The sequence below is a fragment of the Lysinibacillus sp. KU-BSD001 genome (genome assembly GCF_042920265.1).
Taxonomy (GTDB): Bacteria; Bacillota; Bacilli; order Bacillales_A; family Planococcaceae; genus Lysinibacillus_B.
Map to the genome: position 1 here is coordinate 57,672 of NZ_JBDQZI010000011.1, position 57,446 is coordinate 115,117.

Consider the following 57,446-nt stretch of genomic DNA (forward strand, 5'->3'; position numbering starts at 1 on the left):
CTTAATACGTATTATTAAAACAATAATTACTTTTTAAACAGTTATTTATAGTAGAATTAATAATAACGTTATTGTAAGAAATGGAGTGAATAAAGTTGGGAAGGGAAGAAAAGAAAAGACAAACTAAATTAGCTATAACAAACGCTGCTTTCAAATTATTTTCGGAAAACGGATATGAGTCGACAAAGGTTGAAGATATTGTGAAATTAGCTGGAGTTTCTAAGGGTACTTTTTTTAATTATTTTCCGACAAAAGAGGCAGTCATAGAGGATTTCGAAAGAATTTCAATCTATTCAGAAGCTGAAAAATTAATGAATATCACAAGTCCAGTAGTACCTAAACTACTCTCTTCGTTAATTAATATCGTACATAATTTAAACTATACAAGGTCATTAAGAAGAGCCACTTTAATGGCAACTCTCTCAAGTGCTAATAATTTAAATAATCACATAGATAATATGAATAATCTTCGTGCTTTATTGATTCCAATCTTTAAGCATGGACAAGAAACGGGGGAATTTACACAAAAATTATCCCCTGAAACACTGGCAGACTTAACTATTCAAATGTTTATTGGTGTATTAACCCACTGGTGTCTTGGTGGAGGCGAAGATGATCTTATTACACAACTTATGATTAGTTTTGATGTTTTCTTTAAAGGAATATCTTCATAAAGATCCTGTTGATTTCCAAAGTAATCCTGCGAGAATAGCCTGGGTTATAAAAACTCGCAGGAATGTTGTCAAAGAGAGAATATGAGACAAGCAGAGAACTAATATATACTCTTCTTATTAAATTTATCGACTAAACTTTGAGAACGTCTATGATTTGTACCAGAGAATAGTAGACTAATAACCGGTAATTTTCGAATAATAAAATATGATATTAAATGGCTAAAGACAATCCCCAATAGCAATGCTAATACGAATTTTATATAGCCTGAAACAGGTACACTAATTAAAATATATTGAATTCCAATTAAAACTGGAATATGAATAATATAAACACAAAAGGAATTTTTAGCTAGCGTCTCAATCCATTTTGATTTTCTATTTAATTTACGTTGAAATAATTCAATTAAACCAATTGAAAGTCCTGTACATAAAAAGGTCTCATAGATTGCATAAATAAGTGAACTACTATCCCATCCACCCCTTGAATGTGGTACAAACCCAATGACATTTAAAGCAATTAATAAAACCCCTATAGATAACCATAAATTACCAACACCTTTAGGGATATGATAAATCCAGTTACTATTAGCAGCTGTTATTCCCAAAACTACAAATGCTAAATATTGAGGAAAGTGTGCATACTCCATTTGGATAAAACCTAGTACACCAATCCATTCATCAATCGAATAACTTGTTCGAACTAAAAAAGTGATTAACGATACAATAATAACAAATATAAAAATATGTTTATGTGTTGGGGCAATTGAAATTTTTGGTAAATTAATATTTTTAAAAAGATTCATTAATAATAGATATATTAGTGAATAAATAAGAAGATGTTCAATAAACCAAAGATGGCCAAAATTTAGGTCTGGCCAAGACGGTCCTGCCCAATTTAATGGTTTTTCACCAAATCCTAGATAAATATTTTTATAGTATTCATATAACGATAGGTTAGGGTAACCACGAAATTCATTATAATAAAAGTACATTATTAAAGGAATTATTACTATAAATCCAAACAATAAAGGTATACCAATTCTCTTCAACCGATCTTTCAAAAAACCTATATTCCCTTTGTGTTTATACGCAAGAGGAATAAAATAAGCAGAAAGAAAAAAATAAAGACTCATATTAAAGGCAGAGTTTATTCCAAAAAAAACGCCCAAGTCCGAATCGACACCCAAATCTCGTACATACCAAAAACCATTTGCCCCGCCATAAGGTTGACCTGCATGGTGGACGATTACAGTGCAAGAAAGAAACACTTTTAAAAAATCCATAAAATGAATACGTGTATTAGACAACTTACATTTCCCCTTTTTTTGGAAATAACTACTAAACTATTTATAATACTTTTTAGACTCATGGTCAATATTTATATTATTATTTTATTAATTAAATTTTAGAATATTTATTTTATAATCATCATTTATGACTACGGGTCAATTTATATATGGTTAATTACGTGGAGTTTCACTTTAATATAAAATGTTTAGTGCAAAATAAAAAAGGAGTAGAATGTAACTGGAAATTCTAGCAGTTATGGGCCCTTTAAAACGTACAAAAATATCATTGTCCGTACCCTTCAAATCTACTAACCTTCTAATTGGCAAAAAAGTCGATTAGGAGGAATGGAAAGGATGCTTACAATGATACAAGTTCATCATATCAAATTTTTGTATGAGGAGAAGAGTTATTCCTTACGAAAAATAGCAAATGAAACGGGACATGATTTTAAAACCGTATAAAAATACGTGGAGCAATAGGATTTTAATCTGAAACTAGAGAAGCGTAAAACCGTATCAAAAAAGATAGATGTATAAATCATGGATTGGCTGATAGCGGACTTAGAAATGCCAAAAAAGCAGCGTAATACGGGAAATCTTCTTGGGCAACATCTCGAATGGATTATTCCACATCAACTGAACAGGTTGATGCTCGCTTTTATTGTTATTTATTAATTGTAATAACTTATATTCTCCGCAAAACTGGACTTTCTATTTAAATGAACTTAATTTAGGATTATTAGTACCCCCCTCACAATACAGCTGCAAACAATTTACCTTTCTATATTAATTATGAAGCAAAATAAGTCACTAATCATATCATTATTAATATGATTAGTGACTTATTCAAAAACCGCAATTACTTTTGATACGGTTCACCGTACCTAATCAAAATGAGGTTTCACTTTTCATAAATAAAAGAATTGGATTTCTGGACATTCAGTGAAATCTCTCCTAGTCTTCTTAAAAGGAAACTCTATTTATATTCTACCTTTAGACCCGATTGTGTTATGCTTTGATGGAAAGCTAATAGTAACCGTAGTACCTTTACCTTTCGCACTTTGGATATCTATTGTTCCTTTATATTTTGCTACAATATTGTAGCAAATCATCATACCTAATCCCGTCCCTTTGCTTTTAAAAGAGTAAAACGGAGTACCTAAAGATTGGACTTCTACTTCTGACATTCCTTGTCCATAATCAATGACTTTAATCTCAACAACATCATTTTTCATACTAGCCGTTATCTCAACCGAATCACCTATTTTGGAGGCCTCAATTGCATTTTTAATTATATTGATTAATAATTGTTTAACTTCTATAGGATTTGCGATGATAACACAATCTTCTATTACATTTAATTCAATATTATTCTCATTCAAAAGTCCATAGGAATGAAGTAAATCTGTTACATTCTGCAGAACATTCTTTACATTAACCGTTTCCGTTCCTTGATCATTATTTGGTTTTGCAACAGATAATAATTGAGAAATCACGTGCTCAGCAGCATTCAATTCACCAATCATCAAAGCAAAGTGTCTCTTTATATCATCACTAACTGAAGGATCTTTTTCGTTTAGCTCCAAAAATCCTTTAACAACTGTCAAAGGGTTTCTGATTTCATGAGCAACAGCAGCTGCTAGTTGGCCAGATATCTTCAAACGCTCTGTCTGTTTTATTTTTTCATAATATAATTGCTGTTTTTTAATTCGTCCATACGATACATAAAATACACAATAGATAATCACTTGACTACCTATAAAATTTATAACATTTCCTGTTAAATCTTGTTTTATAAAGCCAAATTCATTCCCTTGATCAATTAATATAATATAACTAAAAGTAAACATTATTGATATACCGTTTAATAGTAAAGAAAAGTAAAAGAGCTTTGCATCAAAAAACAAGATAGCGATTATGGGAATAAAACATAGAAAGATAAAGTTGGACCCAGTCGCTGGATATAAAAAGAAAATAGTATAAAAGTAAGACGATGCTACTATTATGAGTATTATTCTAAAAACATGGGTTACATATCTAGGATAAAGCAATAAACAGAAAGATAGCATGACCACAAATGTAACATGTAAGATAAAGCCACTCCCATGCTCACCCATACGTGGATTATCAATAAATAACCCCATGATCATGATGGTTATTACAATTAACATTGCACTATAGTATATTTTTTTATTTATTTGAGTATCCATTCCCTTCATACATACCCCTTGTTTAATCGTTTATTGGATATCTCTCATTTTACTTAAATATATGTTTTGGATTTCCTATGTATATTATCATACCATTTCAGCATACAATTACATCTTAATTTGAAAATTGTGAAATAGGTGAACTAGGTTAGGTAAAGCGATATTTTTAGTTGTACGGAGAGGGAGAACCGTTAAGGTAAAGAGCAAATCCCTAATGTTTATTGGACCTATTTTAACAAGTAATCTACCTCAATTTTGCTCTTATGGTCTGCCTTTGAAATGAAAAAAAGAGGAGCTATATGCTTCTCTTCTAAAGTGATTTTTACTATTTCAACTTCAAATAAATGTATGCCACTATCTAATTGCCTTGAATGCTATCAGTCTAATAGAAATTGATTTTAGTTATTTAATCGTCGAAAAACCTCATTTATTTATGATACCGTTCACCTTAATATAGCTTAGTGCGGTTTCTATATTATACTTATATACAAATCTAATGACGTCTCTACTTCTTTTACGACAAGCTCTATATGTTGATTTTTTCAAGTAGCGTTCTCTACACTTATTTCATTAAATATTGTTCTTTTATATTTTTTTTATCCTCATACATACGTACATCGCAAGTATGATAGAGATGCTCATAATCTATGCCATCTTCTTCAACAAAAACAATTCCAATACTTGGTACAATTTCAATTTCGATGTCGTCCTGCTTATACAAGTTAACTTGGAATGCATAACGCGCCTCGTTTATTTGCTTTAAAAACTTTTCCTTCGATTCAATTTGCTCAAAAAACATGACAAATTCATCGCCACCTAAACGTGCTAATATATGTGGCTTTGGTAAATTTTCACCCCAGCAATTCGCCGTAAAAATTAACACATTGTCCCCTGTTTGATGACCGTATGTGTCATTGATTTCTTTAAAAAAGTTTAAATCACATATCATTAATGCACCGTCTTTTTTTCTGGACTGTGCCAACTGTCGTTTTACTTCTTCCTCGAAATAAGTACGATTATATATACCTGTTAGTACATCGCGATGAGCTAAATGTTCATTTAAATTTCTACGCTGAAACTCCAAGGTTACTTCGTGTACCATACAATAATAATACGTTTCGTCTGCTATATTGACTTTAGATGCATCAATCAAAACAATGTTTTCAACTCCATCTTCATTTAAGTAATTAATCCGATAACCTTTGATGTATAATTCTTCATCTAAATGCGCAAACAAATAATCTAATGCAGTTGGCTCATTCGTATAATTGAAATAATTTCGGAAATCCGTATTTACTCTCATATGATAATCCAACTTCCCGCTCTCATTGACCTCTAGCACTCGCTTATTTTTATCGAGTATAACAATCGGTGTAGCGGAAGTTTCCATAAGGGAAGAATAACGCTTTACAGCACTTGATACTAAATTTAGCTTTACCATTAAATACGAAATGAACGTACATATTAATACCATCAACAATAATGCTGGTGTAGCTGGCATTACATAATTTAAGTGAATTAAATCTAACTGCCAGAGAACTACTCCGGCAAACATAATAGTGGTAAACGATATGCATACTTTAAAGAACAAGCGATAATCGGTAGTCTTTGCATATTTGTAGCCTACATATAAAAGAACTAAAATAACGGCACACACTCCAATATTCGCCATGGCAGAAATGTATCCGAAGCTACCATCTTGACCAAGCCGGTTATCTACAGCTACTTGCTTGATGGCACTTTCTAAAAAGCCAACACCAAGCATCAAAATACAGAAGCCGTATAAAACGTGAGGCATCCATGACATTTTGGTCAGTTTCATTGTTTTTACAATGTCATATATTATATGAATAATGAGTACAAAGCATAAATTAAAGGCAACTAACACAATGTAAAGATGTAAAAAACGACTAAATTCCGTTGGCACAAGTACGGAAATATAATCAAACGTATAGCCAATAGCACTAAAAAAAATACTTGTTGCTAACAATCTTGCTCTTTTATAAGGAAACGATTTTACTAACATATATGTACCTAAAATATATAAATATATACTAGGTATCACAAACACTAATACATTACGCATTGCCATTTCTGTACTCATACAACACCCCCTACCTTAACAAAATATGTAATAATTTATTTATTATAACAATTTGTTTTTCAAAACAAAAGATATATTACTAGCTAGAATTTTAATATGAAGACATCGTTTATATGTAATTTTATGTTGGAATTAAGAAGAAATATACAACTCAAAAACAAACCCCTTTAGACCGTTGTCAGTTCAACGTTCTAAAGGGGTTTTTCAGAAACCGCACTTACTTATAATAAGATTCATCGTACTATATATCAAATTCCTAATATACTTCACAATTAAAACATAGAACCCTTATTTTTCTTAATTCATTTCAGATAAACCCCAAAGTTGAACAATTAAAATTACATGCTGCCCCATCGAACATTCCCAATCGAATTCACATGCAATCACTGCATAGAAGAATCCCCTAACTCAACTTCCCCTTCTCCGCCTTCCTCGCAAAATACCGATTCAACCTAAATTCACATATCTCTTTAACCCATCCATACATTTATTTAATACATCTATTTTAGCAAACTATGTTCTATTTCATATATGATATCTTTCATCCTTTAACTTTAATTAAATTTCCATATTTATTCCAGAACACAAATACCTTATACTAATTACAAGGAGGAATGAACATGTTTAAGCAATTCATGAAAAAAGTTAAAAATACGATTGAATCACATAAAGATTACCAAAATGCGACAGGAAATTCTTTTCTAGATGTCGTTACGAATAAGGGGCTGTTCGGGGAGTATTTATCTAATTTTGCTCTAAATGATGTACAAGGAACGAGCAGAACCCTTTACAATATTTATATCCCGAAAAAGAACGGAAAACCAACCGAAATTGATTTAGTGTTTATTCATGAGACAGGCATTTATGCTATCGAGTCCAAAAATTATTCGGCATGGATATATGGTAATGGTGATCATAAAAACTGGACACAAGTATTCCCAAATCGCAAAAAATATTCTTTCTATAACCCGATTAAGCAAAACGAAACACATATCCGCGCCTTGCAACATGTCTTACCGAACATCCCTACCGAGGCATATACGAACTTAGTCGTATTCAGCGAACGCTGCGAACTAAAGAAGATTCACTACACACAACAGCAAACACATGTTATTAAACGCCCTGCCCTTCGCAAGTTAATAGAAGAGCTAACAAATAAAAACCCTAATCTGTTCACAACGGCCGAAGTCATTAAAATTTATACGGATTTAAAAAAATTCGCTGTTACAGATCCAGCTATCATTGAACAGCATCAGCAAGATATAGCACAATATAAGAAATAAGACTCCATGACTTCCTACTCTTCTATCAAGTTATTTCACAATCTGCTCAACGCATTCTTTAAAAAGTGGATAAAAACTAATACTTCTTCTGATTCTACTTTTGTTAATACATACGTATAGGAGGTTGGTGGAGTTATTTTATCTGCTTTTATCTCTACCAACTTATTCGTTGTTAGCTCTTCTTTAATCATAGTAATGGGTAAATATGAAATGCCGAGGCCTTCTTCGATAAAACGTTTTGTCACTTCTATTTGATTTACTTTCATCGTTCGAACAGTTGGATAATGTCTCTTAATATCGTTTAAAAGATAATCCCAATAATCGGGATGATTATGTGTAACCAACCGATATTTATGTATTGCTGTTTGTTCGTCAAGGTCAGATGCCTCTTTACAATTAGGCCCAACTAAAATGACAGGTTCTTTATGAACAGTATTAACTTTAATATTTGTTTGAATAGGAAGTAGCCTTGACAATCCTATATCTGCTTTTCCGACACTGATTTCTTCGCCTATCTCATAAGATTTCAATATATTTATAATGACCTCTATATTTGGATGTTCATTTATAAAATGACGCACTAAAGAGGGAAGAAATGAGGATGCAATTTGTGGTGCAGTAGCAATAACTAACTTTCTATTATACCCCTGTTTCCAAGATTCAAATTCTTCCATTCCTTCCTCATACTTCATTAAAAGCTCTGTCGCATATGAATAGAACCTATGACCTGCTGACGTGAGAATTACTTTAGTTCCTACCCTTTCAAATAATTGAATATTCAGACTTTCTTCTAACCTTTTAATATGTTTAGTTACAGCAGGTTGAGTTAGAAAAAGTTCTTCTGAGGCTTTTCTAAAATTCTCAAACTTTGCTGTAACAACGAAAGTCTTTATCCACTTAATATCCATATATACCTCCACATTAATAACGATTTGTTATTGAAAAATCATTTTTTCGTTAATACCTATTATCAATCTTTTCAATTATAATTCAATTAACAAATATATACAGCAAGGAGAGAATGGATATGGAAACATTTCAAGGTACAAAAGATTATTGGGATGCCAGTTTATACGATGGTAAGCATTCATTTGTTTCAAAATATGGGAATAGTCTGGTGGAATTATTAGCTCCCAAGGATGGAGAAAGAATTCTTGACCTTGGTTGCGGAACTGGAGATTTAGCTGGTACGTTATATGAGTGTGGTGTGGAAGTTGTAGGTGTAGATAAATCTGAAAGTATGGTGAAACAAGCCATTAGTAAATACCCGCATATACAGTTTTTTGTCCAGGATGCAACGAACCTAGTATACGATTGTGAATTTGATGCGGTATTTTCAAATGCAACACTTCATTGGGTACAGCCACCTATTAAAGCCGTACAAGCTATCTATCATAGTTTGAAACAAGGCGGAAGATTTGTTGCTGAATTTGGAGGAAAAGGCAACGTACAAACAATTACTGCTGAAATCATTCGACAAATAAAAAATTCAGGATTTGAATTTAAAGCAGAACAGTTTCCTTGGTTTTATCCAAGTATTGCAGAGTATACGAAGTTAATGGAAGAGGTAGGGTTTAGAGTGACATTTGCTCAACACTATGATCGACCAACACAATTGGATGGAGAGAATGGATTAAGCAATTGGATTAATATGTTTGGCGGTATGCTATTTGCTAATATTCCTGAACATACAAAAGGTCAAATAATCGAAAATGTTGAAAACAATTTAAAAGAAACTTTGTATCAAGAAGGAAATTGGATCGCAGATTATAAAAGGATTCGTGTAGTTGGAGTAAAATAAAACTGAGCTAATGAACGGAAGCGCTTATACTTATACACTAATTGTACCCAAATGGGAATATAGACGTACCTATGATAGATCATTATGCTATCTATATATTAGGGTGAAAACTTATCTGCTCCGTGTTCCTATATAATTGTAATTATAGGAAACATCTTTTCTTAGTGATTTTTGAGAAGTTGTGCTATATTCAAAGGGTCAGGAGTGAGTTGATGAAAAAGGTTTTAACAATTATGGCGATAATTCTTGTTTTACTCGGAGCAGCTGGCTATGCTGTGTGGCATTTTGGCACAAATATCGCTTCCGAAAAAATAATCGAAAAAGTGGAATCTACTTTAGATGACGAAAATCTAGCAGAAGTAAAATCCTATATCGAGAACGATTCAAAGATTCAAGAAATTGTAAGCGAGGCAGCATCTACAAATCCGGATACTCTTCCCTTCCAAACTAAAGAAGAAGCGACACGTGTGTTAATAAAAAAAGTGGGCGTTAATCGTTTACTTGATATTCAGGAACAAGTGCAAAACGGTTCAATTAGTCAGGATGAAGTATTATCCGAAATTGAAGGTAAACTGTCTGAGGATGAAATTTCTGCTTTAAAATATGTTTTATATACGGAATTGAATAAATAAAATATCCCCACATCTTAAGCAAAAAGGAGTGCCCAAAAAGTGGGTCACTCCTTTAAATGTATAAAATTTAACGTTTTTCTTCTATTCCTTCATCGTCTGTCCAACATTCAACGTCTCCAATATTAGGTACGTTTTTCTTATAGAATACTGGATCTTTCCCTTGCTTACGTTGGATTAAATAATCATCAATAACTGGTTTTGCTACTTTCCAAAGTAGTAAAATCGCGATTAAGTTGATGATGGCCATAATGCCCATAAATAGATCCGCTAAATCCCATACAACTTGTACTTTTGCAACTGAACCAAACATGACAAAGAGTACGACAAATATACGGAAGATAAATAAGCCATTTTTGGATTCTTTAATAAATCCAATATTCGATTCACCGTAGTAGTAGTTACCAATCACTGTACTAAAGGCAAACATAAGGACAATGATTGCTAAGAAGCTCCCTGCCCAATCACCTAGATTACTCACTAACGAAGCTTGCGTTAAATTGACGGACGTCGCGTCAGATTGCAGATACGCATCACCCAATAATACGATGGCAGCCGTTGCAGTACAAACTAATAATGTATCAATAAATACACCAAGTGCTTGAATCAAGCCTTGCTTTACGGGGTGAGAAACTGATGCTGTTGCTGCTGCATTCGGTGCAGAACCCATCCCTGCTTCATTGGAGAATAAACCACGTTTAATCCCGTTCATAATCGCTGCCCCTAACATGCCGGCAAAGGCTTCTTCCAATCCAAAGGCAGATTTAATAATAAGGACAAACACATTCGGAAGTTCTGAAATATTGATGATGACCACAACAAGTGCAATGACAATATATAAAATCGCCATAACCGGAACAACGACTTGAGTGAAGCTGACAATTCGCTTTAACCCACCAAAGACAATGATGCCTGTTAAAGCAGCCATGATTAAACCTACTACAACACGATTAGCACCAAAGCTTTCTTCAAAAGCAATTGAAATCGTATTAGCTTGTACGGCATTAAAAACAAAGCCGTAAGTAACGGTAATAGCAACCGCAAAAAGAATGCCCATCCACCTTTTATTTAAACCTTTTTCCATATAATAGGCAGGACCGCCACGGAACAATCCAGTACGGTCGTCTTTCACTTTATATACTTGTGCTAATGTACTTTCAATCAGTGCAGATGCTCCCCCAATTAGCGCAATCATCCACATCCAAAAGACAGCACCAGGACCGCCAAGAGCTATCGCCGTTGCAACCCCCGCAATATTACCCGTTCCAATACGAGAAGCCGCAGATATTGTAAAGGCCTGGAAAGAAGAGATCCCCTTTTTTCCCGACTTATCTTTTGGCGCTGCTTCTGTTATAAGCTTAAACATTTCTGGAATTAATCTAAATTGAATAAATTTCGTTTTAAAGGTAAAAAACAAACCCGTTCCTACTAACAATACAATTAATACATACGAATATAAAACTGTATTTATTTCACCTAGAATACTACTAAACCAATCCATACATTCACTTCCTTCATTTAATAGAATGTCCTGTTCACCCCATAGGAACAAAAATTAGAAAATAAACTATTTCTGACTTTTGCCACGCTCTTCTTCCCATACACGTTATAGCCCGATTCATTTTAAAACAATCGGCGAATACGGATAATAAAAATCTGACAATTCAAAAATCGAAGAAGAGGAGAAGAAACTGCTAGGAAAACAGCACGAAACCTTATAATACAAGCTAAGTCCGTTACCTTAAAAAGCATCCTCGGAACAGAAACCATTTTTCATTATACTAAAAAAACACCATTTTTTTCAATGAAAAATGGTGTTTTCGAGATTTAAATTGTCATTTATCAGAAATTTGATTTGTTTGGTTAAATTCTTGATATTCTTTCGTGCCATTACTTTATTTTCTGTTATATATAATGGATTTCTCTAAATGAAACAAGATGATTTTTTAGGCTATTGTCTCAAAGATTGTTACTTTTCAAAGATGCTACAGGAATATATTGGAATTTATGTAACCATCCTAAATTATTAACGTCTAATTATGTGGAGGGATGATCTTGAAACATTTCATTGTATTTATTAGTATATTCTTCATTTTAATTGCAGGTTGTTCAAACGAGATTGAAGTTGAAAGAAATGAGATTTTAGTACAAAAACGTGTTGGAGAAAAAAAGGTATATGAGCATTCCAAAACGATTACCGATAATGCTACAATCGAAAAAGTTGAAGCTATTCTTGAAGATATCCGTTGGGAAAATGCAGAAGTAAGTATGGTATCCCCTCCACATTACAAATTCAGTTTGGAAGGAACCGATGAACAGGCGAAGGTCATTTATTCCCTTTGGATTAGCCCAAACAAAGATAAAGTGGAGCTTGTTGTAGAAGGTGAAAGTAAATATGGCCAATTAAGCAAGAGTACATCCGCCAAATTATTTGAGCTACTTACAGGTGAAAAATTATCTGACGTAGAGTAAATAGTACGAGACAGAGTAAATTATTGAGGCCTATTTACTATGAATCTCCCACCAATTTTATCATTAGATTTTTGACACACTAACATTCGCATATGTTCCACATAATTTTCAACTACTACTTTTTTTCTAATCCAAGTTGCAAATCGTTAAATGATGGCGAAAATTGAACACTTTAATAAGAAGCTTAACCATTATAAAAACTCATGAGCAGTATTGTTACTACCCATGAGTTTTGCTTATGCATGTTTCATAGCATCCATTGCCATTTTCAATTATGTCTATGAGGGTTACAGCTTGTTAGAATTAAGCACATTGTATTAAAAATAAGGGTGTAGTCACACTAAATGACCTCTTATACATAGATAGGGGGTGTCTAGAAAGTAAAAACCTTCAGAACACCCCCTCCAATCCTACTCATCGTTAACGTCGTTCTAAATCTTGGTAATCTTTCATATACGGTCCGTCCTCTGCCACATATGAATGATACAATGCCTTTACTGCAAAATTTTTCTCTAAACCCATTTCAGCTTTTAGTTTTTTTAACTCATCATGTAACTCACGATGTTCATTGATAAGCTTGAGCATGATTGATTTATTATATTTCATTCTATCCGTCCTTTTAGTTGATGACTTGAATAATGACAACTTTTAAATAGTTAAATTCCGGGAAATTATGTGGCACTGTAAAATCCTCGGGCAACTGATGTTGTTCTAGTATTTTGTAACGTGTATTTGTCTCTTTAAATGCTTTATCAATAAACGTTTTAAATTTTTTCATGTCAAAGCTGGCGTTATTCGTTGAAGCGATTATCACACCATGATCATTCGTAATCGCAAGCGCATCCTTTAAAAGCTTCGGATAATCTTTTGCTGTACTAAAGGTCATTTTCTTTGTTCGTGCGAAACTCGGTGGATCAAGCACGACCACATCAAACTTCAAATCATGACGCTTTGCATAGCTAAAGTAGTCGAATACGTTCATCACTTTAATATCTTGTGATTCATAATCGATCCCATTCACTGCAAATTGTTCGATTGTTTTAGCTAAGCTCCGTTTAGCTAAATCAACACTCGTCGTACTTAATGCGCCACCAAGTGCTGCTGCTACCGAAAATGCGCCTGTGTAAGAGAATGTATTTAACACGGTTTTGTCGATTGCATAGTGATCGCGTAGTGCTTTACGAACATTCCGCTGATCAAGGAAAATCCCTGTCATTGCCCCATCGTTTAAATCAACCGCAAAGTTCATGCCATTTTCCATGACGATTAATGGGAAATCACCCTTTTCACCTGATACGTAATCATCTTGCTCTACATATTGACCGTTCGTATTAAATCGTAATTTTTCATAAACACCGCGTGTATTCAGTGCAATATTTAACGCTTCATACACGACATCACGGAAAGCATACATTCCTTCACTATACCAGCTCACCATATAGAAGCCATTGAAGAAATCAATTGTTAAGCCACCAATTCCATCACCTTCTCCGTTAAATACACGGAAAGCCGTCGTGTCTTCTGATGCAAAAAAGTCAGCACGTTTTTCTGCCGCTTCACGAATTTTTTTCGTGAAAAAGCGCACATCGATAACTTCTTTTTGTTTGCGTGATAGTACCCAGCCGATGCCTTTGTTTTGCTCACCATAATAGCCTGTCGCCATATAACCACCTTGTGCATCTAATAATTGTACAATCGTTCCTTCTGCAATCGGCACCTCGGGTATGTCTACAGCTTCTTTTAAAATAAGCGGATAGCCATTTTGCATTTGCTTAATAAATTTTGATTTTACGTATATTTCGCGTATTTGTTCCATCGAGTCATCCTAACTATTTCATAATCTATCTATTATGGCATGTTTCACAGGAAAAGGCGAAGAAATTAAGTATTTTATTCTTGCGTCCTAAAAGAGTTGTATTTACTTGAGCGGCTGGCTTGGAGGTGCACATAAAAAACAGCCAACTCCTTATTGGATAATTTACGCGGGTTGGCCACACTTTTACGCGTTTCACCTCATTTATTCTAAAAAAGAGTCAGCTATCTCTTTTAGATAACTAACTCTCCTAGACATTCATTTAATAAGGATTCGTTGCGATAAAGCTTGCTGTTTTCACGTAAATACGTGGATTTAGCTTTAATTGGTTAACGATGAATTCGGCAATATCTTCTGGTTGCATGATTTTCGAGTCATCGTTTTCTTTAATTAAGTTCGCTTCCATTGCTAAATCGGTTGCTACTGTGCTTGGAGTTAAAGCCGATACGCGAATATTGTTGCGGCGAACTTCTTGTGCCAGTGATTCTGTAAAACCAATGACCGCAAATTTCGATGCACTATAAGCACTTGATGTAGCCGCACCGTTTAATCCAGCTGTAGAAGAAATATTAATAATATCTCCACCATTTTTTTCGATTAATTGAGGGAGCACGGCACGCGTTACGTAGTATGTGCCCATTAAATTTGTATCAATAATTTGCTTCCACTCCGCTGGATCCATGTCCATCACCTTACCGAATGTACCCGTTCCCGCATTGTTTATTAAAATATCGGCAGGCCCTAAATCGTTTGTTAGTGAAGAAATCGCTGCATCGACTTGTTCTTTTGATGAAATATCAGCCGTTGCATACGCTACTTTCACGCCTAAGCTTTCAATTTCAGTTGCTACTTCCTTTAACGTTGCTTCTGTTTTCGCAAGTAACCCTACGTGTACGCCCTCTTTTGCTAAGTAAAGCGCTGTCGCTTTTCCAATTCCTCTTGCTGCACCCGTTACAAATGCTACTTTTCCTTGTAAATTTTGCGCCATTTTAAGCAGCTCCCTTCCAAAATATCTATAAAATTCATTTTCATTATACTATAGTAAAATATTTTTTGCTAAAAGCCCGCATTGCATTTGTATTAAAAAAGTTAAGGTTTCTCGCGTGTTATTTTTTATCCTGCAAAAATAATCATCCCTTTTTTTCGCACCGATTTCGCCATTTAACGAAATCGATATACGACTTATAAATAATTAAGTGTCAATTCTCGTGGTTGGCGCTTATTTACAATTAAGTTGTATATGAAATTAAGTATATTTAAGTTTTGCTGTTTTTTAAATGATGGAAAAATAATTTCTTACACAAAAACAATAACATCCCTGGCCGCTGTCAGCTATGTTACACTAACCGTATAAAGGAGGTTGTCCGTATGCAACAGCTACAATTGGAAGCATCTTGGGACAAAGCATTGTCCACGCAAGACCGAGAGCATATTAAAAAACTTTTTAATGAAACAAAGCAGCAACATTATTCTACGATTGTTTTTGCTCCGATTCGGGAAGCTATAAATCATCGAAATGAGTTATTAGTTACCGTATTAGTGCATAATTTTACGTCATTTCCGTTCACGTTCGAAAACACACGACTCGTCTATTCGAACGAACAAGCGGTACTTGCAGAGCAGGCATTTACGTTACCTGCACTTACGATTCCAGCAAACGTTAGCATGCCGTGGACGTTTATTTTTCCGCCAGGGAGCTATACACAAGGGGCTTCTCTTTGGAACGGGCGGTTAGACATCCAATAGCGCCCCTAAAAACGGTCTACACCTTTAAAAAACATTTAATTTTAGGAGGGCGACTATTTGAGTCCAGGTGAAAATATTTATTTTTCGCTACTTGGTTTTGGTGTACTAATGGCAATTATGATCATTTGGCTCATTTTGCGAAAGCGAAAAAAACTGGTGATTGGCATTACAAGTGCTTTAATTATGGGCTATGCTAGCTACTATCTCTACTACCCTACATTAAAAGTGAATACGCATGCAGAACGCTATCAGCAACTCGAAGCCTATTTGGAAAAAACATATCCTGATAAACAACTCGCCATTTCCCCGCAACATTATGAACCAGGATATAGAGTTGGTGAGTTCCGAGTGAATGATAGCAAAACACCTTCAATGGGCGTGTCATTACGTGTAGATCAACATGGGCAAGTATCCCAATTTGCTACTTGGTCCAATACAAGTTATCCAACGCAAAAGAGCTATGGCGAGAAATTGCATTCCATTACGGAGAAAACTATTCATTAGATAAAGAAATAGCTAAAATTACGCAAAAAGCTGAATGGATAGATGGTGAACTGACAGCATTTGCTCTTACGATTAATGATGCACCTTCCATTGCCATTTTCAATTATTCGCATGAGGGTTATAGCTTTTTAGAATTAAAAGAAGGTGAACGTGGGCAATTTGTTTCTGTCGAATTAGACGACTATCTATTCATATATATTGATGAACACTACGAAGGCGAAGATGTTACGATTCATTCCGAAACTGGTGGCTCATATACGCTAAATGCTTTAGAGCAAAAAGGACAATTAATTGTAAAAATAATCCATAACTAGCTTTCTTACACGTATATCAATATGAATGTAAGAAATGCATAAAAGGCATTCTATAAAAAATGAGCGCTGCGTGAATCGTATCCATGAAGTATATGAAGGCAATCCACACAATTTAAAAGATTTTACGAAGCAAGATAGTATCATACTAAATATTCAACGTGCCTGTGAAGCGAGCATTGATCTAGCGATGCATATTGTTAGTGAACTGCCAAAGACGATTCGTGAAGGATTTAAGCTATTACAAGAGGCGGGTCTAATTGATGGGGATTTAGCGAAGACGCTGATGAATATAGTTGGCTTCCGAAATATTGCCGTCCATGATTACCAAGCATTAGAGCTTGAGATTTTAGAGGTGATTTTAGAAAAGCATATTGATGATTTTAAGGATTTTACAAAGGTCGTGTTACAGCTTGAAACATAGTTATTTTAAGTTAAATGAAGAAGATATTTTACACATTGTGAAGGATTTTTTATTGCAACAATTAAATTCAGAACAATCGCAAGGAAACCTAGCTCTAGTACAAGCTTCTAAAGACGAACTCCATTTAGTCGCAGCATTTTCAAATATCGAGGACGACTCGATCCAACAATTAGATTTACAATCACTTGGCAAGACAATTGACTATAATGGGCCTATATCTTCTTTAACAGATAGTAATTTTATAGATACAAGTTCTACTGAAACAAAAGAAAAAGTTCAACAACTGTTACAAAAATTAAAAGACGAAGGAATCGAGTAGCATTCCCTCGTCTTTTTTATAACCGCAACTAATGTAAGTACGGTTTGTTATACTGCACTCAAATATAAATCTAATGAAGCTTCAACTTCCTTCGCAACTAGTTCAACAAAGTCCGTATAATCCTCTGTCGTATGTGCCTTATCTAAAGCATTATAGTATGCTAAACGATTCTCTACTCGAATAATAATTGGCGGATAACCAGATTTCATTAACTCTAAGTTTAATAACAATCTTGATGTACGACCGTTCCCATCAATAAACGGGTGAATGCCAACAAAAATGGCATGCAGCATTGCACCTCGAACGATTGGATGTGAATTCTGTGCTTCTCCGTCATACCAACTCATTAAAGCGTCCATCTGTTCTTGAATTTTAAACGGTGGTGGCGGTGTATGGACAGCACCTGATATAAACACTTGCTGATCACGGTACACACCTGCATAACCATCGTCAATTCCCTTTAACACTAATCGATGTAAATTTTTAATTTGCCATTCTGAAAATGGCTCTTCTTTTCGTACAATATCTTCAACATATGAAATCGCATCTCGGTGGTTAATCACTTCTAAGTGCTCTCGCATCGTTTTACCACCAACCGTAATACCTTCAAGCACTACCTTTGTTTCATTAATCGTTAGCGTATTTCCCTCGATGGCATTTGAGTTATACGTCCATTCTAAAAACAACTTTTCACGTAAACTTTGTACCGTATATTTTGGTAACGGGCGTTTCGCATCTAATTGTTGCTTTTTTATATCGATTTGTCCGAACACTTTTTCATCTCCTTATAGAGGATCTATTATTTCCTATCATAATATAAATAACGACAGAAACGAAATTTATCTGATTCTCTTTATCTTAAAAAATTATCTACAAGTTATTTTACTGAAAACTTTTTATATATTAAATCGTATATAATAAAACAATGTTGCTAATTTAAGGGATATACATCAATGACTCTTCCATCTATTATATTAGGCTTATTCTTTTTATTTTCTATCGGTATGTTCATCTTTAAATTTTTTGAAACCGAAAAAACAGAAGAAATTAGCCGTAGCATAAGTGGTGCTCCATTTTGGGTTATTATTATTTGGGGCATTATCGCTGAACTCCCCTATCAAGTAAGAAAGACAATCTATATCATCCTTTTATTTCTTTGTAGCATTTTATTTGGTGCACTATTTGTTAGATCTATCGTAAGTGGATAAAATATAAATACCACCTAAAACGTTATCAAATCAACATTTTAGGTGGTGATATATGTGCTAACAAATGCAATTAAACAACTATTGATTAAAAAGTTAACGCAAGCACTACAAGCATCCACAGCAAAAACAGAAGAAAACTTTCATTCACCAAGGTGGTATCTTTTGCTTGATCGAATTAAGTTAACGGGTGAGCGTGTGTAATCGCTCGCGCAGCATAATAGCCACTCAGTGCGGAGGATAGTGTACCTGGCCCTGGAAATGATTGTTCCCCTACAATGTACAATTGTGGTAAGGATGAACGCACGCTTTTAGGTTTTACGATAGCATTTCTTACTGTTAAAGGAAAACCACCTACACCAGATTTGCCGATAAATTTTTTATACGTTAAGGGGGTGCCTGCTTCTGCATAGATTAAATAGTCTTCTATATTCACGACTTTTTGAATTTCTGACAAGATCGCCTCGGTTAATTGTTGTTTTTTCACTTTATATTCTTCTTTTGAATACTGTCCCCACTGCTCCACATTTGCATGAATGGAGCAAGTCATCATGATTTCTCCATCAACTCGTTCATTATGTTGATTGTACGCTGGTTGGAAGGTGACATACACAGGGCCATGTCCGTCTGAAAATAACACATCATGTTCTTTACTTGGTACAATTTGAAGGGCAAAAGGAAGCTGCCTTGCATTCAGCTCCTGATGCCAAAATGCATCTTTCAGAAGTGCATCTACACGAAAAGCCCCCCAAGAAAATGTCTTAGATTCTGCATGACTCGTACCTCGCCCAAAAGAAATACCTGTATTATTAATGACTATATCATAGGCTCCATTCCGCTTCTTACTCGTCACATGCCAATTTTTCTGTTCATAAATAATTTCTTTCACAGGAGAAGCTACCATCACTTCACCACCAAGCTGAACAATTCGTTGTGCTAATGCTTCGCTTAATTGCCCCATTCCTTTGTCGATGTAGAAGCTACCTCTTCTATAAATTGTTAATGCTAGACTAGATGGCAATAAAGCCGCTTTGGTGCAGTCAGTTTGTGCTGCATCCATTAACTGTGCATCCAAAAACTGCCGTAGTGGCTCATAGGATTGTAGGTTATATTTACGCAATAAATCCTCCACTGTCCATGTCGCGTAGCGTGCCAAACGTACCATCAATTGTGGATGAGTGAGAGCATAGCGTGGTAATTGACCTAGGTCATACATACGCTGAATCGGCATGGAAACCCCTGTGGCTGTCACTGCATATACTATTTCACTGATCTGTTCGAGTTTTTGCCAAAAGCTGCTGACAGCTTGTCTTCTTTCAGGTAATGCATGTGACAATTCTTCATCCCACTTTGTCGCATCTCGATAAATCGAAATTTTGCGATCTTGTAAGATGACGTCCATAGGATGATGCAACATATCGAATGGTAGCTTTAGTTGCAGTTCGTTAAATAATGTGTCCAATAAACCACGTTCTTCTAATCCAAAGGCAATCGTCGCACCTGTAGGAAAAATACGTCCTTTTCGTGCATACCAACCTGCAGACCCACCTACTGTTGTCGCCTTTTCGAGAACGGTTACACTATAGCCTTTTTGAGCTAATAGGGCCCCTGCCATTAACCCGCCAACGCCAGCACCAATGACACAAACGGTTTTACTCAAGAAGATCCCCTCTCTTCCTTTCTAAACGCTTCACAATTTTTTCCAATCTTACGTAATTATAACGCTGCTCAATAATAAAAGGAATATGGACAATGCGGGCTCAAATAGGATTTCACTGATTAAAAAAATCCAATTGGAGGTGATTGCTTGAGTAAATTTAATCCAGAAAAACTCTCTGTAGAATACAAGCATGGTGTTACTGCTACGGAACCTGTTATTCCAAGACGTTACACACTCACTCACTCGGATGTAACTGGCGATTTATTTTTAACAATGGGAACTCATTATGCCTGGGATAAAATCGACCCTACAATGAGAGATGAAGTATTAGGTGAATGGAAAACAAACGGAGGTTTCTTATATTACTGTGTTTATGTATATATCGATCAAGGAGAACATGACCAAAATACAGCAGCAAAACGCATAGCCATATTCCGGCGTGAATTACCACTTGCATTAACAGCTATTCGATACGGGGATAGATTTTTATTCGACGCATACCCTCATCTAAATCATGCCCCCATCATAGTGAACTATATGTCGGCCTATCCTCAGTTTGCTAGACAAGAAAATCGGGGGACTTTCCAAAGTTTTTCCATAAACTGATTATCTATTACTTTATTTAAAAACTTATTTGCATCCCAAATGAAGCTTTTATTAATCCGCACTTATTTATGACCAGTTCTGTGCAACAAGTATAAGTGCGGTTTTTTATTTTAAGCTTTCTTATAAAACAAAGGGCGGTGATAGTATGCTAAGTAAAGACTCCGAATATTGATCCCATGTCTTCAACTTTTCAACACTATAGTTTACAAAGCAATCGTGAGCATTCCCTTTATCATCTATTACTCAGCTTCTAAAATAGCTTCTATCTCTATCCAATGTGTAGGCTGTCCTTCAGCAATACCTAACATAAAATCAATTTTCACAATAACATTCTCAAATGTATAAGTACCTTCCATTTCACTATACAAATTAACATAATCCACACTGAAATACTTATAGCCGTCTTCCTCTTTATAACACCATACTTCATCCGCCTTCTGTACATCCACACCAAAAGATTGTAGAAATTGCACTAGCTTTATATTTTTCACAATCTTTTCAGCATAAAAAAGACAGTTTTCACAACCACAGTGATTTTTGTCACCCACACTGTATTTAGTAGAAAATATTTTCTGATTTTGTTCCTGAATAGTCATTTCAATTCCTAATCCCCCAATAAACATTAATCGCCTGTTCTAAAAATCATTCAGGCTGTTTTTACATCGCCCTATTTCAAATGAACGATTATTCCCTAATTAAAAATCTACGGTCCCCACTCAGGGTCTATATACAATACTTCAATTTCATAATCTCTCATGCCATGTACGTCGAGTAGCTTTCGGAAATAGACTTCCGTTTCGCGTATAACATGTGGGTTGGCTATGTGAACATATACTATATGGTCCCCGCCTCCCATCGCATGCACCCCTAACAAAGTACTTGCTTCATCCAAAAAATCGCCTTCAAAAAATCGTTGCTCCATCGTTTCTGATTTGCTTTCTGTTAGCACATTGGGCACGATATAATGCATAGCCATAAAGATGATAGAAAGACCTAACGTACGCTTTTTCATACTAGCCCCTCCCGCAATCCATGTCCCTTCATTTTAAAGGAAACATCTTCCAAACACTAGCGGAATAAAAAATAACAGCAAGACGTATCCTGCTGCTAGTTCCTTCCTTTTTCTTGTTGCATTTTTTTCTTTTGTTTGTCTGCTCGGATGTAGGTCATTTCTGCCGATACTAACATCCACACAACAACACCAATTACTAATGCAAGAATTACAAATTTCATGCCATTGCCTCATTTCATTTCTTTTTTCTATTATAATTCTCCCATGTCTCTTTCCTCTAACCTATTTCATGTACAATGACAGATTCCATTTCACACCAACACGTAACTGCGTAAAAATTCTATAAATATCTATTTTTTCGTCGCTTATTCCATTTTTTCTTTCATATTTGATTAGTGAATTGCTAAAAGGTCCTATTTACGATAAATTTATACTCATATGACTTTAGTATCGAAATTACTCCGTCACACGTAGGGTAAAATGTATCACTTATCACGAAAATAATGTATTGGAAAGGTGACATATGACTAGTACAAGCATAATGATCGCAAAGGAAGCTTATGAACAGCAGTTAGAAGAGCAGTTATTGTCTGTCGGCATTTTAAGGTATTGGGATGGAAAGGTGATTTCTTCAAGAAAACTAATTGAAAATGCTCAATTTTTTGAAACAGAAGATATGATTTATAAAGAATGGTTTGATTCTGTGTATGACAGCTACCACTTCTATAACGGATTTGATTCATTAGAAGAATGTGTAGCCTATATTTCCCAAAGTCCTTATGATAACGCTACTTATAAAATTGTTCGATTTCTCGATATGTTTTACGCCGTTGTCTATGAAAATACACAGCATCAACAAGTAGTCGGAAAAGATGTTTCTTATTACACAAAAAACAAATTATTCTTATCGTCGCCACGTCCACAGCATAGTTCAATAGCCAAACAGCGTGTTCGCCTTCCGGTTATTCCACTCATTTACCATGAATTAATGGTATTTGATCCAAACTTGCGTGTATATGAACTAACAGAAGCAGCATCGGATCAATTTGTAGAAGGCGACGCTCATGATTTAATGTCTTATATCGTATTGCTTGGTATTACGTTCAAGGATATATGGTATCCATGTACGACGCCGCACAGCATTGCTCATAGTCGTGCTGCATTAAATATGTATTTTAACGATGGACATGACCTTATGCTATTTGGGAAATATGTAAATGCTGTCGCCATTAACCCTTTCCAGCGACTCATTTGTTTTGCCAAGGGACGTATTGAACATTTCCAAATGGATATAGATGATCGAAAAACGCCACCACGCCGTCTTCCATATCGTGAAGTAAAACGGTTCCATGATATGGTTCATATTCGTCCTCTCAAAGAGCATAAAGAATTGTTGGAATTGATTTAATAGAAAAGCTGCCCCTAGTTGTTGATTGCCCAACAAAGGTGCAGCTGTTTTTATTTTTCGTTACGCACCACAAGTACGTCACAGTTTGCATGACGGACAATACGTTCGGATACGGAGCCAAGCATTAACTTTTCTACTCGGTTTAAGCCTGTCGCACCAATGACGATTAAATTCATGTCTGGTAAATTCGTTAAAATTACTTTAGCTTTCCCTGTTTCCACTTTCGTGTTGACATGTTCAACACTAGCTTCATGTGCTTTCGCCTTTAATTCACCAATTTTCACTTCATACTCTTGTTTTAACTTTTCCGCATACTTGACATCATATGCTTCCACTGTACCGAATGAATGTGTATCAACGACACTAATTAAATGAAGTGTCGCGCTGTTTTGTTTCGCAATCTCCACCGCGCGCTCAAATGCATCAATCGATTGCTGTGAAAAATCGAGCGCTACGGCAATATTTTTATAACTACTAATCATGGAATAGCCTCCTTTATCTACCTTCTATTATACCAAACGTAAGTTAATTTTACCCATGATAGAAAATGTTTTCTGTGAATTTAATAGCGGATTGATCATAAAAAAATCTGCAAGCTCCTATAGGCAGCTTACAGATTGTTATCTTTTAACGAATGGTTTTTAAAGCCGTTGACCACGAAATTAATTGATCTAACATTTGATTGACCGAGTCCGCCTGCACATCTTTCGGTTTAAATACATTGCCGTTTTCAAAATCCGTGAATAATGACAATGCTGGATGTACACGTACATCCGCCACTAATAATTCCCCTAAAATACCGCGTAAATGCTCCGTTGCACGGGCACCACCGACAGAGCCATATGACACGATTCCTGCTGCTTTGTTGTTCCATTCATCACGCAAGTAGTCTAACGCGTTTTTCAATGCCCCCGTGATGGAGTGGTTATATTCTTGTGTGATAAAAATAAACCCGTCTTGTGCATTAATTGCTTTTGCCCAAGCTACTGCCCCTGAAGCGTCTACACCTGGTTCGCCTAATAAAGGTAATTTAAAATCAGCAATATCAATAATCGTGTAATTGGCATCACCGCGCTTGTCTGCTAGCTCTTTGACCCATTTTCCGACTTGCGGGCTGACACGTCCTTCACGCGTTGAACCTAAAATGATGCCAATATTTAATGTTGTCATGATTTCTCCCTCCCTCTTTGTTTGCCAAATCGTTTCGTAACGAGGCTCATTGGGCATTATTTACTTCTGTTCATTTATGTATACACATAAATCTTGAAATTGAAGTAGTAGTGCGGGATTGGAATTTTAATACGTCCATATAAATAATTACACCTTCGCACTTTTCATATAGCGCGAAGGCATAACACATACATCTAATATTTCTTCGGTTTTAAATTGGATGCATGGTAAATTTGCATAAACAGCAAAATAGCACCAAGCCCGATAATGCTTATTAATTGCGAGTTTCCTGAGAAAACGGAATAATACATTAACGCAAAACATAATAAAACGATTAAAAACAGCAACGTATAATACAATTTATAAAAACTTTTTAACATTAAATACTTTTCCCCATCATCAAAACTATCAAATAACTCTTGCTGATAGGTTGGTGATTGAGGATCAGGCAGTTTATATTCGGGATTTACATAACGGTATAAGTGAACGGTAACTGCTTGTGCAAAAAAGGACACTGCACATAAAATCATAGCGTAGAGAACAAGCTTTGGATTCGAATCACGCGCTACAATAAAGCCCCCAGTCAATGCCACAAAAGAAACAGAAAATGGGATTTGTAGCCACATTGCCATCGAATAACTTGCTCGTTCTAACATAACCCGCCCCTCATCTTCTTGCTCTATATCGACTGGTGTCCTGCCCTTACTTTTGATATACACTGCATACAAGCTTGCGATCAATAAACCGACGAGGCTCACCAAATTAGCTATGTATAGGCTATTGTACGAGATTGTTTCATGTGGGGCTACTCCTACCCATTGACTGAATGCATAAACAAAGAGTACAGCTAAGACCATCGGCATCAAATACTTCTTCATAATAATTCCTCCTCCGTAAATAGAAAGACATGTTCAATCGGTTCGTTAAAAACTTTTGCAATACGTGCAGCAATAAGTAAGGATGGCATGTACTCCTCACGTTCAATCAAGCTCACAGTTTGCCGTGAAATTTTGGCTCTTTTTGCAAGTTCCGATTGATTTAAGCCATCCCGCGCACGCAATTCTTTCAAGCGACTCTTCACCTTATCACCTCAATATGATTGTACATAATTCTTTACTTTTTGACAACGATATTAGTCAAAATGAATATTTTAATTGTCATTCATTTGAAAATAAAAAAACTCCCTCACTAACGGGAGTTAAATAATCTGTTGCACAACCTGAATAATTCGCTGTACGTCCTCATCTTGTAATAAAGGATATATCGGTAAAGACACCGTATTTTGCGTCCACTTTAAGGCATTCGGATACTGTGCTTTCGGCTCTAAAATCTCTACCTCTCGGATTGGTACGACAGCTGTAATGTCGTGTTTAGCTAATGCTTTTATAATTTCTTGTTGTTTTGCTGTTTGTAAAATCGCCCGAAAATGAACTGGCTCTAGACCTGGCCCTGCACCGAGTAACGGCAAACGGGCTGCCTTATATTGCTCATAAATTTCCTGCCTTCTCTGTAAGAACTGGGAGAATTGCTGTAACTGCGCACTTCCTACCGCTGCCTGCAAATCCGTCATTTGAAAGTTAAAACGGAGTTTCGTGTCAAAGCGCTGATCATGTAAACGATAGTCCTTTAGTTTTTCGATGATTGACGCATCTTTACAGACGATCATGCCCCCTTGCCCGCCTGTTGTCATTAACTTCGTTGCATAAAATGAAAAGATGCCTATATCCCCTTGTAATCCTACGGGGATGCCGTTTACACGTGCACCCAATGCTTGGGCACAATCTTCAATCACATACTTTTTACCAGCAAGCGAGGACAAATCTTGCGGTAAGCCGAACATATGCGGAATAATGGCGATATTCGTTTCGCTACCAATGGCCGCAATATCCATGTTCGGACAATCGTGCTGACAATCTATAACTACAGGGATGCCTTTAGCTAATGCAATGGCATTTCGTAAAGCAGAACATGAATAAACTGGGTACGCAACATTTTTCGTAGGTGCATCAAGTGCGATAAGTGCCAAATATAGGGCAGCAGTGCCACTTGAAACAGCAATAGCTGAGCCTCTTGGTACCCCTAAAAAGTCACAAAACTCATTTTCAAAATTCTCGACAGCCCTACCTTGCGCAACCCAGCCCGACTGAATGACGCTCATCGCCATTTGTTCCTCTAAGGAGCCTAACGTCGGACGATTATGAGGGACTGGATTACGACCAAATTGTTTATTTACGTACACTGACTCCACCCTTCTCTCCCGTCACGTTTAAAGGATATGCGAACGTAAAATATAATATTTTTCTGCATAAGGTAACCCGATCTCCATCCCTCTCATTTCCGCCCATTTCTTCACACTTTCTGGGGATATTAAATGGTTAGGAGGGCGTCTTTGAGATGTATGCTTGAGAAATGAATCCACTTTCTTTTGAATTGTATTCGATAAATCTAAATATAACTCCCCTGTGTTCCAAAACTTTTGGAACTGCCAAGAAATCAGTGGATATTCATACATCGCAATCAGCTTGATCAGCTGACTCGGTTTAGGTCTCAATGCGGCAAAGCAAGCTTCAAATAAAACGATATGATCTTGATGATAGCTTGGAAGTGGAATAAATACCATTGTAGGCTGAAACGTGTTTAAAATCTGATCAATTTTTGAAGTCATTTCAAATTTTGGGACTGTATCGAGTAATGAATCTTTGTCGTGATAAACAACTTCAAAGTCATGACAGCCAAGCACCTCTAAGGCATTCTTTAGTTCTTTTATGCGCATAGCAGCCGTTACCGTTTGTTGGCTATGTGGATGTGTTACCTCACCGACAGCCATCACAATGACTTTTACTTTATTTTGATAACGACATGCCTTTTCAATTAATCCTCCACATCCAAGCACTTCATCATCGGCATGAGGAGCAATAATTAATATTCTTTCCTTCCCTGATGTAATCATGAATTCACCTCCGTTCAAATGTTTTAGTTTAATGCGCTCTTTGTTGTCGAATCATGTTCATCGTTTCTGGTCCACAGTGAAAGAGCATATCAATAATGGAAAGATTCGGTAGGAATTCTCCCCAGCGCTGTGGATAGATGGGATGCGTAAAGTCCTGATAAATGAGTTGTATTTGACGCTCATGAAACTTGCTTTCATCATTATAGGCCCGTGCGCCAATACCAGATAAATAGACATCCCCACCTAAGTGAGCTACGATGTTAATATTTCTTTCATTTTTACTGCCAAAATCTTGCTGAAAATCAGATTCGAGCAAAATGTCAGCTCGAATATTTAACAATGACTGAATATGCTGGATGAGAGCGATATTAAACGGGGCAAGATGTGTCCATTTCCCCTGATAAAGTTGTTCAAACCCATCCTTATACGTAAGCCAGTACGGGCTCTTTTTATAATTCGCCTCAATCGCCTTCCAGTGATTCATTTGCCATTTCTGATCAGTAGCAATTTGTAATGCATGAATCGGTTGTTCTTTATTTTGTAATGGTACTGTGAGCATCAAGCTACCATTCGGGGTTTTAATTTTCGAACGATTAATATAACCACTTTTCGAATGATCTGCTTTATCTAATATGACAAACCGATCTACTTGGTCCATCTTATCGAAGTACCCAATCCACGGTAAATAGTTGGGTTGATGGATCGCTACTTTCATCTTTTTTCACTTCCATTTTATACTTTATAGTCATTATTTCCTGAACGATTTAATTTTCGCCAACCGACCTGATTGCCCCTAAATGCTCTAATAATCGCTGTCCATGTCACATACGCTAACAAATAGCGGTACCCTATTCGTTGAATAAATACCCACATAAGCGGCTTCATCTTTTCTTTCCCAATCTTAAATGCAATAAAGGAGTTTAAAAAATCTGTGAGATAAAATAGTAGCGCAAATAAATAAATCGATGATGTTCCCGACAAAATCGCTGCAATAAAAATGAAATCAATAAGTGGGGAAGTTAAAAGTAGTAAATATGAAAATAGTAAACTCGGAACTGCAAAGTATTTTAATGTTTTATTAGAAGAAGTCAAAATGTTCTTTTTATGTTTCCAGGCCACTTGTAAAATCCCATATGACCATCGATTCCGTTGTTTAATGAAGTCCTTTACTGTTTCTGGGCACTCTTCATATGAAATTGCTCGATCCTCATAAATGATTTTATAACCGGCATTTAAAATGCGTAGTGTCAGTTCTGTATCTTCTGCTAATGTATCTTTATGGTAGTAACCAAGCTTTTGTACGACGCTTTTCCGCCAAGCACTATTGGAACCTGGGACCACTGTAATGCAATTTAGTTCTTCAAAAGCCCGTTTTTCTAATTGATTCGCCGTTACGTATTCGATATGTTGCCATAACGTAATTTGGTTGATCTTATTGCCAATTTTACAGTTTCCTGAAACCGCTGCGACACGAGGGTCTGAAAAATTCTCTACTAAGCGAGAGATGGTCGATTTATGGAAAACGGTATCTGCGTCAATCGTAATCACAATATCTCCAATGGCCTGCTTAAAGCCTAAGTTGAGCGCCGATGATTTCCCACCGTTCACCTTTTTAATAACTTTTACCTTATCCCATAGATGGAACATTTTCGTTGCAATTTCTGCCGTTTGGTCTGTCGAGCCATCGTCCACAACTAAAATTTCAGCGACAGGGTAATCACTTTTCAAAATCGCTCTTACCGTTCTTCGAATGACCACCTCTTCGTTATACACAGGGATAATGACTGTGACACTTGGTCTAAAATTTTTTAAGTGATTTTTGTTAATTTTCTGGTATTCTATAAGTAATTTATTCTTTCGGTAATGCTTAAAACAAAATACGTAGATGATGAACATACGAACAAACCCTATCACGATTGCAACAAACAAATAAGCAATAAATGCTTGCTTCATAACAGCGAACAACTGCCCCGTAAACGGATTGATCCATGGTAAATTGACTACTCCGTACCGATGAAGGATAAAAAGTGATACGTATACAAGCAACATGAGCAAAGATGTAAAAAATAGAGCTTTTACTTTAAACCAACGCTTCCCTGTTTCATCTTGAAATATCATACAATCCAACCGCCCTCCCTTAGGATATTTATATGAAGGAATATCTTAAGGACCTATGTGTTTGACTAATTTTAGAGAAGATCTATAGAAGTATTAAATATGTATAGCCGAGCTCTTCGTGAGAAAGCCAATACTGTTTGTGCCATACTCGTAACAGTATTATTTTCTATTTTCTTGAAACTAACTTTTTTCACTAACGATTCGGACAGCTATGACACTTATACTTTTGACTCCACTAAAAAAAGAATCCGTATCTGTTAAGGTGAAAGGACCAAACAGAAAGGATTCTTGTAATTGTTACATATATTTTTTTACTTGGATGAATTGCATGAGAGGATTTGTAATATAGGCAATACAGAGAGCAATAAATAATGTATAGTTCTTGCCATAGCTGATGAAAAAGAAATCAATAACCCACAAAATTAATAATGCTCCAAATATGATGTGATGACTTTTATAAGCACTATTCTTTACAATTTGCTTGCCCATTTCATCTTTTTGTAGCTCTTTGCGTGTATGCCAAGTAAAGAATTGTCCCCATGAAATCACTAGCGCAATGATTAACAGTATTTCGGGAGTACCAAAGGAAGGATTTTCAAACTTGATATAACTAATTAATGTTCCTCCAAAATAGATTGTTATTGCTAACAAACATAAAAAGCCTCCCATTTCTTTTTTACTCATTTCTTCTCCCCCTTAAAATGAAATAATTCATCAACTGTTAGATTTAGTTGCTCAGCTAATTGGAAAGCTAATAAAAGGCTTGGATCATACTTATTATTTTCGATGGCATTAATTGTCTGCCGAGATACACCACAAGCTTTGGCCAATTCCTCTTGAGAAAGCTTCCTCTTCTTTCTAGCTTCTTTAATTTGATTATCCATCCTGTCGCCTCTTTTTTGTCAAACATGTTTTACATTTAGAGTGTAACTCATTGCAAAATAAATTGTCAAACATCTTTTACATATTTGCTATCCAAAGCAAACCAAAAATGAGTTCATTCTATCTATTGATAAAGCGAACTCATTTCTCTTCTTCATGGTTTTAAAAAGGCTTTGTTGCAATACGCTCAGTTTGGGTAGCGTGTAGCTTTTGCACTGACGATATTACCCGCTTGTAAGCCTATCACATCGATAATTATAAAAGGTTCCATCGGTGCGTTCGTTGTAATCATCCATTTTTCACCAATAGTTTATAGATATTTGCTACATCTCCTTTAATGTACGATCGGGTATGATTTACTTTGTGACCAATCGAGGATAAATTGCTGTTGCCTTGAATTTAACTGCTGGGGCAATTCATTCTTACAAAAAACGGTAGAGCTTTACTCTCTATATCATTTGGTTTGAGCTCCCCTGTAAAATAGGCTGCTGTAAAAATAATTCACACACTATCAACCTGATTTTTATTTGAGTATTCAACGAAACAAGCTTCCCCAGAATAAATACCTAATATCTGTAAGTAAGTTACATCTAATCCTGTTTCTTCATACGTTTCCCACTTCGCCGTTTGCTCAAAGGATTCAACCATTTCCATTGGGCCGCCGGGAATACACCAAGTATCTTCATCGGTCCGATTGAGTAAAAGAATTTTTCCGTTATCTTCTATAATGACACCACAGCCAAGTCAACAGTCAATAACGTTTCATGTCCAATCCATTGCCTCATCTTTTATATATACTCCATCACGTCTACTCACCGTCTCCCTCTTTCTGTTCGTGATTTTCCATCTCACCTTTCCCTTGATATATGTACTTTTTTTATAGTGTGTCCTAAACACAAAAAAACCGTTACTGCTCTAGTAACGGCTACGGAATCATTCCAACATCAAATTCATTTTTCTACTCATACTTTTCATGCCAAGGCTTTCATAAAACGAAATAGCGCTTTGATTAAATTCCCATACATTCAATTCTACGCTTTGTACATCTTTTTCCTTCGCCCAAGCAATACAGGCTTCAAATAGCTTTTTACCGATTCCTTTTCGTTGGTTGACAGTCTTAACACCAAAATCGTTTATATAGGCAAACTTTCTTGGAACGAGTGACTCAAATGGTGGTGACGATTCTAAACTAATGATCGCAAAACCGACTATTGTTGCATTTTCTGTTGCAATTAAAATATCGCTAGCCTCGTCCTCTAGTAATTGTTGATAATACGAGATTAGCATGACTTTTTGTACATTTTTAAACAAGTATGGTAGTGCCTCTACATGCACATTATGCCCCTCTTTTACAATGGCATTCACTGCTTGAAAATCTGCTATTGTGGCTTTTTCAATTTGGATTTCCATACCGCTTTCCCCTTTATGCTAATTCCCTAATTTAATCTTTACCTTTTTACTGCTTCATATGTTATTATTTGTGCTGCATGTGTTGGATAGGTATTATATTGATAATCAGATGAAATTATAATATCTTCAAACCCTATTTCTTTTAAAATAGAGCGAAATTCTTCCACCCCATACCACTTTAAAGGGAAGTGTTCGAGTTCTGTATCGACCAATTTAGAATTTCTCCATTTTTGATATTTATGATGGGTCATCGTAAATTGATTTATTTGATCTACATCGACTAATATCTCTTCTAATGTAATAGAGTCTCCCTCAGGCGTTTTTATCACCCTCGTCGAAACATAGCCTTGCTGAAAAGATGTTGGAAGGAAAGTATCTATTATTATGCGCCCTCCCATCTCCAAGTGATCATAAAAACACCTTAAAGCATTTAAAGCATCTGCCCTTTGGTGTAGCAATAAAAATGACCCAGTGGGAACAATAATCGCTTCATATTTATGGTCTAATACAAAATGACTCATATTTAATTTATGTAGATTCGGAGACAGACCTCTTTCCGCACAATGTTTTTCACATAAATTTAGCATGTCCTCAGAGAGATCAAACCCTTCCACATTCAGCCCCTTTTCTACTAAAGGGATTAAGATACGCCCATTCCCTACAGCAGGCTCCAAAATTCGTCCTTTAACATCTTTTAATCTTCCAAAATAATACTCCACATCACCAAATGACCTGCCAATAAATTTATCTATATCATATACTTCTGTAGAAAGCTGACCGTAAAAACTAACCATTTCTATGCTCATCTCCTTGAATATCTGTATCGTTTTCGTTTAACGTTGAAAAATTTCCATATTTTTCTTCCAACAAAAGAGAATCTTTAACGATGTAAACTTAAATAGTACATCAGCCTATATATATCTGTTCCCTTGATTAACGTTGATATTTTTGAACCGATTCACGATGCTCCTGAACAATTCGCTCATCTACCTGTTCATATTGCTTTAATGCATCATACATCGCTTGGATTTGAGCAGGTGTGAAAATGACCTTTTGATACTTAATTAGTTTCAAAAGAAGTTCTTTCAACTCTGGACGTTTCATGACATATGTTCTTTCTTGTGTAAACTCAATCTCTTTTAATTGACATCGTTCACTAAATACAACTAGATTGATAAACAGATTTGGTGGTAATGCAGGTAGAACATGCTGCAATGCTCGAATATGCACTTCATTTTGCTTAATGGGATTGTAAAAAGAATATTCCTTCCCATTCGGAAACACTTGTGTCCAATCTTTCTGCTCACCGTTCCCGTAAATCCATGCACTATAATTTTTCGACTCGACAACATAAATGCCTGTCTCATGGATAAATACTAAATCAACCTCCGTGTAGCCGCCTCTCTTTTTCGGAATATACATATTAAATAATGTACGGTGTTCTCCGAGAATCGCATTCATCTTGAAAAAGGATAAATATTCACCTGTTAAACCCTTGTCAAACAACACTTTTAATAATGAATTTCCTGTTGCCTCTTGATATACTCTATGGGAATCAATCGTTTTAACTATTTTTTTCATCAATTCTTTAAACATATCACATCTCCTCCTTATCCACTTTAGTTAAACCGCTACCTTATCTCACCTATTGTTAACATTTTTCAAAACATGAAAAAAGTTTTTCTCCTCTTATCAGTTAATTTTATTTCATTATTTTTCTGAATATTATAAAATAAGAATAGGAGGTGATTCATATGCCATATGAAGCTTACTTAAACCCTGCACAAAACATCCATCCATACACGTACGAAAACATCTTAGAAAATGATGTAGCGTATTTACATGAGGAAAAGTATGATGGGACATTAGACCAATTCGATGACAATGATTTTTAAAGGAGATCAAAATGGACAGTTCAACATAAAGCGGCATGTGTATTTGAAAGCTTGACCTTTCTACACATGCCGCTTTTCGTCCTCAAACATGTTAACATCTGTCATGATTGATAATAGCATACATATGAACATCATAGTGCCTTCCTTTGGCAAATAAGCTTTTGCGGTGCGTACCTTCAAATATCATTCCGCTTTTTTCCATGACACGTGATGAAGCCACATTTTCAGCGATGCATCGTGCTTGAATACGGACAAGACCTAGCTCCGTAAAACCGTAATCGATAACCATTTTAGCTGCTTCTGTTACAATTCCCTTATTCCAATAATCCTCTGACAACACATAGCCAATCTCTCCAATTTTACTGTAATCATTCAGCCCTACATAGTCGATCGTGCCAATAAACTTCCCTTCATATTCAATGCCCCAAAGATACAAACTCCGCGTTTCATAGGCATCGAGTATCATGTCAATAAACCCTTTTGCATCATCCAGCGTTTGATGTGTCTCCCACAACACATATTGTGTCACCTGCGGGTTGGAACCATATGCAAATAGCGCCTCCGCATCCTCCATTGTCACAGCACGCAACCGGAGTCGTTCCGTCGTCAGTACTGGTAAAGCCCCATCCATATCTTCTCCCCCTTTTAAGCACTATGTACAATTTTCATCATCAGTTGCTGACTTAGTTGGACTTTTGCTCGCTCCAACATTTTTCAATTAATCAATTGGCACAATAACGAATCATGAAAATATATGCTAAAACCATTAGGAATATATCGCAACTCCAAAAATGAATGATTGCTCATTTTCCAAATTTCTTGTTATACTAATAAAAACGTATAAAGGAGTGATTTGGTTGTTTAAAGTAGAAAAAAGTGGTGAGATTTCAAGAACAAACGATGTATTGATGGCAAAATGTACTACAAATATACCAGGCAGTCCGATGAGCGTTTACAGCTTTAATGTCGATGGCATTTTAATTGATACAGGTTCTAACTCTTTATTCAATGAATTTAAACCGTATTTCGATCAAACTGATTTTGATGCGGTTTACATAACGCATTTCCATGAAGACCATATCGGGAATACGGCATACTTGCAAAAAGAGCGCGGCGTTCCTACGTTTATTCATCCCATGTCTACTCACTTAACAAACAAGCCACTCCGCTTACCAAAGTATCGTGAAATAGTATGGGGGCCATCAGAACCTTTTACATCGGAAGCACTTAGCGAAACGTTTACATCTCGTCATCATACATGGGATGTCATCGAAACACCAGGCCATACAAAAGATCATGTTGCATTTTACAACCGTGATTTAGGCGCTATTTTCACAGGCGATTTATTTATTGCGCCGAAAGTAAAGCTCGTATTAATCGATGAAAATATTTTATCTACGCTTGATTCATTAAAGAAAATTGAAAGCTATGATTTTGATGATATGTACTGCTGCCATGCAGGTCACGTAAAAGATGCGAAAAAATCAATACGATTAAAAATTGAGTATTTAGAAGAACTCGAAGGGAAAGTACTTGATCTTGCCAAACAAGGAAAAGACGTTCATGAAATTACTGCTGAACTATTCCCTATCCCGTATCCAATTATTCATGTATCCAATACTGAATGGTCACCCATCCATATGATTCGTGCATTTTTAAATCGTGGGTAGTAGTCCTTGAGTACGTAAGAGAGTGATTCATACTCCCTTACGTGTTTTAGGCTAAAGTTTCTATATACATCCTCCATGAAATAATAAAATCACCTTACTATAGCACTGCTAAAAAACGACATAGAATCATACACTATGAACTCTAGTATTTCTGCTAAATAATCATGTGTTTCATTAAACAGGATACATTCTATATGAAAAGATGTATATTGATCCTCTAATTCAAATAAATAAATCGTTTGTAAAATACTAAAGGCACGCGACTCCTTCTGAACGAGGTTACAAAGAGATCTAGGAGATTCAGTTAATAAACGACATAAACGGCTATAGTGACATAACTTCACCTCTTTCAATTGATAAAGCTCAAATAGTTCATCTGCCATTATGGTGATTTGCTCTTCTAATGATTTTGTTGAATCTATAACGAATCTTTTAATATGACTTGGCTCTTCCTCGGCGTAGTTTAATAGCTGCTTCCAGCTACCTTGATCGTTCATTATCCTTTTATTCACCTTCATTAAATGCTGTTTCATTTGTTGGAATATCCCTTGATTTCTTACAAGTACACTTACCCTCCCCCAATCAAGTGGCATATTCAATAGTCGAATATATGCATAGAAATCTTGCTCCGTTAATACAGGTTTTGCACTTAATCTAACAAAATTATTTTCCCAATCGTAGAAATCTTGCCTCATTCCAGCCCTGCCTCTTTTACTAATAGCTCAAATAGCTCTTTAGTAGGTAGCGCGCGAATTTGTTGATAGCCTATCCCTGCCCAAAGTGACATCACTTGTGCATTCTTTTCTGCAATAGCATTTTTTCGAATTGGTTGCGTCACATAATGCAGTGCTGGATATGCCTTAGGTGCTATTGTGGAATATTTCTTTATAAAATCATTTTCAAGCCCTCTTGCTAAGCGACCTGTAAATGCACGCGTTAGCTTAGTGCTAGCAAATTCTCCACTCTGTAAAGCTTGCCGATACACCTCATTTGCCCCACTTTCATCACAGCATATAAAAGCTGTCCCAAGTTGAACGGCATCGGCTCCTTCCGCTAACAATTGTTGAATTTTTTTACCGTCCATAATACCTCCCGCCACAATAATCGGTATATGCACTTTCTCTTTTACTTGTTGAAGAAGCTCTACTAATGGAAGTGGATTTTCTATATCGGTATTTTCAAATGATGCTTGATGCCCACCCGCTTCATATCCTTGCAAACAAATGGCATTAGCACCTTGACTAACAGCTAGTTTTGCTTCCTGAACAGTCGTTACTGTCACAATTACGTATGTACCAATCACCTGCAATTGTTCGATAAGTACTTTGTCTGGACAACCGAACGTAAAACTCACAACAGGTACTTTATATTTTTTGACTAAAGCAAGCTTCCCTTCCCACTCATCATTTGAATACATCGGCTTCCCTAGCTCTCTACCCACATCTTGCTGCAAAACAGTCATAAAAGCATAAAGTTCTTTTTCATTTACCGCATCTGTTTGTGGCACAAATAAATTCACACCAAATAAGTCATTTCCTTGTTGCATCTCTAGTATTTCATGTTCAAGTGCCTCTACAGTTTTATATCCTGCAGCTAAAAAACCTAAACCACCCGATGATGAAATAGCTTTCGCTAAACAAACCGTCGATATGCCACCTGCCATCGGTGCTTGAATAATTGGATAACGTAATTTATTGAACAATTTCCTTCCCCTCCATTACATGTAGTTCATATGGACGCCCCGAATAAGCAATCAACGTAGCGAGCACTATGCAAATGGACGCAAAAACAAGAGCTGATTCATAACTGTCCGTCAATGTCATCAGGAGTCCAGCAATCGTTGGTCCAAGCATTTGTCCGCCCGCATACATCGCCGTTAAACCACCTAAAATGCGGGTCCCACTGCCACGGGCTACTGTATTTACAATGGTTGTAATCCCCATAAAGGTCATCCCAAAAAGAAAGGCACTCACTGAAAGTCCAATCGTTGTAGGCAGTAATACAGGTAAAATAATCCCAATGCTCTGTATGCCCAATGCCATAACTAACCCATTCACATACCCGACTCTTCCAGCCATTCTGGACCAAATATAGCAAGAAGGAATGGCCGCTAATCCTACAATTAGCCATACAAATGCGGGATTCCATTGTATCGTTGGGAGCTGTGCTGCAATCGACACAATAAATGTGCCTGTTACAATATAGCCTACCCCTTCCAATCCATAGGCAACTAAAAGCCAAGGTAGCCATCGTTTTTGGATCCATTCATTCCTTTGATGTATCGCATTACTTGATTCTATCTCCTGTTGCTCTTTTAAGAAGGAACTACTAAATAACGCAAGTACTATACAAGCAACGCCCAACAGTAGCCAAGTTGCTTGCCATGATAATGCGGCCACTATATAAGAAATGCTGATGCTTGAAAAAGCAATACCAAAGCCAACGCCACTGTAAAATAAACCGCTCCACTGTGGCTTTTTCAACCTCCCTAAATAAGTCAACACAATACTCGAAGCTAATATGAAAACAACCGCACTCGACACACCTGAAATAAATCGAATGAGCAGCAACAACAAATATTCATTCGTTACGCCCATGATCATGGTTGTCAGCACATTCAAAAATAGTGCACCATTTAGCACAATAAACCGCTTCTCTTGAAAAGAAAAAAAAGTAAGTCCGATTGCACCGACAAAATAGCCCGCATAATTACTTGTTGCTAAATAACCCGCTAGTGCATCGGTTAATGCCAAATCTGCTTGCATAAAAGGTAAAAGCGGCGTATAGGCAAAACGCCCGATGCCCATGGCGATTAATAATGCTAAAATTCCTCCTACAACTCTTTTCATCTAATCATCACCCTTTGCTAATTTAAAATCTATTTTTATATTAGCAACATTTTGATATATAATATAATTCAAATAAATGATGTTTGATATCAAAAATATTAATAGCAAAGGGGATATTATGGACATTGAGGCACTAAAGGCATTTGAGATTGTGGCCAAGTATGGCAGTATTTCTCAAGCCGCGGATGAACTGAATTATTCACAATCCAATGTAACGGCAAAAATTCACAAGCTAGAGCAACAGCTAAACACGACATTGCTTTATCGGCATAATCGCGGGTGTGTCGTCACACCAAAGGGACAAGAGCTACTACAATACGCAACGCAAATTTTCCACTCGATTCATACGGCTGAGTTGGCGATGCAGGATGAACATAATCCAACCGGGGAGTTAAAACTAGGCGCAATGGAAACAACCGCTGCCGTCCGCTTACCCAAAATATTAGCCAATTATCATCAGCAATTTCCTAACGTGAACCTTACGTTAAAAACAGGACCGACAGCCCAATTAATCGAAGCGGTTGTCGACTTTAAATTAGATGCCACCTTTGTATCTGGTCCGATTTCACATTCTTCCTTACAAGCTAAAACCGTTTTTCAGGAGGAAATGGTCGTTGTTTATCCAAAGGGAAATGAAGACATTTCACTAGAAGCGGCGACCATTTTAGTCTTTAAAGCAGGCTGCTCCTATCGTTTTCATTTAGAGAGCTACTTACGTCATCAGGGAATTAAATCTTATAGCTTAATGGAATTTGGATCGCTAGAGGCTATTATCGGTTGTGTAGCGGCAGGATTAGGTATAACGATGCTACCTCGCACTGTGTATGAGCAGTACGTTCGCTATTACCCACTGCAAGCCATTACAGTACCGAAAAAGTTTTCACTCATTGAAACACAGCTCATTTATCGAAAAGAAAATAACTCCATTCCACTGCAACGCTTCGAGTCTTTACTTTTACAGCAAGAAGAACATTAGGCATGTATTTAGTCTGTGAGGAACGGGACCGTTTGAAAATATTTTGAAATGGAATCTTGGGACTACCGTAGTTCTTAATGGATAATTATTAAGGAGTAACGAGGTTGTACAGAAAGCTTTTACTATCTGTACAACCCATCTTCAAAAAATCAACTTCAGTATAAAAAATAATAAAGTCAGCTCGTCCAATGAGCTGGTCGTTGTATATGAGCAGGCAGTATCGTTTTATAGTTGCCTTTAGCTGAATTAATCTGCATTTGAGTTAAAAACATACTTGTCGAAAGATTTGCCCCACTTAAATTGGCATCACGCAAATCTGCTCCAATGAAATCTACACCTCTTAAATCTGTATTTCGCAAATCTGTAGCAATTAAATAAGCCCCTCGTAAATTAGTCGTTCTTAAATCTTTACCGGCTAATTTCTTCCCAACCCAATCTATTCCCGTACAATTTTTTCCTTTTTTAATGGCAAAGACTTTGGCGCTTAGCTCACTTCGAATGTATTCACTTGTTTCTAGAAGTAATTTATTTACAGGTAGTCGACACTCCATGATATTTAATGACAATAAGCGATCTGCATCCATATCCGTCAAGCTTTGTAACTGTTCTAACTGTTGATTTAACTTGTTTTGCAATGCATCTGAAATCTCGTACGTTAATGCTTCCGCTATAAATGCAATCATTTCATATAATTGTTCCATAACTGGAAATACACGAAACATTTTTTCAGCAATTTCTGGATGTGCTTGCCAACTTTGTCCATTAAACGTGACTTGAGAAACTTGTTGGCCTGCCCCTAGACAATCAAACACTGTACATCCCTTAAATCCTTTTTCCCTTAGGTTGTTATGAATTTTACATCGAAAATCTCCTTGTAAATTAGGACACGGTGTTCCAGCATTTTTATTTACTGCAAAATCACTTGATGCTACGATATTCAGCGCTGTACAGCACAGGCCAAAGCATTGTATACAATCAGCAGTTAAGCTTGCTCTTATATTTTTAGCAATTTCATTATCCATTTTTATACTCCCTTAAACTCTTCTACTATGTAGTTGAATCAACTGCCCGTTAATACGAGATATTTTTTTTACTTTATTATACAATATTTTTAAATAAAACGATTTTTCATTGGGATAACAGAAACATATTCCCTATTCATTTTATATCGTTTTAGAAATGGCAGTGATGTCGTAAAATAGGACTATTACTAAACAAAGGACTGATTGCTTTGAACTTAATTCCATTAGGTGTTGGTGGTGCATTTACTTCACGTTTTTACCATAATAATTATATCGCTGAAATTGGGACAAAAAAGCTGCTCATCGATGCTGGCACAACACTTCGCACAAGTATTAAGAAAGCGGGTTACTCTTATCTAGATATCGATGCTGTATGGATTTCACATTTGCATTCTGATCATGTAGGTGGGTTAGAGGAGCTGATTTTCCAACGTTATTGGCATTTAAAAAATGATATTCATCATCCGATGAAAACACATATCTTTGTCCACCAAACGATTTATCCGTTATTACGACAATTATTATCTTTCCCTCTTGAAAACGGCGGCGCGACAGTAGACGATTTTTGTGATTTTACAGTTGTGGGAGATGAGGAGCATATTAACTTTGAAGGGCTCCAATTGCACATTTTTGATACAAGTAATACACATATCCAAGGAATGGCGAGCTCAGGTGTATTCATTCGTGGTCCGCTAGGTAATGTGCTATTTTCAAGCGATGTGAAGGATTTACAAGGTGCCAATTTAATGCGATTTATAAATACCGATACCGTCGCCATTTTTCAAGATACTAGCTTTACAAGTAATGGAGCGCACGCCCTATTTTCAGACATCCTTGCCTACTATCCAAAAGAAGTGCAGTCAAAAATTTACGCCATGCATTACAACGATCCTATTGAAGATTATGTCGCAGCAATCGAACAAGCAGGCATTCAATATGTAAAAGAACGAGAAGCGATGACGTTTACATTAAACTAAGGAAGCTTTTAATAACTAACAGGTTCGGTTTAGAAGTACAAAACTTAAATAAACATCATAAATAGCAATGAAATTAGCATCAAAATCGAACCGTATTTAACATTATAAAAAGCACAATAAAAGGCATCGGTCAATAACCGCTGCCTTTTTGAACATTTAATTTTCATTGAGTTTCTTTCTGGTAAATGAAAAGTTTATTAAGCCAAATAGGAGTCCCATCAGATTTATGCTGATTTACAACGGTAAGTAAAGAAATATTCCTGAACGAGGGGTTGGGAACTTTGCTGCAATAAAAAATCAATAAATTCTAAACTATCACAGTTTAGTATTACGCATAATTTATCGTATATATTATCATTATTAGCCTCACAATCAATTACTTCTACCTCGATTTTAAAAGTTTGTGTATTGAAGGCAATTACGTAACACTTCATTCTATCCATAAGAACATACATTCCCTTTTACCTATTTACTAAGTTCAAATAAAATTATATCATATGCTTATGCATATGTATAAATAGGAGGACTTTATTTTGAATTATTTAGAAATAGCTATTCAAGAAATTTCTCATCTATCAACAGGAGAAGAATTTTTAGTAAAAGACTTATTTAAAGGCTATGAATGGAACAGACTTGCTATAGGTGACAGAAGAACGTTAGGCTCATTATTTTTAAATGCGGTTAAGAACGGGGCATTACAATCTCAAGTCAAAGTAGCTAAAAAAAGTAGTGCTAATCAACAAATTTATATCAAATTATAAATTACATTCATAATCATTTACAATATATTTGGAGGTTAACATGTATACATCGATAGATTTATTTTCTGGTCCTGGTGGATTATGCACAGGTTTAAAAGCAACTGGTATTAAACCACTGATTGCAGTTGAAATGAGTGACTGGACAGTAGAAACATATAAAGCTTCTCACAATGCCGATGTTTTAAATTTAGAACAATATCTAAAAAATCCATCTACACAATCCCATTTGTTTGAAAAAAGTGATAAGACGTTAATTATACATGGGGATATTACTCAAGTTAGTAATGCACTTATAGATTTAATCTTACTTCAAAGATTTGATGTTCAATCGGTTGATTTAGTAACGGGAGGAGCACCTTGTGAAAGTTTTTCTCTAGCTGGTCAACGTAAAGAAGATGATGAAAGAAATAATTTATTCCTAAATTTAGAACGCATCGCAAAACATGTAGATGCAAAAATGTTACTTTTTGAAAATGTTAAAGGCCTTCTTTCTAAACCTTTAAATGGTGTCAAGGGAGATATGTATAAACTTATTTGTGATGAACTAGAGGCTCCTAATGTAGAAGGTGTATCTTTTGTACTTGCAAGTAGAGATCAAAATACAGTTCTTTTAAAAGCTATAGAGTATGGCGTACCGCAGGCTAGAGAACGTGTTTTCTTAGTTGGTATAAATTCTAAATATACAGCTACCTTTACTTATCCTGAAAAAACGCATGGTGAAGGACGTATGTTTCCTTTTGTAACGGTAGGAAATGCAATATTAGACTTACCTCAGGTAGATTCTAAACAAGGTCAAGAAGAAACTCAGCACGACCTATCGTTAATTTTAAAGCAGGACATCCCTGCACAGCAAAGAGAATTTTTACGATTTATGAATGGTGAATTATTCCCTATCCCTGACCATTTAAAAGATTTTTCTAATAAGATAAATTCACATATTGGTCCTGGTCATACAGCTAAAATGATTGAACGACTTTCATATATTCTACCAGGAGAAGGAATGAAAAAAGCAGCCGAACGTTTAATTGCCAATGGACGCGAAGACCTACGAAATAAAGTTTTCCCTAATAAATTATACGCAGCTAGAAATAGACGCTTGAAAGTTGATGAACCTTCATTCACAGTGACTTCACATTGTTTAGATGAAATGGTTCATCCTATTTTAAATAGAGGAATTACACCTCGTGAAGCAGCAAGATTACAATCATTCCCTGATTGGTATCAATTTAGAGGGCCTTATGTAAAATTCCACAGTGACCCTGAACAAGATCGGTATGAACAAATAGGTGATGCTATTCCGCCTATTTTAGGCTATGTTTTGGGTGTTGAAATAGTAAAAACGCTAGAAGACATAAAAAAAGCGGAAAGAATGCTCATTTAAAAAGATACAAAACAAGTATTCCGATACAGTAAAAGCCTGTAAACAGCATATATTTAGCTTTTAATTGAATATAGCCCTTCTAAAATTTTAGGAGGGCCATATGTTTATTATTCATATTTTCGAATTAAATTTAAGAGTTCCATATACTCATTATTTGAGTATACTTTCAAATCATTTTTTTGTGTTTTAATACTACGAGCATTTGATAATTTTAAAGGTAAGTCTATGATTGCTTTGAGTACAGGTATATCTACTACATCTCTATGCGGTTTTCTTTCTTTAGCAAAATAGTTAGAATTTTTCGTGTCTAAACGTAACTGAATGCCGAACCAATTATTACGTTTTGTCTGAATAAAAATATCAACCTTACCACTCAAATCATATTTCATTTTATAAATTACTCGATTAAAACTTCCTGTTTCTTTGAGAAAAAAATAAAAATGGATATCTCTAAATAATGATGGATATGTTCTTGCTACTCTACCTTCAAACGCTGGCAGTAATTTTTCTTTAACATTTTGCCCTATCCATTCACTATTAATTTCATAATAAAAATCTCTATACTGTTGTTGTGTAGGTACTTTCTGAAATACATAAATATAATAATAAAATATAGCAACAAAAGATGGAGGGTTTAAGAATTTCTCAATTTCATCACTTCTTGCTTTATTAGTAACATCCAAAATCGAAGTACTAAGCAATTTTTCTAAATCTACACGATTCAATTGTGTGGTATCAATATATTTTTCCGAACTCAAATTCCCTAAAAAAGGTAAAATTTCATCGTAACTAAGATATGTTTTCATATTTTCATCCTTGTTTTACCCTTTAAATTGTATTTTTTGCCCTTTAGTCCCTGTGGCATATGTCCAAGAAAGCCCAGTACCAAAACCTGCCGACCTTCTATCACCATTTCTATTTAAACTTATGTAATCTATATATTCTTCTATACTATAAAAATGCCAGTTAATTATCTCTGATGTTTCTTTAGTTAATTGAAACTTTAATATCCATTTTGGATACTCTTCTCCTATTGGGTTTTCATCAGCACTCATTGTAATTGTCCATCGAATTAGGCTTTCGGCGAATGGTTGTAAACGTTCTTTGAGTTCTTGCTTTTCTGTCCTAGTAAAATTTTTTGCACTTCCATCTCTCTGGTGCTTTTGCATTAATTCTTTTACTCTTAAATCAGTAATTCCTACTTCTCTACATATTGTCTCTACATCATATTCTGCAAAGGCTACTTGTCGAGCAGATGTTTGTTTAATACTGATAGGAACACTTAGTATTTCATCATTTTCTAGATAAACATACACGATAACATCCGTTTTCGGGTTTCCACCAGACTGTCTACGTGGTATGTCCTTACTGGCCCTAATATCAGTAACTTTCTTAGGATCAATTTTTATTTTTTGAAAAAGCTCTATAATAATATCTTTCTCTATACAATCTGACTTAAGTAAATCAATGACATTGGAAGTACTTTTAAAAATTTCGCATATAAAATCTTCGTAAACATCACCTAATTTATCTGTTTTCAAGCCATAACTTAAGTTTGCAATATTATAATGTTGGTATAAAAACGGTAATAATTTACTTTCCATATACCCCACCCTTTTTAGAATAACATTTGAATAAACCAATATTTTACCATTATATCATTATTATAAAAAAAAGAATCTGAAAATTGAATTCCCTTTAATATTACTTTTTTACACTTTGTACTCAACAACCAAACCCGTTATTAAATAACAGTGCCTTTTTTATTTGAACAGCTAACATACATCCAAAGCCCAAAAAGAAGGGATTATCCCGCTACTTTTTGGGCTTCATTTTGCTTTTTTCAATGCATTGCCTACTTTTTGAAATAAATATAGGAATCCAACAGTTCCAATTTATTCTATGAGTATTTTGCAATTATAAGGTAAAGATTAAAAAGGTGGAGGGTTTGTATAGATTTTGTTTTTAACTTTAAAATTAAATAATTTAAACAACATTACACTTGCTACTTATAATCAAAAAGTTTTTTTGACTATTGATACAAACAATCCGTTTGATTATGCTGGCGGAGCAAACAATTATAAACCTGGGGACAATAACCCATAATAGCTATGGTTTTTATGCTCGGTCGTAGAAAACGCGTGCTGAAGCGAAAAGGAATCGTTATTCTGATGGGTATACATGTTTACCCATTTATTCGTTATACGTATTAAAAAAAGGGTGATTATATGAATTTTATTTGGCAATCATTTATTTTAATTTTAGCTGGCGTTTTGCTCTTACGAATCGCAGGGAGAAAATCTATTGCACAAATGACATTAGCTCAAACAATTGTCATGATTTCAATTGGTACCATTATTGTGCAACCCATTGTCGAGAAAAGCATGGTTAAAGCGATTATAGCAGCAGCCATTTTTGTGATTTCTGTTATCATTTTAGAGTATCTCCAATTAAAATCTAATGCATTTGAAAAATTCATTACGGGAAAATCAAAAGTAGTCATAAGCAATGGGACATTAAATATTCAAAACTTAAAAAAATTACGTTTAACCGTTGACCAATTGGAAATGAGGTTACGTAACCAAGGTATTGCAAATATTGAGGATATTCAAACAGCTACTATTGAGCCGAATGGACAACTTGGTTTTGAATTAAAAGAAGATGCTAAACCTTTAACTGTAGGAGAATTTAAAAAGTTAATGAATATTTACTTTGAAGAAATGCCTCTTAATGCATCTAACATGCAAAAAACACCTGATACGCCTAACCTCTTTGAAGAAATTAATGAACAACAAGAAAATCCGTAATATCTACAATAGCTACTTAGCTAAACGATTACTTCTCCACCAAATCGTTATCATAAAAAAGGCACCTTTACGAGCTATACGTAAAAGTACCATTTTTAGTAATATTCTCTTCTTATAACTACTATTGGCTCTAGCATAAAGGGTATGTGTTAGTTGTTGTACTGTTCCATCTTTATAGGCGGATTTCATTATGGCTTCCTCAATAGATCGCTTACCTTCAGATGAGCTGTTCAACAAAAGCCTTCCTTTCACTGTACCTCTATATGTATCCTGGCTTACCACCAATACAATGGGTAATGGCGTTTTTGCCGAATGTTGTTAATGAGTACAGCGTAAATGACAATAACGACTGCACCAATAATGACTGGGGCAACTAAATATGGCCAACTATAGCCACCTAGCATAATAATAATCGGATTGCCTCCTGCTGGTGGATGTACGGTTCTTGTTAGCATCATCGCGAAAATCGTGAAGCCTACTGCTACGCTAATGGCCAGTGGGTGTGAACCAAATAGCATGTAAAAGGAAATACCAATAATGCCTGATAAGAGATGGCCACCTATGACGTTTCTTGGCTGAGAAAATGGCGCATTCCAAGCACCAAATACGAGCACACAGCTTGCGCCGAGTGATGCCATCAGCCAAGAGGTATGTGTTAGTTGTGTTAGGAACAATAATGTCCCGATGCCAATGCATCCGCCAACTGCTCCTGTTAAAGCATCTGCTATATTTGTTTGATGATTGACTTGCTGGTGTTGCCCAAGCATTTTCCGAAAATATTCATACCACCAGCTCATTTTTATTTGCTCTTGTTGTTCTACTTTTTCCAAAACTTGTCCCCCTTAAACATATACCTTATATAATTGTTTACTAGTATAACAAACATTTAAAGAATAACCTCTGTTTATTTTACTCTTTTATGATTGTAATAGAAAAACACATCTCGTTCCTTTACAGATCGAGATGTGTTTGATTAAGAAGTAGATTTAATTTCCTTAAATGATGTTCGAATGAGATAAACAACGGGTCGGTCTTTTAATTCTTTTATAATTGCTACCGGATTATTCGCTAACTCTGCCCAACCCGTTTTAAAGAAATTGGACTCTCCTGAATAAATGATTTGACCGATTGCCATATTTCCTTGTAGTGCCGCTGGTTCATTCGAAATAAGTGAACCGTAGCCAAATGAGCCGATGTCTGGTAATGTCATGAGCCCTTCACTTGAGGAAACGGCTCCACCATTTACAATGGCGACACGTACAATCGTTTCCTTAGATTGCGGGACTTCTTTCAATGTGACAATAATTTGACCGTTTTTATTTACTTCTGTACCTACACCGCCAATTTGTTCTTCTGTTAACTCACCGTATTCGTACTTTTCCATCCATACTTCTAGTGCACCTGCCGATTCAATGGAAAAATCATACGTAAATAGGATGTTACCTGCTGCTGCATTGAGTAATGTTTTTTCACGATCGGATAATGCTGCATCCGAAATGGTGTTATTACTTTTGGCTTCACCGTCACCGCACGCAACTAATAAAAAGACAAACACTATATACAGTGATAGCTTTTTCAACTTCTACTCCCCTTTCATTTCAACCAGTCATATTGACAAGGGTATATGTTTGCTTTAAAGGAGCTATGTAATATAGTTGATTAATTATATAGGATTCCATACCCTCTTACTTATACAGATACATCTTCACTAATAGCTATGAAATGTATACTTTCTTGCCTTTCAAAAAATCTACTCCATATGTCTTTAATCGATTACTTGCTTTGTTTGTGCAAGCTTTAAAATAAGCCAAGAAACGAGCAAAATAATCATAAAAGATATTAGTAATGAAAGCGGTGATGCGACATACGCAAACACTACTTCATTTTGTAAAATGAATACATTCGTGTCAGAAAAGTTAGGTGTATAAAAAAGGGTTTGTATATACCCCCAACTCACTGTTATGACACAATAGATAATATGTACACTCAGTGAAATACAAGCTGCCTTGAGAACTAGTTTCAAGTTCCCCCCCTCCTTTTGATGTCATTAACTTTTTATACGGTATATCACTGTTAAAAGTTTCAATTAAAATTAGATGATTCTAAAACTTAGCATTTTTCTCTAATTTGAAAACCTTTGAAACAGTCTATTATAGCAATTTATTAAAGAACGAGCGGAAAAATGAGCAGACCTTCGTATGCACATAAAAAAACAGGAGAAATATTAGTTCCCCTGCTCATTTTTTGACCATATAACAATTCAATTGGTCCACTCTATACCGTTTGACTAGCTATTATTCTCCGCCTTCTGTTTCATCGTCAGATTTCATTTTAGCCGCTGCTACAAATGCTGTGATGACAGCTAGGATCCAAATAATAAACGGCGCTTGAAATATTATAAAATCTGTCATTAAATCACCTCTTACACATGTGTTTCATCTTTACCTGAAACATAATCTTTTGTAAAAAACAATTTGAATACTAAGTACAAAGATGGCAGTAATAACATTAATCCTGCAATGAATGCGACTACAAGTGCTACGGCCATCGCCTCGTTTGTAAAACTGTCGTAAATCGTTAAATACGGATACAATAAATATGGATAATGCGAAATGCCGTATGCAAAGAAGGCGGCTGCAAATTGTATAATCAGTAAAATAACAGCGACACCGTAATGCTGTCTTTTCCCAATGAGCCAGATCGTCGCAACGAATAGCAAACCCGAAATTAAAAATAGCCACCACAAATCAAAAATGTTCTCATAATGCCAATTACCGAGCGATTTCAGCTCAATAATGATGCCTAGTGCACTTAAAATTAGGGGCACTGCCCAAATGAGAGCATACTTTCGCATTAGCTCACTTGCTTCCATATCCTCCGCCCTACTTGCATACCAAGTCAAAAAGATAGCAGAAATATAAAGGACGGCTACAACAGCTAATACAACAATCGACCAAGAAAGGGGACTCATGAATAAGGCGGCATAATCCAGTACGGGCTTACCGTCCACCATATTGACAAAGCCTCCTTCAGAGATTGTCAAGACGACAGAAAAGGCAGCAGGGATAAATAGCCCGGTTATTCCATAAGCTAGTGCATACCCTTTATGTCCCCGTACACCGCTATATGCCTCAAATGCATAGTAGCTACCCCGTACGGCTAATAAGACAAGCGCAATTGATGCAGGCATTAGTAAAATGGTTCCATAATAGTAAGCAGTTTGTGGGAAAAATCCAACCATCCCAACAAAGAAAAATACTAAAAAGACGTTTGTAACTTCCCATACGGGTGATAAATACCGTTTAATAATTTTCGATAAAATATGGTGATGGCCACGTACTAAGCTATACGCATTAAAAAACCCTGCCCCAAAATCAATCGATGCAATAATGACATAGCCAAATAAGAAGATCCATAACACGGATATCCCGAGTATCTCTAATGCCATGTATCTTCACCGCCCTGTCTTGATGTTAATTCTTTCACAATTGGGTTCTTTTTAAACATCCGATGTAGAACAACTGCACATCCAATGCCTAATATTAAATACACAACAGTAAATAAAATAAACAAATACTCAAGACCCGTTGCAGATGTTGCGGCTTCATCTGTTCGCAAAATACGATATAATATCCACGGTTGACGTCCCTTTTCGCCTAACCACCAACCAGCTTCAATAGCGATGATGGAAAGCGGTCCGCTGGCGACAATTAGTGCCCAAACCCATTTCGAATCGACCCATTTCCATTTCCTCCATTTCCCCAATATATAGACAAGTGATAAGAACATAAGTGCCATACCAATGATGACCATAATGTTGAAAAAGTAATGGTTACTAAGGGGTGGTCGTTCATCTTCGGGGAATTCATTAAGCCCAATGACTTCTGCGTCAAGGCTCCCGAAGGCAAGGTAGCTTAACAGCTTCGGAATACGAATGGCGTATTTTACTTCACCCTCATCTTCATCCATGATCCCGAATAAAATGAGCTCTGCGCCTGCTTCTGTTTCAAAATGCCACTCTGCTGCAGCTAATTTTTCAGGCTGGTATTGGGCTAAATACTTGGCAGAGAAATCTCCAATAATAGCGGATGCAATGGAAAAAATTAATCCTAATTTCATCGTTAATAATAAGGCTTTACGATGATACACATGGTTTTCACCACGTAGTAATCTGTATGCTGCAATCGCCGCTAACACAAAGGCAACCGCCATATAACTTGTCACTAATACATGTGTTACTTTAGTCGGCATGGATGGCGTAAACATCGCTAATACAGGGTGAATATTAACGATTTCCCCATTTTGAATTTCAAAGCCTTGTGGTGAATTCATAAAGGAATTGACGATTGTAATAAAAATAGCCGACATCGATGCCCCAATCATGACTGGAATAAGGAGTAACATGTGGTATTTTGGGTTTTTAAAACGGTCCCATGTATATAAATAAATACCTAAAAAAATGGCTTCAAAGAAGAAGGCAAATGTCTCCATAAACAAAGGGAGTGCAATCACTTTTCCAGCTAGCTCCATAAATTGTGGCCATAGTAGAGATAGTTGCAAGCCAATAATTGTTCCGGTTACAACACCGACTGCTACAGTAATCGTAAAGCCACGCGCCCAACGCCTTGCCATCATCGTATAATGAATATCATTTCGCTTATATCCTACATACTGTGCGATTAATATAAAGAGCGGTACTCCTACCCCAAGTGTTGCAAAGACGATATGAAATGTTAGTGTTAATTCCGTTAACGCCCTACTCCAATACACAGATGTTTCCAATTTCACCACTCCTTATGTACATCAAAAATTGAGTCATGCTCTCCTAGACGCGCTAATATACTGCGGGCACGAAAGACATTTGTGTTTCATCATAGAGAAATACGAATATGCTCCTGCTGAAAATTCAACGCTATTTTACAAGTAGTGAAGGCAGTCATTTCAACAGCAAATGACTAGTTGCTAGCAATATGACACTTTTTACGTATCTGTTTTAACTATTATTGTCACAAATTACAGCAACCATTATATTTATAACACCTCTCATAAACGGTCTTATTATGCGTGTAACAGCACTATTTATACTTCTTGCTTATAGCTTGTTCTTTTTGACTGATACGATTCCACCGAAACATAAATTCCTTTAAAATTCCATAAACTATTGCTGTTACACTGTATAACTATCTTTTTTGTTCAAATGCAGTGAAGTTTTGCTCATTTATCTTGCAGAGACAGTTTTATTTTGTACATTTTCTGTTATATTTTAACTTCACCAGTATTCAGCATTGTAAAATATCTTCCACTATTTTTAATGCTAGTACTTTTATAAACTTCACTTTCATTTCTATAGTTTTAAAATTCTTACGCAACAAAAATTACTCGAAAAATCGATTTTATTCTTTATTTCCTCGGAAATAAAACAAAGTAGCAGTTCTGTTATTATATCGTTATAATAATATCCCATAAAAAAAAGACAGCCTATTCAGCTGTCTTTGGAGTTGAAATATTCCATTCATTGTATATGATAAATTTCAGAGTCATCCGGAAACGAAATATACGTTGGTTCCGTAAAATGACCATGACCATCATCTTTAAGCTGTTTAAAAACATCCAGTATAGCTTCCTTAAAGTCAGGGCGACTGACATCATCTTCATATCCATTTTCAATGACTGAAATAGACGTAACCCCATCACCTTCCAATTCTTTCCCTTCACTATCTAAAAAATGTAAGTAAATATCGAAGGCATTCACCGTTGGATCCATTTGCACGACATATTTGTAGGCGGATGCATTCGGTTGTTTTGGTTTGTCTTCCATCTGTTGAAAAAATCGCTCAAGCTGTTCTACAATTTGTTTCATGAAACCACTCCCTTTTTTCCTGTAGTTTCAAGCGTGTTGATTTACCTTTTATTGTTAATAAAATCGTATGAAGCGTTGATTCCGCTCCATTCGGCTCGCTTTCCACGGGCATGGCCTCAGCCTCCTCGTCGCTCGTACCTCACTCCTGCGGGGTCTTCAGCTCATGCAACTGTCGCTACGCTTTCGTTGCAGAAAAACATTGCTTTTCCCGTAGGAGTCTCGCCGATTCCGCTACAATCAACTGGTAAGTCATTTTTAATTACTTTTTTCTAAAAAAACACGCTTCTATACAGGAAATTTTTTGATAATCAACACACCTGCTGTAGTTTCTTATTATTTCTCGAAATGACAGATTTTAAACTTCTGTATCGGGATTATTAGTGATGAGTAACAAATCGATACCTTTTAGCGTTTTCTTCTGGATATTCTTTCACAACAAAAAACCATCTGAATCACGTCAAAAAAGAACATTAACCCTTCTTGGATTAATGTCCTCCATCATTACAGATTGCTTGTAAGACTACTGTTTAACATCTTACATATTTACGTTTAAAGCCCAGTCTCCCTTTTTCTACTTCCTTTTGAATACTTTCGTAAGCGTTGAGGAAACTGCTCTTTTTCTTGTCCCGTTTAACTTCCACTGGACCTACTGCATTTGCCGTTTCGACCGCTTTTTCATGAAGTGGTAAATATGAAATGCCTACGGTGTATAGAAAATTATTCATAGCAGATCTCGTTCGTTCTGGTGAATCATGAATCGTATTTTTTACCATTTCAATCATATTGGCCATCTTGCTTTCGGAAAATTCCGCGTCTACGCGATTCCCTAAAAGCCAACAGTAGCAACTCCAGCCCGCTGACATTCTCAGGTCTTCGCCGCTTGCAATCCATTGATCAGCAACATCTTGTGCAATGTCTGCTTCCGCTAAAGTTACGGCTACCACATAGTCAGACAGCATAAAAAAATACGCTGCATCAATCCAACGATTAAAATCGGATTCCGTCATTGCTTTTGGATCTGCAATAATACCTGCAAAGTACATTGCATCGTAGTTCCCCGTGGCATACAGTTCTTCTGCTAAAGGTTGATTTATTTTTATTTTCTTAGCGATTGGCTTCATCGCACCTGTTGCCACGCCAAACAGTGGTTCCTGCGCACCATTAGATATGTATATTTTTTTCGTTCGTTCCTTACCAAGAGCTTCAAGCTCCTGCATAACAGTTTGGAGATTCATCTTTTAGCACATCCTTTTTATTTAAGCCTCTCAAATCCCGTATTATACTTAGTCTATAACAAACCTTACCATATAAACCGTTCTTAGAAATGAAATTTTTTCTTTTTCACAAACAACAGTAAAGAAAAATCAAATTTTTTTAAATGATGTGTATAAAAATTAATCATTGTCCTATACTATTAGAGATTTCACTTCAAATCCAATGACTTAGGAGGGTTAACCCGATGAGCGCGAATGAGCGATAACTCAAAAGGACAATCTATACTGAATACAGCCAAAGCACGGTTGTCTTAGGATTATCTTAAGATTCAATGCGGAAGCGAGGCAGTGTGTCATGGATACAAAAATGTAAGTGTAATCAGGCCCGGAAATAATATTTCCGGGTTTTTTTATGTTGACACTGGTGCTAGGTATACCCTTAAAAGAATTGTCTTTTCCTATAGACAAGCCTATTAACTGGGGCAAATTACTTAACTCGCGTAAATTCACCTCGAACCCGCGCATATCTACCTCAAACTCGCGTATAAAACTTGTCATATATAAACAAAAACCCCGCATACGACATATGCGGGGACTACTTTTGTTGATTGCTGCCTCACGGGACTGCATTAATCAAAGTGTATTTATAGTAGTTCTTTTGCTTTGGCTAATTGAATTTTCACTTGTTCGAACCCTGTCCCACCAAGTGAGTTACGACGACGTACTGCTGCTTCAGGCGCTAATACATCGTAAATATCTTGCTCGATTAGTTCCGATTCTTTTTTCATTTCTTCTAGCGGTAGATCTAATAAATAAATCCCTTTTTGGATACACGTAAATACTAATTTACCTGTTACTTCGTGCGCTTCGCGGAATGGCATGCCTTTTGTTGCCAGATAATCCGCCAGTTCTGTTGCATTTGAGAAGTCTGAATGTACAGCTCCATGTAGTCGTTCAGTATTGACCGTCATTGTACGAACCATACCTTCAAAAATCTTCAAGCTACCAAGTACTGTTTCCATCGTATCAAACATGCCTTCTTTATCTTCCTGCATGTCTTTGTTATACGTTAGCGGTGTACCTTTTAGCACTGTTAATAAGCCCATTAAATTACCGAAGGCACGACCCGCCTTTCCACGAATCAGCTCTGCCATATCCGGATTTTTCTTTTGTGGCATAATCGATGAACCTGTTGAGAACGCATCATCCAGCTCGATAAATTTAAACTCATCTGTTGACCAAATAATGATTTCTTCCGCAAAACGTGATAAGTGCGTCATTAGTAGTGCTGAGTTTGATAAAAATTCAACGATAAAATCACGATCCGATACAGCATCCATTGAGTTTGCGTAAACGTCCACAAAACCTAATAACTCCGCAGATTTTAGACGATCGATCGGGAAAGTTGTCCCCGCCATCGCACCTGCACCTAAAGGTAAAATATCGATGCGTTTCATAGACTCGGAGAAACGCTCTTTATCGCGTTGTAATTGCCAGAAATACACCATTAAATGATGGGCAAAAGAAATGGGTTGCGCACGTTGTAAGTGTGTATAGCCTGGTGCAATTGTTTCAATATGCTTTTCCGCTTGCGTTAAAATTGTTTGTTGGAAAGCCTCGATTAAACCAATTACTTCTGGTACACGTTTCTTTAAGAACAAATGCATGTCTGTTGCCACTTGGTCGTTACGCGAACGTCCTGTATGTAATTTCCCACCAACAGGACCGATTAAATCGATCAGCATTTTTTCTAAGTTTAAGTGAATATCTTCATTTGCAACCGAGAATTCAAGTTCCCCTGCTTCTGCTTTTACTTTTAACTGTGCTAAGCCATCTAAAATGTTGGCTACGTCTTCTTGTGGTAAGATGCCTTGTGCGCCAAGCATTGTTACGTGCGCTACTGAGCCTTCGATATCTTCCATTACTAATTGTTGGTCAAAGCCAATTGACGCACCAAATTCATCGACCCATGCCTCTGCTGATTTTTGGAAACGTCCGCCCCATAATTTTGCCATTGCTAACACTCCTATTTAAAAGAAGGAGCGACTCGGGCACCGAATCGCTCACCTCATTACTTATTTGTTTTTTAACACTTCTGCTGCTACAACTGTTGGCATACCGAATAATTCGATGAAACCTACTGCTGAAGCGTGATTGAATTTATCATGTTTAGAGTAAGTTGCTAATTCTTCAGAGTATAAAGAGTTTGCAGATTTACGTCCTTCTACAATTGCATGACCTTTGTAAAGTTTCACGCGTACTGTACCATTTACATACTTTTGTGTTTCTTTTAAGAACGCCTCTAAAGCTGTACGGATTGGGTTGAACCATAAACCGTTGTAAATGATTTCAGATAGTTTGTGCTCAATGATTGGTTTGAAATGAGCAAGCTCTTTTACAAGCGTAATATCTTCTAATTCTTTATGTGCAGTTAATAATACTTTTGCGCCTGGAATTTCGTATACTTCACGAGATTTAATACCAACTAAGCGGTTTTCAACGTGGTCGATACGGCCAACACCGTGTGCACCTGCAATTTTATTTAACTCTTGGATTAAATCTGCTAATTTCATTTCTTGGCCGTTTAAAGAGACTGGCTTTCCTTCAACGAACTCAATTTCAATATATTCTGCTTCGTTTGGTGCGTTTTCTACAGAAACTGTTAAACCGTAAGCTTCTTCTGGCGGTGCTACCCATGGATCTTCCATTACGCCTGCTTCGTTTGCACGACCCCATAAGTTTTGGTCGATTGAGAATGGTGAGTCGATTGTTGCAGGAATTGGTACACCGTGTTTTGCAGCGTACTCGATTTCCTCATCACGGCTCCAGCCCCACTCACGTACAGGAGCTAGCACTTCTAAATCTGGGTTTAATGCTTTAATCGAAACTTCGAAACGAACTTGGTCATTTCCTTTACCAGTACAGCCGTGCGCTACAGCGTCAGCATTTACTTCGTTTGCAATTTCTACTAATTTTTTAGAGATTAATGGACGAGATAGAGCCGATACTAAAGGATATTTTTGCTCATACCAAGTGTGACCTTGTAATGAAACTAATGCATATTCTTCAGCGAACTCGTCTTTTGCATCTACCATATATGATTCAACGGCACCTACTTGAAGTGCTTTGTTTTTGATGAACTCAAGGTCTTTCCCTTCACCCACGTCAAGACATACTGCGATTACGTCCCAACCTTGTTCTTTTAACCATGGAATTGCTACAGATGTATCTAGACCACCTGAATAAGCAAGTACTACTTTTTTGTTAGCCATTTCAATTGCCTCCGATATATGTTGTGTGTATGTTTATACATTCTAGTAAAAGTTTATACACGAATAGTAACATGTAATAAACATAAACGCAACTGTATTTATATAAAATTTTTAAGTTTTTCATGTTGTTAGATAACTCATAATAAACAGTTTTTTCAGAATACTCGCTTCCGTATTTTTTCACTATCATTTGCTCGCAACCATTCCGCTTCTCTATTTATGTATCATACAAAATTTTTTCAAAAAAATGCTTTTGAGACATAACGAAAAACCTCAACAAAACTATAGAACTATCATATTAAATGAAACACTCGTAATGAGCAAAAATACATCCTAAAGATACCATTAGGGTAATAAAAGATATTAAGCTAAAGTGGTATCGTAGCCTCCGCGCTTTGCCACAGCCTACACAGGAGCTAAAACAGGCGCGGCCTGTTTGGATCTCCTGTGTAGGCTCCTGTGGCGATGGCGCGCTACGGCAAAAGTGAATACTTCTCGATGTGCTAGCAAAATATTTCTCTTCTCTAAAAGAAATCATTTTCTTTCCATTTGCACATATTGTCCCCTAGCCCCTGTAATTCTATAAGGTTTTTTATTATTTTTTAGCAACTTACTTTTTTATGAAACACTAGTTGCTTGTAGCGGAGGCACGAGACTCCTACGGGAAAAGCGAGACAATCAAGACCCCGCAGGCGCGAAGGATGAGCGACGAGGAGGCTTGATCTCGCCCGTGGAAAGCAAGTGCCGGAGCGTAAAGCAGCG

General features: G+C 36.2%; 66 protein-coding genes. 21 read left to right on the forward strand and 45 right to left on the reverse strand.

What is annotated here, in order from left to right:
- Positions 1-95: 95 nt before the first annotated feature.
- Complete coding sequence (locus AAGS61_RS15170) at positions 96-674, forward strand: TetR/AcrR family transcriptional regulator (protein ID WP_391373671.1); 579 nt, start codon at positions 96-98, stop codon at positions 672-674.
- A gap of 98 nt (positions 675-772) precedes the next feature.
- On the opposite strand, the gene AAGS61_RS15175 is transcribed toward AAGS61_RS15170, so the two are convergent.
- From AAGS61_RS15175 to AAGS61_RS15185, 3 genes are all read right to left on the reverse strand, one after another.
- Positions 773-1,981 (reverse strand): acyltransferase family protein, encoded by a 1,209-nt coding sequence (locus AAGS61_RS15175; RefSeq protein ID WP_391373673.1) that lies wholly within the window; start codon positions 1,979-1,981, stop codon positions 773-775.
- A gap of 962 nt (positions 1,982-2,943) precedes the next feature.
- Positions 2,944-4,182: an ATP-binding protein gene (locus AAGS61_RS15180; RefSeq protein WP_391373676.1), complete on the reverse strand. Its 1,239-nt coding sequence runs from the start codon at positions 4,180-4,182 to the stop codon at positions 2,944-2,946.
- A 553-nt stretch (positions 4,183-4,735) separates the two neighbouring features.
- Positions 4,736-6,277 (reverse strand): sensor domain-containing diguanylate cyclase, encoded by a 1,542-nt coding sequence (locus AAGS61_RS15185; protein ID WP_391373679.1) that lies wholly within the window; start codon positions 6,275-6,277, stop codon positions 4,736-4,738.
- Positions 6,278-6,897: 620 nt separating this feature from the next.
- Between AAGS61_RS15185 and AAGS61_RS15190 the strand changes: the two genes are divergently transcribed.
- Positions 6,898-7,560, forward strand: coding sequence for a nuclease-related domain-containing protein (locus tag AAGS61_RS15190; protein ID WP_391373682.1), 663 nt, complete (start codon positions 6,898-6,900; stop codon positions 7,558-7,560).
- A 35-nt stretch (positions 7,561-7,595) separates the two neighbouring features.
- Here the strand turns inward: AAGS61_RS15190 and AAGS61_RS15195 are convergent, their stop codons facing one another.
- Complete coding sequence (locus AAGS61_RS15195) at positions 7,596-8,468, reverse strand: LysR family transcriptional regulator (protein WP_391373685.1); 873 nt, start codon at positions 8,466-8,468, stop codon at positions 7,596-7,598.
- A gap of 119 nt (positions 8,469-8,587) precedes the next feature.
- Between AAGS61_RS15195 and AAGS61_RS15200 the strand changes: the two genes are divergently transcribed.
- A complete protein-coding gene (locus AAGS61_RS15200; protein WP_391373688.1) occupies positions 8,588-9,361 on the forward strand; it encodes a class I SAM-dependent methyltransferase in 774 nt (257 codons plus the stop codon).
- Between the two features lie 212 nt (positions 9,362-9,573).
- The gene (locus AAGS61_RS15205; RefSeq protein ID WP_391373690.1) at positions 9,574-9,993 is read left to right on the forward strand and encodes a hypothetical protein; all 420 of its coding nucleotides are present in this window, start codon (positions 9,574-9,576) and stop codon (positions 9,991-9,993) included.
- 67 nt (positions 9,994-10,060) lie between these two features.
- On the opposite strand, the gene AAGS61_RS15210 is transcribed toward AAGS61_RS15205, so the two are convergent.
- Positions 10,061-11,491, reverse strand: coding sequence for an alanine/glycine:cation symporter family protein (locus AAGS61_RS15210; RefSeq protein ID WP_391373693.1), 1,431 nt, complete (start codon positions 11,489-11,491; stop codon positions 10,061-10,063).
- A 554-nt stretch (positions 11,492-12,045) separates the two neighbouring features.
- On the opposite strand from AAGS61_RS15210, the gene AAGS61_RS15215 reads away from it, so the two are divergent.
- Positions 12,046-12,462, forward strand: a complete 417-nt coding sequence (locus AAGS61_RS15215) for a hypothetical protein (protein ID WP_391373696.1) — start codon at positions 12,046-12,048, stop codon at positions 12,460-12,462.
- Between the two features lie 420 nt (positions 12,463-12,882).
- Here AAGS61_RS15215 and AAGS61_RS15220 read toward each other — a convergent pair whose 3' ends face one another.
- The 3 genes from AAGS61_RS15220 to AAGS61_RS15230 form a co-directional block, all read right to left on the reverse strand.
- Entirely contained in the window at positions 12,883-13,068 is a 186-nt protein-coding gene (locus tag AAGS61_RS15220) for a hypothetical protein (protein ID WP_391373699.1), read from the reverse strand.
- A gap of 13 nt (positions 13,069-13,081) precedes the next feature.
- A complete protein-coding gene (locus AAGS61_RS15225; protein ID WP_391373702.1) occupies positions 13,082-14,278 on the reverse strand; it encodes a class I SAM-dependent rRNA methyltransferase in 1,197 nt (398 codons plus the stop codon).
- 259 nt (positions 14,279-14,537) lie between these two features.
- Entirely contained in the window at positions 14,538-15,263 is a 726-nt protein-coding gene (locus AAGS61_RS15230; RefSeq protein ID WP_391373705.1) for a 3-ketoacyl-ACP reductase, read from the reverse strand.
- 380 nt (positions 15,264-15,643) lie between these two features.
- Here AAGS61_RS15230 and AAGS61_RS15235 point away from each other — a divergent pair, with 380 nt between their 5' ends.
- From AAGS61_RS15235 to AAGS61_RS15255, 5 genes are read left to right on the forward strand one after another with little or no spacing between them, the layout of a single operon-like run.
- Positions 15,644-16,021: an SLAP domain-containing protein gene (locus AAGS61_RS15235; RefSeq protein ID WP_391373708.1), complete on the forward strand. Its 378-nt coding sequence runs from the start codon at positions 15,644-15,646 to the stop codon at positions 16,019-16,021.
- 57 nt (positions 16,022-16,078) lie between these two features.
- A complete protein-coding gene (locus AAGS61_RS15240; RefSeq protein WP_391373711.1) occupies positions 16,079-16,525 on the forward strand; it encodes a hypothetical protein in 447 nt (148 codons plus the stop codon).
- The gene (locus AAGS61_RS15245) at positions 16,447-16,839 is read left to right on the forward strand and encodes a hypothetical protein (protein ID WP_391373714.1); all 393 of its coding nucleotides are present in this window, start codon (positions 16,447-16,449) and stop codon (positions 16,837-16,839) included. Before AAGS61_RS15240 ends, AAGS61_RS15245 begins: the two co-directional genes overlap by 79 nt.
- A 34-nt stretch (positions 16,840-16,873) precedes the next feature.
- A complete protein-coding gene (gene hepT / locus AAGS61_RS15250) occupies positions 16,874-17,260 on the forward strand; it encodes a type VII toxin-antitoxin system HepT family RNase toxin (RefSeq protein WP_391373717.1) in 387 nt (128 codons plus the stop codon).
- Positions 17,250-17,579, forward strand: a complete 330-nt coding sequence (locus AAGS61_RS15255) for a hypothetical protein (RefSeq protein ID WP_391373720.1) — start codon at positions 17,250-17,252, stop codon at positions 17,577-17,579. The genes hepT and AAGS61_RS15255 overlap by 11 nt, the downstream gene beginning before the upstream one ends.
- Before the next feature lie 47 nt (positions 17,580-17,626).
- Here AAGS61_RS15255 and AAGS61_RS15260 read toward each other — a convergent pair whose 3' ends face one another.
- Positions 17,627-18,352 (reverse strand): Fic family protein, encoded by a 726-nt coding sequence (locus tag AAGS61_RS15260; RefSeq protein ID WP_391373723.1) that lies wholly within the window; start codon positions 18,350-18,352, stop codon positions 17,627-17,629.
- Between the two features lie 180 nt (positions 18,353-18,532).
- On the opposite strand from AAGS61_RS15260, the gene AAGS61_RS15265 reads away from it, so the two are divergent.
- Positions 18,533-18,787, forward strand: coding sequence for a hypothetical protein (locus AAGS61_RS15265; protein ID WP_391373725.1), 255 nt, complete (start codon positions 18,533-18,535; stop codon positions 18,785-18,787).
- A gap of 54 nt (positions 18,788-18,841) precedes the next feature.
- Positions 18,842-18,988, forward strand: a complete 147-nt coding sequence (locus tag AAGS61_RS15270; RefSeq protein WP_391373728.1) for a hypothetical protein — start codon at positions 18,842-18,844, stop codon at positions 18,986-18,988.
- Here the strand turns inward: AAGS61_RS15270 and AAGS61_RS15275 are convergent.
- Positions 18,963-20,444 (reverse strand): phytoene desaturase family protein, encoded by a 1,482-nt coding sequence (locus tag AAGS61_RS15275; protein WP_391373731.1) that lies wholly within the window; start codon positions 20,442-20,444, stop codon positions 18,963-18,965. The two genes, AAGS61_RS15270 and AAGS61_RS15275, sit on opposite strands and share 26 nt — an antisense overlap.
- Positions 20,445-20,591: 147 nt before the next feature.
- Here AAGS61_RS15275 and AAGS61_RS15280 point away from each other — a divergent pair, with 147 nt between their 5' ends.
- Positions 20,592-21,050, forward strand: coding sequence for a staygreen family protein (locus AAGS61_RS15280; RefSeq protein WP_391373733.1), 459 nt, complete (start codon positions 20,592-20,594; stop codon positions 21,048-21,050).
- Positions 21,051-21,289: 239 nt separating this feature from the next.
- On the opposite strand, the gene AAGS61_RS15285 is transcribed toward AAGS61_RS15280, so the two are convergent.
- The 3 genes from AAGS61_RS15285 to AAGS61_RS15295 all read right to left on the reverse strand — a co-directional run bounded on the left by AAGS61_RS15285 (position 21,290) and on the right by AAGS61_RS15295 (position 22,283).
- On the reverse strand, positions 21,290-21,673 hold the full coding sequence (locus tag AAGS61_RS15285) for a hypothetical protein (protein WP_391373735.1): 384 nt from the start codon (positions 21,671-21,673) through the stop codon (positions 21,290-21,292).
- 80 nt (positions 21,674-21,753) lie between these two features.
- Positions 21,754-22,062 (reverse strand): hypothetical protein, encoded by a 309-nt coding sequence (locus tag AAGS61_RS15290; protein ID WP_391373738.1) that lies wholly within the window; start codon positions 22,060-22,062, stop codon positions 21,754-21,756.
- Between the two features lie 95 nt (positions 22,063-22,157).
- Positions 22,158-22,283, reverse strand: coding sequence for a hypothetical protein (locus AAGS61_RS15295; protein ID WP_391373740.1), 126 nt, complete (start codon positions 22,281-22,283; stop codon positions 22,158-22,160).
- A 302-nt stretch (positions 22,284-22,585) separates the two neighbouring features.
- Between AAGS61_RS15295 and AAGS61_RS15300 the strand changes: the two genes are divergently transcribed.
- On the forward strand, positions 22,586-23,470 hold the full coding sequence (locus AAGS61_RS15300) for a hypothetical protein (protein ID WP_391373742.1): 885 nt from the start codon (positions 22,586-22,588) through the stop codon (positions 23,468-23,470).
- Positions 23,471-23,520: 50 nt separating this feature from the next.
- Here the strand turns inward: AAGS61_RS15300 and AAGS61_RS15305 are convergent, their stop codons facing one another.
- From AAGS61_RS15305 to AAGS61_RS15370, 14 genes are all read right to left on the reverse strand, one after another.
- Complete coding sequence (locus tag AAGS61_RS15305) at positions 23,521-23,952, reverse strand: universal stress protein (RefSeq protein WP_391373745.1); 432 nt, start codon at positions 23,950-23,952, stop codon at positions 23,521-23,523.
- A 145-nt stretch (positions 23,953-24,097) separates the two neighbouring features.
- On the reverse strand, positions 24,098-24,640 hold the full coding sequence (locus tag AAGS61_RS15310; RefSeq protein WP_391373747.1) for an NADPH-dependent FMN reductase: 543 nt from the start codon (positions 24,638-24,640) through the stop codon (positions 24,098-24,100).
- Positions 24,641-24,834: 194 nt separating this feature from the next.
- A complete protein-coding gene (locus AAGS61_RS15315; protein WP_391373750.1) occupies positions 24,835-25,518 on the reverse strand; it encodes a DUF3169 family protein in 684 nt (227 codons plus the stop codon).
- Positions 25,515-25,721, reverse strand: coding sequence for a helix-turn-helix transcriptional regulator (locus AAGS61_RS15320; RefSeq protein ID WP_391373752.1), 207 nt, complete (start codon positions 25,719-25,721; stop codon positions 25,515-25,517). The genes AAGS61_RS15315 and AAGS61_RS15320 overlap by 4 nt, the downstream gene beginning before the upstream one ends.
- Positions 25,722-25,838: 117 nt before the next feature.
- A complete protein-coding gene (locus AAGS61_RS15325) occupies positions 25,839-26,879 on the reverse strand; it encodes a DegT/DnrJ/EryC1/StrS family aminotransferase (RefSeq protein WP_391373755.1) in 1,041 nt (346 codons plus the stop codon).
- Between the two features lie 27 nt (positions 26,880-26,906).
- Positions 26,907-27,590: a PIG-L deacetylase family protein gene (locus AAGS61_RS15330; RefSeq protein WP_391373758.1), complete on the reverse strand. Its 684-nt coding sequence runs from the start codon at positions 27,588-27,590 to the stop codon at positions 26,907-26,909.
- 28 nt (positions 27,591-27,618) lie between these two features.
- Positions 27,619-28,305, reverse strand: a complete 687-nt coding sequence (locus AAGS61_RS15335) for a WbqC family protein (protein WP_391373760.1) — start codon at positions 28,303-28,305, stop codon at positions 27,619-27,621.
- A gap of 17 nt (positions 28,306-28,322) precedes the next feature.
- Positions 28,323-29,708 (reverse strand): glycosyltransferase, encoded by a 1,386-nt coding sequence (locus AAGS61_RS15340; protein WP_391373763.1) that lies wholly within the window; start codon positions 29,706-29,708, stop codon positions 28,323-28,325.
- Positions 29,709-30,005: 297 nt separating this feature from the next.
- Positions 30,006-30,392 carry a hypothetical protein gene (locus AAGS61_RS15345; protein WP_391373766.1) on the reverse strand — a complete coding sequence of 129 codons (387 nt, stop codon included), beginning with the start codon at positions 30,390-30,392 and terminating at the stop codon, positions 30,006-30,008.
- Positions 30,389-30,592 (reverse strand): helix-turn-helix transcriptional regulator, encoded by a 204-nt coding sequence (locus AAGS61_RS15350; RefSeq protein WP_391373769.1) that lies wholly within the window; start codon positions 30,590-30,592, stop codon positions 30,389-30,391. The genes AAGS61_RS15345 and AAGS61_RS15350 overlap by 4 nt, the downstream gene beginning before the upstream one ends.
- Positions 30,593-31,091: 499 nt before the next feature.
- Positions 31,092-31,319, reverse strand: a complete 228-nt coding sequence (locus AAGS61_RS15355; protein ID WP_391373911.1) for an NUDIX domain-containing protein — start codon at positions 31,317-31,319, stop codon at positions 31,092-31,094.
- A 204-nt stretch (positions 31,320-31,523) separates the two neighbouring features.
- Positions 31,524-32,000, reverse strand: coding sequence for a GNAT family N-acetyltransferase (locus tag AAGS61_RS15360; protein WP_391373771.1), 477 nt, complete (start codon positions 31,998-32,000; stop codon positions 31,524-31,526).
- Between the two features lie 38 nt (positions 32,001-32,038).
- Positions 32,039-32,794, reverse strand: a complete 756-nt coding sequence (locus tag AAGS61_RS15365; RefSeq protein ID WP_391373774.1) for a class I SAM-dependent methyltransferase — start codon at positions 32,792-32,794, stop codon at positions 32,039-32,041.
- 139 nt (positions 32,795-32,933) lie between these two features.
- Positions 32,934-33,596 carry a nuclease-related domain-containing protein gene (locus AAGS61_RS15370; protein ID WP_391373776.1) on the reverse strand — a complete coding sequence of 221 codons (663 nt, stop codon included), beginning with the start codon at positions 33,594-33,596 and terminating at the stop codon, positions 32,934-32,936.
- Positions 33,597-33,754: 158 nt separating this feature from the next.
- Here AAGS61_RS15370 and AAGS61_RS15375 point away from each other — a divergent pair, with 158 nt between their 5' ends.
- Positions 33,755-33,895 carry a hypothetical protein gene (locus tag AAGS61_RS15375; protein ID WP_391373778.1) on the forward strand — a complete coding sequence of 47 codons (141 nt, stop codon included), beginning with the start codon at positions 33,755-33,757 and terminating at the stop codon, positions 33,893-33,895.
- A gap of 91 nt (positions 33,896-33,986) precedes the next feature.
- Here AAGS61_RS15375 and AAGS61_RS15380 read toward each other — a convergent pair whose 3' ends face one another.
- The gene (locus tag AAGS61_RS15380) at positions 33,987-34,526 is read right to left on the reverse strand and encodes a GNAT family N-acetyltransferase (RefSeq protein ID WP_391373781.1); all 540 of its coding nucleotides are present in this window, start codon (positions 34,524-34,526) and stop codon (positions 33,987-33,989) included.
- A 226-nt stretch (positions 34,527-34,752) separates the two neighbouring features.
- Between AAGS61_RS15380 and AAGS61_RS15385 the strand changes: the two genes are divergently transcribed.
- Complete coding sequence (locus tag AAGS61_RS15385; RefSeq protein ID WP_391373784.1) at positions 34,753-35,565, forward strand: MBL fold metallo-hydrolase; 813 nt, start codon at positions 34,753-34,755, stop codon at positions 35,563-35,565.
- Between the two features lie 89 nt (positions 35,566-35,654).
- Here AAGS61_RS15385 and AAGS61_RS15390 read toward each other — a convergent pair whose 3' ends face one another.
- The 3 genes from AAGS61_RS15390 to AAGS61_RS15400 are packed head-to-tail and all read right to left on the reverse strand — an operon-like array spanning position 35,655 to position 38,414.
- Positions 35,655-36,260 carry a hypothetical protein gene (locus tag AAGS61_RS15390; protein WP_391373786.1) on the reverse strand — a complete coding sequence of 202 codons (606 nt, stop codon included), beginning with the start codon at positions 36,258-36,260 and terminating at the stop codon, positions 35,655-35,657.
- Positions 36,257-37,267: an NAD(P)H-dependent flavin oxidoreductase gene (locus tag AAGS61_RS15395; RefSeq protein WP_391373789.1), complete on the reverse strand. Its 1,011-nt coding sequence runs from the start codon at positions 37,265-37,267 to the stop codon at positions 36,257-36,259. The genes AAGS61_RS15390 and AAGS61_RS15395 overlap by 4 nt, the downstream gene beginning before the upstream one ends.
- The gene (locus AAGS61_RS15400; RefSeq protein WP_391373792.1) at positions 37,257-38,414 is read right to left on the reverse strand and encodes a YbfB/YjiJ family MFS transporter; all 1,158 of its coding nucleotides are present in this window, start codon (positions 38,412-38,414) and stop codon (positions 37,257-37,259) included. The genes AAGS61_RS15395 and AAGS61_RS15400 overlap by 11 nt, the downstream gene beginning before the upstream one ends.
- 118 nt (positions 38,415-38,532) lie before the next feature.
- Between AAGS61_RS15400 and AAGS61_RS15405 the strand changes: the two genes are divergently transcribed.
- A complete protein-coding gene (locus tag AAGS61_RS15405; RefSeq protein ID WP_391373795.1) occupies positions 38,533-39,390 on the forward strand; it encodes a LysR family transcriptional regulator in 858 nt (285 codons plus the stop codon).
- Between the two features lie 176 nt (positions 39,391-39,566).
- Here AAGS61_RS15405 and AAGS61_RS15410 read toward each other — a convergent pair whose 3' ends face one another.
- The gene (locus AAGS61_RS15410) at positions 39,567-40,412 is read right to left on the reverse strand and encodes a pentapeptide repeat-containing protein (protein WP_391373798.1); all 846 of its coding nucleotides are present in this window, start codon (positions 40,410-40,412) and stop codon (positions 39,567-39,569) included.
- A 209-nt stretch (positions 40,413-40,621) separates the two neighbouring features.
- On the opposite strand from AAGS61_RS15410, the gene AAGS61_RS15415 reads away from it, so the two are divergent.
- The 3 genes from AAGS61_RS15415 (at position 40,622) to AAGS61_RS15425 (ending at position 43,531) form a co-directional block, all read left to right on the forward strand.
- The gene (locus AAGS61_RS15415; protein ID WP_391373800.1) at positions 40,622-41,389 is read left to right on the forward strand and encodes an MBL fold metallo-hydrolase; all 768 of its coding nucleotides are present in this window, start codon (positions 40,622-40,624) and stop codon (positions 41,387-41,389) included.
- A 533-nt stretch (positions 41,390-41,922) separates the two neighbouring features.
- Positions 41,923-42,150, forward strand: coding sequence for a single-stranded DNA-binding protein (locus AAGS61_RS15420; protein ID WP_391373803.1), 228 nt, complete (start codon positions 41,923-41,925; stop codon positions 42,148-42,150).
- A 40-nt stretch (positions 42,151-42,190) separates the two neighbouring features.
- The gene (locus tag AAGS61_RS15425; protein ID WP_391373806.1) at positions 42,191-43,531 is read left to right on the forward strand and encodes a DNA cytosine methyltransferase; all 1,341 of its coding nucleotides are present in this window, start codon (positions 42,191-42,193) and stop codon (positions 43,529-43,531) included.
- 107 nt (positions 43,532-43,638) lie between these two features.
- On the opposite strand, the gene AAGS61_RS15430 is transcribed toward AAGS61_RS15425, so the two are convergent.
- A complete protein-coding gene (locus AAGS61_RS15430) occupies positions 43,639-44,337 on the reverse strand; it encodes a hypothetical protein (protein ID WP_391373808.1) in 699 nt (232 codons plus the stop codon).
- Between the two features lie 15 nt (positions 44,338-44,352).
- Positions 44,353-45,135: an MspI family type II restriction endonuclease gene (locus AAGS61_RS15435; protein WP_391373811.1), complete on the reverse strand. Its 783-nt coding sequence runs from the start codon at positions 45,133-45,135 to the stop codon at positions 44,353-44,355.
- 624 nt (positions 45,136-45,759) lie between these two features.
- On the opposite strand from AAGS61_RS15435, the gene AAGS61_RS15440 reads away from it, so the two are divergent.
- On the forward strand, positions 45,760-46,338 hold the full coding sequence (locus AAGS61_RS15440; RefSeq protein ID WP_391373814.1) for a DUF421 domain-containing protein: 579 nt from the start codon (positions 45,760-45,762) through the stop codon (positions 46,336-46,338).
- A gap of 275 nt (positions 46,339-46,613) precedes the next feature.
- Here AAGS61_RS15440 and AAGS61_RS15445 read toward each other — a convergent pair whose 3' ends face one another.
- The 11 genes from AAGS61_RS15445 to AAGS61_RS15495 form a co-directional block, all read right to left on the reverse strand.
- Positions 46,614-47,135, reverse strand: coding sequence for an HPP family protein (locus AAGS61_RS15445; protein WP_391373913.1), 522 nt, complete (start codon positions 47,133-47,135; stop codon positions 46,614-46,616).
- A gap of 176 nt (positions 47,136-47,311) precedes the next feature.
- Entirely contained in the window at positions 47,312-47,917 is a 606-nt protein-coding gene (locus AAGS61_RS15450) for a hypothetical protein (protein WP_391373816.1), read from the reverse strand.
- Between the two features lie 186 nt (positions 47,918-48,103).
- Positions 48,104-48,361 carry a hypothetical protein gene (locus AAGS61_RS15455; protein WP_391373819.1) on the reverse strand — a complete coding sequence of 86 codons (258 nt, stop codon included), beginning with the start codon at positions 48,359-48,361 and terminating at the stop codon, positions 48,104-48,106.
- A 271-nt stretch (positions 48,362-48,632) separates the two neighbouring features.
- Positions 48,633-48,749, reverse strand: a complete 117-nt coding sequence (gene cydS / locus AAGS61_RS15460) for a cytochrome bd oxidase small subunit CydS (RefSeq protein WP_391373821.1) — start codon at positions 48,747-48,749, stop codon at positions 48,633-48,635.
- A gap of 11 nt (positions 48,750-48,760) precedes the next feature.
- On the reverse strand, positions 48,761-49,786 hold the full coding sequence (locus tag AAGS61_RS15465; RefSeq protein WP_391373823.1) for a cytochrome d ubiquinol oxidase subunit II: 1,026 nt from the start codon (positions 49,784-49,786) through the stop codon (positions 48,761-48,763).
- Positions 49,777-51,126: a cytochrome ubiquinol oxidase subunit I gene (locus tag AAGS61_RS15470; RefSeq protein ID WP_391373825.1), complete on the reverse strand. Its 1,350-nt coding sequence runs from the start codon at positions 51,124-51,126 to the stop codon at positions 49,777-49,779. Before AAGS61_RS15470 ends, AAGS61_RS15465 begins: the two co-directional genes overlap by 10 nt.
- A gap of 724 nt (positions 51,127-51,850) precedes the next feature.
- Positions 51,851-52,198 (reverse strand): hypothetical protein, encoded by a 348-nt coding sequence (locus AAGS61_RS15475; protein WP_391373827.1) that lies wholly within the window; start codon positions 52,196-52,198, stop codon positions 51,851-51,853.
- Entirely contained in the window at positions 52,173-52,310 is a 138-nt protein-coding gene (locus AAGS61_RS15480; protein ID WP_391373830.1) for a hypothetical protein, read from the reverse strand. The genes AAGS61_RS15475 and AAGS61_RS15480 overlap by 26 nt, the downstream gene beginning before the upstream one ends.
- Before the next feature lie 415 nt (positions 52,311-52,725).
- Positions 52,726-53,433: a DNA alkylation repair protein gene (locus tag AAGS61_RS15485; RefSeq protein ID WP_391373832.1), complete on the reverse strand. Its 708-nt coding sequence runs from the start codon at positions 53,431-53,433 to the stop codon at positions 52,726-52,728.
- 623 nt (positions 53,434-54,056) lie between these two features.
- Complete coding sequence (gene argH / locus AAGS61_RS15490) at positions 54,057-55,427, reverse strand: argininosuccinate lyase (RefSeq protein ID WP_391373835.1); 1,371 nt, start codon at positions 55,425-55,427, stop codon at positions 54,057-54,059.
- Between the two features lie 60 nt (positions 55,428-55,487).
- A complete protein-coding gene (locus AAGS61_RS15495) occupies positions 55,488-56,684 on the reverse strand; it encodes an argininosuccinate synthase (RefSeq protein WP_391373838.1) in 1,197 nt (398 codons plus the stop codon).
- Positions 56,685-57,446 lie beyond the last annotated feature (762 nt).

What these genes read in the sequence shown, in the direction of transcription:
- AAGS61_RS15180 (WP_391373676.1), bottom strand. Translation starts at nt 4,182, where the DNA reads ATGAAGGGAATGGATACTCAAATAAATAAAAAAATATACTATAGTGCA.
- AAGS61_RS15185 (WP_391373679.1), bottom strand. Translation starts at nt 6,277, where the DNA reads ATGAGTACAGAAATGGCAATGCGTAATGTATTAGTGTTTGTGATACCT.
- AAGS61_RS15190 (WP_391373682.1), top strand. Translation starts at nt 6,898, where the DNA reads ATGTTTAAGCAATTCATGAAAAAAGTTAAAAATACGATTGAATCACAT.
- AAGS61_RS15195 (WP_391373685.1), bottom strand. Translation starts at nt 8,468, where the DNA reads ATGGATATTAAGTGGATAAAGACTTTCGTTGTTACAGCAAAGTTTGAG.
- AAGS61_RS15200 (WP_391373688.1), top strand. Translation starts at nt 8,588, where the DNA reads ATGGAAACATTTCAAGGTACAAAAGATTATTGGGATGCCAGTTTATAC.
- AAGS61_RS15205 (WP_391373690.1), top strand. Translation starts at nt 9,574, where the DNA reads ATGAAAAAGGTTTTAACAATTATGGCGATAATTCTTGTTTTACTCGGA.
- AAGS61_RS15210 (WP_391373693.1), bottom strand. Translation starts at nt 11,491, where the DNA reads ATGGATTGGTTTAGTAGTATTCTAGGTGAAATAAATACAGTTTTATAT.
- AAGS61_RS15220 (WP_391373699.1), bottom strand. Translation starts at nt 13,068, where the DNA reads ATGAAATATAATAAATCAATCATGCTCAAGCTTATCAATGAACATCGT.
- AAGS61_RS15225 (WP_391373702.1), bottom strand. Translation starts at nt 14,278, where the DNA reads ATGGAACAAATACGCGAAATATACGTAAAATCAAAATTTATTAAGCAA.
- AAGS61_RS15230 (WP_391373705.1), bottom strand. Translation starts at nt 15,263, where the DNA reads ATGGCGCAAAATTTACAAGGAAAAGTAGCATTTGTAACGGGTGCAGCA.
- AAGS61_RS15235 (WP_391373708.1), top strand. Translation starts at nt 15,644, where the DNA reads ATGCAACAGCTACAATTGGAAGCATCTTGGGACAAAGCATTGTCCACG.
- hepT (WP_391373717.1), top strand. Translation starts at nt 16,874, where the DNA reads ATGCATAAAAGGCATTCTATAAAAAATGAGCGCTGCGTGAATCGTATC.
- AAGS61_RS15265 (WP_391373725.1), top strand. Translation starts at nt 18,533, where the DNA reads ATGACTCTTCCATCTATTATATTAGGCTTATTCTTTTTATTTTCTATC.
- AAGS61_RS15285 (WP_391373735.1), bottom strand. Translation starts at nt 21,673, where the DNA reads ATGTTTATTGGGGGATTAGGAATTGAAATGACTATTCAGGAACAAAAT.
- AAGS61_RS15290 (WP_391373738.1), bottom strand. Translation starts at nt 22,062, where the DNA reads ATGAAAAAGCGTACGTTAGGTCTTTCTATCATCTTTATGGCTATGCAT.
- AAGS61_RS15295 (WP_391373740.1), bottom strand. Translation starts at nt 22,283, where the DNA reads ATGAAATTTGTAATTCTTGCATTAGTAATTGGTGTTGTTGTGTGGATG.
- AAGS61_RS15300 (WP_391373742.1), top strand. Translation starts at nt 22,586, where the DNA reads ATGACTAGTACAAGCATAATGATCGCAAAGGAAGCTTATGAACAGCAG.
- AAGS61_RS15305 (WP_391373745.1), bottom strand. Translation starts at nt 23,952, where the DNA reads ATGATTAGTAGTTATAAAAATATTGCCGTAGCGCTCGATTTTTCACAG.
- AAGS61_RS15310 (WP_391373747.1), bottom strand. Translation starts at nt 24,640, where the DNA reads ATGACAACATTAAATATTGGCATCATTTTAGGTTCAACGCGTGAAGGA.
- AAGS61_RS15315 (WP_391373750.1), bottom strand. Translation starts at nt 25,518, where the DNA reads ATGAAGAAGTATTTGATGCCGATGGTCTTAGCTGTACTCTTTGTTTAT.
- AAGS61_RS15330 (WP_391373758.1), bottom strand. Translation starts at nt 27,590, where the DNA reads ATGATTACATCAGGGAAGGAAAGAATATTAATTATTGCTCCTCATGCC.
- AAGS61_RS15335 (WP_391373760.1), bottom strand. Translation starts at nt 28,305, where the DNA reads ATGAAAGTAGCGATCCATCAACCCAACTATTTACCGTGGATTGGGTAC.
- AAGS61_RS15340 (WP_391373763.1), bottom strand. Translation starts at nt 29,708, where the DNA reads ATGATATTTCAAGATGAAACAGGGAAGCGTTGGTTTAAAGTAAAAGCT.
- AAGS61_RS15345 (WP_391373766.1), bottom strand. Translation starts at nt 30,392, where the DNA reads ATGAGTAAAAAAGAAATGGGAGGCTTTTTATGTTTGTTAGCAATAACA.
- AAGS61_RS15350 (WP_391373769.1), bottom strand. Translation starts at nt 30,592, where the DNA reads ATGGATAATCAAATTAAAGAAGCTAGAAAGAAGAGGAAGCTTTCTCAA.
- AAGS61_RS15360 (WP_391373771.1), bottom strand. Translation starts at nt 32,000, where the DNA reads ATGGAAATCCAAATTGAAAAAGCCACAATAGCAGATTTTCAAGCAGTG.
- AAGS61_RS15365 (WP_391373774.1), bottom strand. Translation starts at nt 32,794, where the DNA reads ATGGTTAGTTTTTACGGTCAGCTTTCTACAGAAGTATATGATATAGAT.
- AAGS61_RS15370 (WP_391373776.1), bottom strand. Translation starts at nt 33,596, where the DNA reads ATGTTTAAAGAATTGATGAAAAAAATAGTTAAAACGATTGATTCCCAT.
- AAGS61_RS15375 (WP_391373778.1), top strand. Translation starts at nt 33,755, where the DNA reads ATGCCATATGAAGCTTACTTAAACCCTGCACAAAACATCCATCCATAC.
- AAGS61_RS15380 (WP_391373781.1), bottom strand. Translation starts at nt 34,526, where the DNA reads ATGGATGGGGCTTTACCAGTACTGACGACGGAACGACTCCGGTTGCGT.
- AAGS61_RS15390 (WP_391373786.1), bottom strand. Translation starts at nt 36,260, where the DNA reads ATGAGGCAAGATTTCTACGATTGGGAAAATAATTTTGTTAGATTAAGT.
- AAGS61_RS15400 (WP_391373792.1), bottom strand. Translation starts at nt 38,414, where the DNA reads ATGAAAAGAGTTGTAGGAGGAATTTTAGCATTATTAATCGCCATGGGC.
- AAGS61_RS15405 (WP_391373795.1), top strand. Translation starts at nt 38,533, where the DNA reads ATGGACATTGAGGCACTAAAGGCATTTGAGATTGTGGCCAAGTATGGC.
- AAGS61_RS15410 (WP_391373798.1), bottom strand. Translation starts at nt 40,412, where the DNA reads ATGGATAATGAAATTGCTAAAAATATAAGAGCAAGCTTAACTGCTGAT.
- AAGS61_RS15425 (WP_391373806.1), top strand. Translation starts at nt 42,191, where the DNA reads ATGTATACATCGATAGATTTATTTTCTGGTCCTGGTGGATTATGCACA.
- AAGS61_RS15430 (WP_391373808.1), bottom strand. Translation starts at nt 44,337, where the DNA reads ATGAAAACATATCTTAGTTACGATGAAATTTTACCTTTTTTAGGGAAT.
- AAGS61_RS15435 (WP_391373811.1), bottom strand. Translation starts at nt 45,135, where the DNA reads ATGGAAAGTAAATTATTACCGTTTTTATACCAACATTATAATATTGCA.
- AAGS61_RS15440 (WP_391373814.1), top strand. Translation starts at nt 45,760, where the DNA reads ATGAATTTTATTTGGCAATCATTTATTTTAATTTTAGCTGGCGTTTTG.
- AAGS61_RS15445 (WP_391373913.1), bottom strand. Translation starts at nt 47,135, where the DNA reads ATGAGCTGGTGGTATGAATATTTTCGGAAAATGCTTGGGCAACACCAG.
- cydS (WP_391373821.1), bottom strand. Translation starts at nt 48,749, where the DNA reads ATGACAGATTTTATAATATTTCAAGCGCCGTTTATTATTTGGATCCTA.
- AAGS61_RS15465 (WP_391373823.1), bottom strand. Translation starts at nt 49,786, where the DNA reads ATGGCATTAGAGATACTCGGGATATCCGTGTTATGGATCTTCTTATTT.
- AAGS61_RS15475 (WP_391373827.1), bottom strand. Translation starts at nt 52,198, where the DNA reads ATGAAACAAATTGTAGAACAGCTTGAGCGATTTTTTCAACAGATGGAA.
- AAGS61_RS15480 (WP_391373830.1), bottom strand. Translation starts at nt 52,310, where the DNA reads ATGCCCGTGGAAAGCGAGCCGAATGGAGCGGAATCAACGCTTCATACG.
- AAGS61_RS15485 (WP_391373832.1), bottom strand. Translation starts at nt 53,433, where the DNA reads ATGAATCTCCAAACTGTTATGCAGGAGCTTGAAGCTCTTGGTAAGGAA.
- argH (WP_391373835.1), bottom strand. Translation starts at nt 55,427, where the DNA reads ATGGCAAAATTATGGGGCGGACGTTTCCAAAAATCAGCAGAGGCATGG.
- AAGS61_RS15495 (WP_391373838.1), bottom strand. Translation starts at nt 56,684, where the DNA reads ATGGCTAACAAAAAAGTAGTACTTGCTTATTCAGGTGGTCTAGATACA.